Origin of the sequence: Cohnella nanjingensis (assembly GCF_014212125.1) — a bacterium.
GTDB lineage: Bacteria > Bacillota > Bacilli > Paenibacillales > Paenibacillaceae > Cohnella > Cohnella nanjingensis.
On the sequence record NZ_JACJVP010000004.1, the window covers coordinates 1 to 57,671 of the forward strand.

The following is a 57,671-nucleotide window of genomic DNA, read 5'->3' on the forward strand; positions in this document are numbered from 1 at the left end:
CTCCGCGGCGACCGCCGCGGAGAGCGCAGCCGGCGCGGCTGCGGCGACCGCCGACGCCGCGCCGGCCTGGACCGCGGACGCGGTCACGCTCTTCCGCTCGCACCTGGGCCGGCGGCCCAGCTACGAGCGCGTCGGCACGTTCCCGCTCGGCGCGCCCTCCTAAGGGCGCGCTCCCCAAACCCGCACGCGCGTTCGCTCAATAGCCGTAAGCTTGCGACGCGTTCTTCGCGAATTTCGTCTGGCCTTGATACGCGGACATGATCACTTCTCTCGTACAAACCCGATGCTTCTGAGATACACTTGGAGCAATGCCAAGAATAACGCAATATCTTTAGGCGTGATATCCCCGATATTAGCTATCCTGAACGTATTCAACCTGTCGAGTTTGCCGGGGTAGATCATAATGCCTTGCTTGTAAAAGTAATCGTGCATCGTTTGAAAATGATAGCCGGCACAATCGGGTTCGATAATAGAGGTAATGATTTTGGAGTGATGTTTCTCCGGAACGAGGTGGGTTAATCCCAACTCTCTAATTCCGTTTATCAGCGCTTCCCACGACGATGTATACCTCTTATATCGTTTTGCAACCCCTTCTTGTTTCAGTTCGTCGAGGGCTTGTTTTAAGGCGTATAACGTTTGGACGGGAGGCGTAAACCGCATTTGATTACGTTTTGAAAAATGGATGTATTGCGCGTACAAATTCAAGTAAAAGTTCCTCGGTTGCGCATCCTTTAACTTGTCTAATTTGGATCTATTCGCTATGACGAAGGATACGCCTGCCATTCCTTGAAGGTTTTTGTTGGAGCTGGAGGCCAGATAGGCAATGTTCATTTCGTTCATACGTATGGGTATGGCGCCGAATGAACTCATCGCATCGACAATAAGGTCGATGGCATGCTGCTTGCATATTTCGCCGATTGCGTTAACGTCGTTTAAAAGCCCCGTTGTCGTCTCATGATGAACGACGGCGAGATGGCTGATCGCCCGGGTCGAAGAGCGGATATATTTTTCCAAGGCGACTAAATCGATGGTATCCTCCGGAGAACTGTTAAATTCCATGTAATTCAGCCCATAAACCGATGCGATCTCGCACATCCGTTTTCCATATGCACCGTTATTAACGATAAGCACGGCATCTTTACCCGGGATTGAGCTTATCATGGATTCAACCGCCGCAGTGCCGGAACCGGCAAATAACACCGTGGCATAATGCTCAGGATCTGCGACTAATCTGGTAAGTTCGTTGCAAATATACCGCATAACCTCGCCAAATTCCTCTTCACGGGGGCAAATATCCGGTACCACCTGCGACATTTTTACGCTATCCGTGGTCGTAGCTGGACCAGGAGTAAGCAGGATGTTTCGGTGTATTGCCCTCATAAATCTCCTTCTTTCTATCTCATGGGTTGTTTATAAACGCATGCAGTCTTTTTTTTACCTCGTGAGGTTTGATATGGGGGCGAGTAAGCTGATCTTTCGATTGTTTATCGATTTTGAGATAGATGAAAGTCAGCCCTTTTGATTGTTTCCATTCTTTCAACGATGCTTCCAACTCTTCCAAACTGTGCGTGTATAGCGATTTGGCATAACCGCAAGAGGCAGCTATCTCAATAAAATCGATATGATGAGATACGGTGCTTTGTCCCCCTGTCGATTCATGCGCATTGTTGTCAAGCAAAATATGAACCATATTCGGCGGATGATAATAACCGTTCGTCGCCAAGCTTCCCATACGCATTAGCAAAGAACCGTCTCCGTCGATCACGACGATATCCTTTTTCGGTTGGCTTAGCGCCAGTCCAAGTCCGAGGGAACTGATGCAGCCCATGGAACCTACCATATATAGGTTGTTTTCGGCATCTTCGATTTCATACAATTCTCGACCGGTTTTTCCGGTTGTGGCGAGTTGAACGGTATGGCAGTCTTTCAAAGCATTGATCGCCTTTAAAGCCGCAAAACGCGTGGGCATTTGAATGTTCGCATGACGCTTCCTTTTGTCCCGATTCGAATGAACGGCGGCGTGCTGCTTACGCAACGGCTCGTCTTTAAATGTATCTTTTTTGACGACAAAGAAAAAAGACCTGCCTTTTGAAATACAATCGGCTGCCTGAATCACTTGTCGTGCGGCTTCCTCCACATGGTTGCTGAGATACTGCCATTCCACCTGCATCAGTTCCAACAGCTGTGTCGTAATCCGCCCCATCAGCATATGCTGCGGCTCATCAGGCATCCCCGGTTCGCCGCGCAGACTTACAAAACCAAGCAGAGGAATTTGAAACGGATAAGTAAGAGAAGTTAACGGCGAAACGGCATTCGTCAAACCCGAATTTTGCATCAGTACGACGGGTTTCTTACCGCCAATAGACGCACCGGATGCTATGGCAACGGCTTCGCCTTCATTAGCGGCTGCTACATAATCGCATTCGTTGATTGCATAATTAATTAAACTTTTTAAATAGGAGCACGGAACGCCGCTGAAGAACGTAAACCCCATTTTTTTCAACGTTTTTCCAAACAGCCCTGCGTCCATCATAAACGTGGATCCTTCAAAAAAGGGAGATATCTTTGTTCGGCTAACTTAAGCTCTTCCGCGTCTTGAAGCCTGAATACCTCTTCGAGCGGAGCGACGCTGCCTTCAACCCGGAGAAGGTTTGCGTCCTGAAGAATTTGGCTGGATATTCTTTGCATGGCTTCGATCGATGCCCTCAAATTATGGTTAGCCCAAATGACGAGGCTAACTCCGAGCTCCTGAAGCCGGGAGGTAGGCGTTTTGTAGTAAGTGGTAGGGACAACAACGATGGGCAACCTGTCCCCCCACTCTTTCATGAATGACTCAATTTCGGAAATATCCGATCTCTTGCTGTGTATGAGTATAGCATCGGCACCAGACTGCCGATAATGCTCCGCGCGTTTGAAAGCCTCCTCTTGACCGCGACCTGTTATAAACGCTTCTACTCGCGCCACGACCACGAAATCTTCGTCCATTTGCGCATCTTTCATGGATTTGATTTTCCCGCAAAATTCATCAATGTCTGCTAAAGGCTGGGACTCCGCATTAATGAATGAATTTGTTTTGGGGAACATTTTATCTTCAATGCATACCCCGGCGATTTGACGCTGCTCCAGCTTTTTGACCAATCTTCTGGCATTGTTGAAGTTTCCATACCCCGTATCCCCATCGAGCAAAATAGGAATCGAAGTTGCATCGCTCATAAATTCCAGGACATCCATGACCTGCGTCCAGGAAGCCTCATTATTATCCCGTACTCCCATGGCTGCGGACATCGATAAACCGCTGGCCCAAATGCCTTTAAAACCGCTTTCTTGAACGATTTTAGCCGAAAGTCCGTTATGAGCTTCCATGATAAACGCCATTTTTTTCGATTGTATCAGTTGCCTGAGCATCCATGTTTTTTTCATTCTTGTCCTCCTTCGTTTTCATGATGGTACGGAATCAGAATTGCGGCACTAGGCAGGACTGGGGTAGGACAATGCTTCCGTATAGGGTCCATCATATGAGATTGCCGACCGCGTGGCTCAAGTGTTTGTCTCGAATACATGCAATATAGGCGTGAAGAAGTACGCCAAGTAAGAGCGGATATAACCAATGCAGGTATAAACCCAATTATCATTCGCGTATTCGCGTTTCATTGCAGTGTTTCATATAGTGTTTAAGCGATTACCGTGCGAAGTTGGAGGGGAGCGTCGTGTTCCGCTCAAGATCGAAACGGCGATTAAGGTCCATTTTAATGGAGTATGGTTTGCGTAATCATCGTATTTACGCTCATCCTTCTGTCTACAAAAAAATCGCCGCATATCGCGTAATGACGGAAAAAGAATCGTTTTGTCTTAAACCTTATGGCGGTATGCGGAGGCAACTGCAGCGTGTTTGCAGCCGGACCGAACGGTTAAGAAAGCTAGGCTTTACAGGCATTCCACAATGGCTGCCTTCAAAAAAGGGAACATACTGGATCACAAAAAACAGACGACATTATTATGTGACGGAGTGGATAGACGGTTCTCATTTAGGCGGGAAGGAAGAGGATTATGCACGGCTCGGCGAAGCGCTTGCACGGCTGCATCTTATTTCTAACCGGCAGTCACCTGTAATGCCGTCTATTGCAATGAAAGAAATCAACCGTCTCCGCTTTCAGCACATGGCGTTTGTCACTCATTTACGGTCGCTGAAAAAACAAAGGAATGAATTCGGCCAATGGTTTAAGGAGCAGGGGCAGCAATGCCTTTCACTAGCCGAGGAGTCGTGGAGCGTCCTTAGCCAGCCGAAAGTAAAGCGGATATTTCAGCAATATCAACCTTCGCTTATCCACGGAGACGTAACAAGGCAGAACGTTATTATACATCCCAACGGATTATATCTAGTAGATTGGGAAGCGGTAAGGTGGGGTTGCGCTTATTATGAACTCGCCAAAACGCTTAGCAATGTAACCGATTATTCGGAGCCTCTTATGAAGGCGCTCCTGGCCGGTTATGAGGAACACAAACCGCTAACGCGGACAGAACGTTTCATCGTCGCATGCCTCTATCGTTTGCCGAGAGAAGCATGGTATTCCGCTCGACAAATCCATGACGGCAAACGTGCATCGGCATTCAACGTGCTTACGGAGACTTGGTCGAAGCGATTGGAAATGATTCGAGGGTTAGACGCGTGGGCAGCACAACAGCGGGAAATGCCGCTAAGCATTACGAATACGGAGGGATCTGCCGTTGTCGTTAGCGGGGCATATTGAGACTCTGTATCCTTTGACGATCACAAGGATAAAGAAAGTGCGTGATGTTCAGAGAATGCTGACGTCGGACGGCCGTGCTCTTTGCTGCAAAACTTATAACTTCCCCGATAGCGAGGTTGATTTCATTGCCGATATCCTGATTCAACTTGTAGAGTCGGGTTTCCCCTACGGTCCCAGAATCGTCGCGACAAGGGATCGGAGATTATGGGCCAAAAGAAATGACAAACCGGTTATGGTTACCAATTGGATCAAAGGAAGGTCGCCGAATTTCGAAACGCCATCCGAATGGAAACAAGCGATCAGGACGCTGGCATCCTTCCATCGGTATGCGCAATTCCCCATCCTTCGCGAGGTACCGGCGGGAAGGGAGCGATATACGACGTTGACAAGCGTCATCGCCGATTATCGTACTACGCTGCAACATGTTCAAGACATTCCTGTGCATGCGTTCATCTTTCTCTGCGACGAAGCGACACGCTATCTCGGCGAACCGAAGAGCATGGAAGCCGTCAAATGCGAGGCGGCCGTGCGCGCATGGGTACATGGCGACTATAACTATCCGAATTTGATTCTGGATCGGAAAGGCTTCATGCGTCTGATCGATTTTGAGAACACTTCGCTGCAGGCGAGAATGACGGACCTTGCCCATATCTTGCATCGAAATGCAGCCTGGGACTGTGATGAACTGCTGCGTTGGATCGATTATTACGACCGTTTTCGCCCGTTGAGCGCAGAGGATCGATTTTTACTGTACGCATTGCTGCACGTCCCTTACCCGCTGGTTCGAGCCATTCGTTCAAAGATAAGTAGAGACAAATGGATAAGCACGATGCCTCCGGGCAGAAAGATCGATCAATATATCAGCGGATTACGAAAAATCATTTAGAAAATGGAGTTGAGGTTATGAAACATACCATTGTTCGAAGCAAAATGAAAAAGGGAAAAATATTGATGAATGATCCTATTTTGAAGCATTACGTACCTGCAACACACAGGTTTCGCTCATCCAGAATCAAAAGGATGTTGCGAAGTTATTCTACGCTATACATTAAGCCGGATGTAGGCCGCAAAGGCAATGGCGTGATAAGGGTTAGCAAGTTGAATGATGGCGATGTCGAGATTTCCGATAATCAAACAACCGTTCGGTGCTCGAAGGAAACTGCCGTTGCGAATATAAAGAAGAAGCTTAAATCGAAAAAAAAATATCTCATTCAACGCGGGATATCGTTGGCAACCTACCATGGACGACCGTTCGACGTGCGGGTCGTATTGCAAAAACCTTTGAACCGGTGGACGCTTTCCCTGATGAGCGCCAAAGTCGCTCCTAAATCGTCCTCCGTCGTTACCAATGTATCAAAGGGAGCACTGGACGTGGAAGTTGTCAAGGCGCTGCAAAATGCCGATCAACGCTTGAACGCCGTCAGAGTGATGCGGGATTTGATAGACGTGTCCTATCAAATTGCGCAGCGGCTTGGGTCCCGTTTTCCCCTTAAAATCATCGGATTGGACATGGGAATTGATAAGAAGGGGAACGTATGGTTTATCGAGGCGAATACGAAGCCGGATTGCATAGGCTTGGAGCATCTGGACCGGAAGCTTTATCGAAGATATCGCCGCGCGAAAAGGATGCTGGCTAGAAGATGAATTTCCGCCTGATTAACGCGGGTTTACGAAAAAAACGCGAGGTTTTTTTTCGGCTATTCCGCACCAGCCAACACTTGTCACGCCTTCGGCGCATTTCTTAGGGTATTAAATGTCTCGAAAGGATGATGAGCTTGAAAACGCAAGAGGAGACATTAACAGGAGGTAGTAGCCTTGCCGGTTAAATATCTTACGGATATTGCGAGCCTTCCTCAATTGACCGAAAGCGAGAAAGCTTCTTTACGTCAAGTCATCGATAAATTCGTTTTTCGACTTAACGATTATTATTTACAGCTTATTGATTGGTCGGATCCGGACGATCCCATCCGACGGCTGGTTATTCCCAACACGAATGAGTTGGCGGAATATGGCCGATGGGACGCTTCGGATGAAGACACAAACTATGTCGTTAAAGGTTGTCAGCATAAATACAAAACGACGGCATTGCTGCTCGTTTCGGAGGTCTGCGGATCTTATTGCCGGTTTTGTTTTCGCAAACGATTGTTTCGAGACGATGTACAGGAAGCCATGCCGGATGTTCAACAGGGTCTTACGTACATTGCGCAGCATGCCGAGATTAACAACGTCCTGCTCACGGGAGGAGATCCCCTGATCTTATCCACGAAGAAATTGAGCGGCATCATCGAAAGCCTGCGAGCGATGGAACATATTCAGATTATTCGAATCGGAACGAAAATGCCTTTGTTTAATCCCATGAGAATTTATGAGGACGAAGGCCTGCTTGCGCTTATTCGCAAGCACTCCACGGCACAGAAACGGATTTATATTATGGCTCATGTAAATCATCCAAGAGAAATCACTGCCGAGGCCAGAGCTTGCTTTCAAGCTTTACACGATGCTGGAGCGGTCGTGGTCAATCAAACGCCGATTCTTAAGGGCATCAACGACGACCCTGCGATACTTGGCGAATTGCTGGATAAGTTATCCTGGGCAGGCGTCACCCCTTACTACTTTTTCATAAACAGGCCCGTTGCGGGGAATCGCGGATTCGTCCTCAGTCTGGAAGAAGCTTATCGCCTCGTAGAAGGAGCGAAGTCAAGAACGTCCGGGCTGGGTAAACGCGTAAAGCTCTGTATGAGCCACACCTCGGGAAAGATTGAAATACTGGCAATCGAGAACGGCAAGGCTTATCTGAAATATCACCAGTCAAGAGACGATGAGTTCGGCAAGTTTATGATTCTGGATTGCCCGAAAGAAGCCTCCTGGTTTGACGAACTTCCAGGTAACGAAAAGTACTGGACAAAACCGGGCAAAAAAACGGCCGACGTGATCTCCGTTAATGAATTGCCTGACATCCCGCGTAAAAACGAAAAATGAAATGATAACGGAATAAGAAGAAACTGGACGAAGGGGTGACTGCATTTGCGTTCGAGATTATTCTCAGGCAGGAAACCGATTGTTAGCGTAATCCTGGGAAACACTTTTGTTAAAACGACGGGAGTTAGAGGACTTGTCGCCGCCAATCGAATAGCAAGAACCAGGCTCAACTTCTTTACGACGAAGGATGTAGACTATAGACGAAAACGAATAAGGGGAACCTATTACGATCGTCGGAAGAAACGCTGGAGAAGGAAGTATTTCCCATTCCCTGACGTGCTCTATGTACGCGGAGGTTCAGGAGCCAAAGTGGAACGCATTGCAGAACGATTCGACAAAATGGGCATTCCAAGAATCAACTCTTTAATCGCCTTCGACAAAGGCGATCTATTCGAAAGGTTGTCCCTCGATGAGGATATTAGACCGTATTTGCCGTTTACCAGAACCATTCGCAACTTGAGCGAAGCCAGAAGATATATACGAAGCATTGGGAATGTCTATATCAAAGCACGCCGCGGCAGACGCGGCATGCAGGTGATGCAGGTTACCAAAGTGAAGCATAGAGGATATCGATACAGACACTCCTATTTAGGAAGTTTGGTCCGCGATAGAGCTGAGCACTTCAGAGATATGCGGATCGTATTGAGGCGATATTTTGGCTCCAGAAGGGTTATCATTCAAGAGGCAATCGATATCGTGAAAGCCGATCATAATCGCGCTGTGGATTTTCGCGGCGAAGTGCAGCGAAACGGAAAAGGCGAAATCGAGATCGTTGCGATACCGATTCGGGTGGGGAAAAGGAATTCGCCGATATCGACCCATGGCGAGGCTTATCGATTCGAATATTATTTACCGAAGCTGTTTCCCCATTACAGCGAAGAGCAAATCGAGGAATTGAAAAATCAAATACACGATTTTCTCGTCAAAATGTATAATAGCGTCGAAGAAAATTATGGGCATTTCGGAGAAATCGGCGTTGATTTTGGCGTAGATCGAAATGGAAACATTCGGCTTATAGAAGCCAATGCGCAGTCCGCCAAAGTATCGATCGGTAAAGCATACGATTCGAGAACGGTTAGAAAGATCTATTTAAATCCGCTACTATACGCCAAAAAGCTGGCAAAACGCAGGAGATAAGGTACAGTACTTGACGCAGGATGGGGGCGGACGAAAGGCGGATGATCGATGGAAATATCGATAAGACGCAACAAGTACATCAAATACAGATTTATGAGACAGTCCCGCAAGTTGCGCCGGCATTTGCCGAAAACGGAAATATTCACAAAAGATAAATTATCGGAATTTTTAGAAGCCTATCGCGACGTTATCGTGAAACCGATCGACGGAAAGCGCGGACTCGGCGTGATCCGTATTACCGCCTCTGGCCTTATGGAGTACGAGATGCATTGGGAAGATAAAAAAAAAACAATAGATGACGCCGATGAGTTATTCGAGAAAGTGAGCGATTCAATTGGCAGCCGTAACTACATTATACAACGGCGGATTCCCCTTGCCTCTGTCCATGGGCGCCCTTTTGATATACGAGTTATCGTACAGCGCAGAGATAAAGCCGATCCATGGCAGGTGACTGGCAAAGTCGCCAAAGTTGCAGGCGATGGCTATATCGTCACGAATAATGAGAGGAGCAATGGAACCGTATTGCCTCTGCGCACCGCGATTGGAGAGTCCGAGTTGAAACACATGTCTCGATCCTCCCTGCTACACACCATCGATAAGGTGGCGGTGCGGGCATCAGAAAAACTTTGCAAATTATATACCGATCAATATATATTCGGATTCGATATGGGACTAGATCGATACGGCGACGTATGGATCATTGAAGCGAATTTAAGTCCCATGCTAACCCATTTCAAAAAACTGAAGGATCAGCGCATGTTCAGGCGAATTCTCCGCGAAGAGCGTTATCGTATAAGGGACTGAAGGGTGCCGAATCCATCGCAGACAACAAAAAAGCTCCCTCGCGGGAGCTTTTCTACATTCGCTATTAGCAGTCGAAGTACAGGCCGTACTCGTAAGGATGAACGCGGATGGAGACCGCCTTGGCTTCTTGGCGTTTGAAGGCCACGTAGTTGTCGATGAACTCCTTCGTGAAGACGCCGCCTTCGGTCAAGAATTCGAAGTCCGCTTCCAGTGCGTCCAACGCTTCGTCCAGGGTGCCCGGTACGCTGCGGATTTCTTTCTTCTCTTCGTCGGACAGCTCGTAGATGTTCGTGTCGAACGGTCCATAGCCGAGTGCCGTCGGGTCGATCTTGCGCTTGATGCCGTCAAGACCAGCCATCAGCATCGCTGCGAACGCGAGGTACGGGTTCGCCGTGGAGTCCGGCGTACGGAACTCGATGCGGCAGCCCTTCGGCGTAACCGCCGCAACCGGGATACGAACGGCTGCGGAACGGTTGCCTTTGGAGTAAACCAGGTTAACCGGCGCTTCGTAGCCAGGAACGAGACGTTTGAACGAGTTCGTGGACGGGTTCGTGATCGCGATCAGAGCCGGCGCATGGTGCAGAATGCCGCCGATGTAGTGGAGCGCCATTTGGCTCAGGTTCGCGTAGCCGCCTTTTTCGTAGAACAGCGGTTCGCCTTCGTTGAAGATCGATTGGTGAACGTGCATCCCGGAGCCGTTGTCGCCGAAGAGCGGCTTCGGCATGAACGTGGCGACTTTGCCGTATTGGCGAGCCACGTTGTGCACGATGTATTTGTATTTGAGCAGGTTGTCGGCAGTCGTCGTCAGCGTGTCGAAGCGGAAGTTGATCTCCGCTTGGCCAGCCGTCGCTACTTCGTGATGGTGACGCTCGACGCGCAGGCCGGATTCTTGCATCAGGCGGACCATCTCGCTGCGGATGTCTTGTTGGGAGTCGACCGGAGCAACCGGCACGTAGCCGCCTTTGACGCCGACTTTGAAGCCGAGGTTGCCGCCTTCTTCCTTGCGGTTCGTGTTCCAAGCCGCTTCTTCGGAATCGACGAAGAAGGAGGAGGCGTTCATGGTGCTCTCATAACGCACGTCGTCGAAGATGAAGAATTCGGATTCCGGAGCGAAGAAAGCAGCCGTGCCCACGCCGGATTTTTGGAGGAACTCTTCAGCCTTGTGCGCGATCGAACGCGGGTCGCGCTCGTAGCGTTCGCCGTCCGGCGTATGAATGTTGCTCATCACGATCAGGGTAGCATGAGCCGTGAACGGATCGACATAGACCGATTCGGTGTCCGGCATCATGACCATATCGGATTCTTCGATGCCGCGGAAGCCCGGGATCGAGGAACCGTCGAAAGCGACGCCGTTAACGAACGTATCGGCTTCCACTTCGGTAGCAGGCAGGGTGATGTGGTGCGCGCGACCGGACAGGTCGACAAAACGGAAATCAACGAATTCAATGTTTTTTTCCTTAATCAGATCCAGGACTTGTTGTGCAGACATTTCGAATTTCCTCCCCATTTCCGAACATTAGATCTTAATAAATGCACGATCGTTCAACTTTTCAGCTTTACTCTGTCGTTATTATAAAATCAGGCTCTAGCGAGCGTCAATACTTATGTAAGGTATTTTTTGTGGAAGTGTGAGGTATGTTGACACTTTCATCATTCCTTCACAATTGCGTGCGGGCAAAAGAAAAACGCGTCGCGCCGACGCATTTTCAAGGTTCCGCATAGGGTGAAAAACGGCATGCGATTTGTGCCGAAATTTGTCGATTGGACGATTTCTTGGGGGATTCCGCCAAAAGCGTCTTTGGCGCCATTAACGAATGAACAGCCTCGCCAACCGTTCATAGGACCGAAGGCGGCGATCCGCCCGCGACATCATGCACGTGACGATCACTTCGTCCGCGCCGTAGCTGCGCGCGAACGCGGGCAAAAGCCTCGCGACCGTAGCAGGACCGCCGACGATCATGCGGCTGCGGTTGTCCGCGATGCGGGCCCGGTCCCAAGCCGAGTAGGCATAACGCTCCGCCTCTTCGTCGGACGGCACCGCGCGGTTGAATTCGCCCTGCTCCAGGTACAGGAGGCGAAGATCGAGCGCGCGCGCTTCCCGCTCCGCCTCTTCGTCGTCCTCCCCGCACAGCACGAATACGCATACGGCCACGCCGGGCTTGCCGCCCAGGGGCCCGGGCCGGTAATGCCGAAGATAGTCCCGCACCGCGCTTTGCCCGCCATGCCCGTTGATGAAGTGCGCGAAGGCGAAACGCGCCCCCAGCTTCGCCGCTACGGTCGCGCTGTAGCCGCTCGAACCCAGCATCCAGACATCCGGGACGGTCGGCACATCCGGCGTCGCGCTGAGGCCCGCGAGCGGGTGCTCCGTCTCCAGGGGCGTCCCGGTGCCGACGAACGACCCGAGCTCCGTCAGGCTGCGCTCGAACGCTTCTTCCCGCTCCTTGCCGGAGGATCTGCCCAGCGCCTGCGACACGAGCGGCATGCCTCCCGGCGCCCGGCCGATCCCGAGATCGACGCGGCCCGGGTAGAGGCCCTCGAGCAGGCGGAAGTTCTCCGCGACCTTGTACGGGCTGTAGTGCGGCAGCAGCACGCCGCCCGACCCGATGCGGATGCGCGAAGTGTGCGCGCCGATGGCGGCCAGCAGCACCTCCGGCGAGGAGCCCGCGAGCCCTTTGGCGTTGTGGTGCTCCGATACCCAGAACCGCGTATAGCCGAGCCGGTCGGCTCCCTGCGCCAGCGCCAGGGTATGCCGCAGCGCCTCGGCAGCCCCCTCGCCCGTCAGGACGGGCGACTGGTCCAGTATGCCAAGCTTCAGCATCCTGCCCACCTCCTCCCCCTATCATACGCATCCAGGCGGCGTTGGAATGCAAGCAAGTAAAAACGGCTTTGCCGTCTTCTCGAAAGAGGGCAACGCGTTATTATCGGAGGTCGCGCAGAAATGGAGAGGCGTGAAACGTTATAAATGCTGTACGACTAAAAAGGGCCTGCCGCGGCAGGCCCTTCGTCATTACTTGATCCAGGTCTCGAACGCTTCGGCCGGCTGTTTCTCGGTGTCGAACCGCTTGCCGAGCAGCGGCGACAGCTGCTCCAGCTCCTTCAGCAGCTTCGCGAATTGGTCCGGGAACAACGACTGGACGCCGTCGCCCGTCGCCGAATTGTCCGGGTCCGTATGCATCTCGATGATCAATCCGTTCGCGCCGGCAGCTACCGACGCCTTCGTCATCGTCTCGACGAGCTCCCGGCGGCCGGTCGCGTGGCTCGGGTCGGCGATGACCGGCAGATGGGACAGCTGCTGGACGACCGGAATGGCCGCGAGGTCGAACGTGTTGCGCGTGTAGGTCTCGAACGTGCGGATCCCGCGCTCGCAGAGCATGACGTTCGGGTTGCCGCCGGCCAGGATGTACTCGGCCGCGTTCAGCCACTCGTCGTACGTCGCGCTGAAGCCGCGCTTCAGGAGGACCGGGTTCTTGATCGTGCCGAGCTTGCGGAGCAGATCGAAGTTCTGCATGTTGCGCGTGCCGACTTGCATGATGTCGGCATATTCGGCGCAGACGTCGACGAACTCGGGCGCCATCACTTCGGTGATCGTGAGCAGCCCGTACTTCTCCCCGGCATCCTTCATCCACTTGAGACCTTCGACGCCGATGCCCTGGAAGCTGTACGGGCCCGTGCGCGGCTTGAACGCGCCGCCGCGCAGCACTTGACCGCCGGCCGCCTTGACGAGACGCGCGATCTCGTCGATCTGCTCGGGCGTCTCGACCGCGCACGGTCCGCCCATGACGACGAGGTTGTCGCCGCCGATCTTCACGCCCTTCACTTCGATGATCGTGTCGTCCGGATGGAAGTCGCGGCTCGCGAGCTTATAGGACTTCGAGATCTTGATGACGTTCTCCACGCCCTGCATGGAGCGGATATGTTCGGCGAGATGCGGGTCCGCCTTGCCGATGATGCCGATAACGGTGCGATCGGTGCCGCGCGAGACGTGCGCTTGCACGCCGCTCTTCTCGATATGGTCGACGATCTCCGCGATGCGTTCTTCTGCGATATGAGGGGAAGTAATGACGATCATGATTGCACGCTCCTTATTGATATGCGCTTCGGACGGACGCCCATTCGCATCAACGCTTATCCGCTTCGACGCTTATACGCTTTTAAGCACTAAAGTAAATATAAAGGAAAAAGCGCCGGATGTCAATGACCATCCAGCGCACTTATTCCAGCACCGTGCCCGCTTCCAGTTTGGCTTTGCGAATCTTCCGCTTCTCCCGCCGCTTGCGCTTGAACGTTTCGACGCTGTACCAGATGGGGAAGAAGAACAGAAGTCCGAGCGCCAGTCCGTCGATCATCCCGCCCACGATCATCTTCAGGTTGAAGAGCAGGAAGTGGTTGATCTTCTCCGGCAGGAACGGGATCTCGATGGAGAAGTTCCTGGGCAGAACGGCGCCGCCGACGATCTTGTTCGGGATCGACATCGGGATGTAGATCAGCTTGCCGAAGACAAAGCCGATCAACGCGGCAGCAAGACTCCCTCGCAGCAGGAAGATCAGAGGGAAGATCAGGACGAACGACGTGCCGTAAGTCGGCAGATTGAACATCTCGACGAACAAGCCGACGGCGAAGCCCATGGCGATCGAATAGGCGCCGCCTTTGGCGCGAAGCAGCTTCACGTACTGGTATTTGAGATAACGCGGAAACTTCCGAATGCGTTGTACCATGGCGCGCTCCTTTCATGCAGTCGACGGCGCCATCTAGACTGCCTGGCTTATACCGATTTCTCCCGGACCGTCGGGAGCAGTTTATTCATGTTGACCGTCCGGCGCATCTCCCAAGTATCCGGGTTGGCGGCATCGTACTGCTCCAGATACTGGATGACTTCCTTCGTCAACGGCGTCGGCGTGGACGCGCCCGAAGTGACCGCGACCCGTTCGATGCCTTCGAACCATTCGCGGCGAAGCTCGGAGACGTCCGATACCCGATACGCCGGCACCCCGGAGATCTCCTCCGCGACCTGGGCCAGCCGGTTCGAATTGTTGCTCCTGGGATCGCCCACCACGATGCACAGCTGAGCGGCCCCCGCCTGCTCCGCGACCGCTTCCTGCCGCACCTGGGTGGCCAGACAGATCTCGTTGTGGATCTCCGCCGTGGGGAAGGCCTTGAGCAGCTCCGATATGAGGTGCTTAATGTCCCACTGCGACATCGTGGTCTGGTTCGTTATGATGATACGGTCGGCGTCCAGCGACAGTTTCAAAATATCTGCGTCGGTCTCGACGAGATGCACCCGATCCGGCGCGATGCCGACCGCTCCTTCCGGTTCGGGGTGTCCCTTCTTGCCGATGTAGATGACGTCGTACCCCTCCGCCGTCTTCTCGCGGATGAGGTCGTGCGTCTTCGTGACGTCCGGACAGGTGGCGTCGACCGTCGTGAGCCCCTTCTCCCGCGCGCGCTTGCGCACCTCCGGGGATACCCCGTGCGCGGTGAAGATCACGGTGCCGGATTCGATCTGCTCCAGAATCTCCAAGCGATCGGCTCCGTCCAGCGTGATGATGCCTTCCTTCTTAAATGATTCCGTGACGTGGCTGTTATGCACGATCATGCCCAAAATATAAATAGGACGCGGCAGATCCAGGTTTCGCGCCGTCTGCAGCGCTAACACCATGGCATCCACCACGCCGTAGCAATACCCGCGAGGGGAAATTTTTACGACTTCCATCATCAAGCGCCTGCTTTCCCGCCCGGTTGTTCGTTAAGCTTGATCCCGTTGGGGAGTCGTCGGGCGTGCCGTCGCCTCTATTATATCGTATTCCTCCCTCGGAGAAAAGTCGACGGGAAGCCATAGCGTAAACCGGCTTCCTCCTTCCGGCTGGGACGTCACTTCGAGCTTGGCCCGGTGCATGTCCGCGATCCATTTCGCGATGGACAGGCCGAGCCCCGTGCCCGCCGTCTGCCCGCGGGAGACGTCCGCCCGGTAGAACCGGTCGAAGATATGCGGGATCTCTTCTTCGGCGAGGCCGATGCCCGTATCCGCGATCGACAGGCCGACGCGATCGTCCAGGCGGATCGCCTCCAGCCGCACCTCGCCCGCCGGGGTATACTTGAACCCGTTCTCGATGAGGATGAACAGCAGCTGCAGCAGATAGTCCCGGTTGCCCACGACCCATACGCCCTTCAGCGCCTCCAGCGAGCCGACGACCCATTCCGCCCGGCGCGGCAGGAAGTTCGCCCGGCGAGCCGCCTCTTCCGCGAGCGGAAGCAGGGGCAGCCGTTCCTTGTCCATGACGTATCCCGCGTCCGCGCGGGCGAGCGACAGCAGATCGTTGACCAGCCGGCTCATCCGGCGGGCTTCGTCCGCGATGTCGTGGATCGCCTCCTTGGACATCTCTTCGCGCTCCTGCGCGGTGAGCTTGGATCTGGCCGGCGCCGCGTCTCCCTCGTGCGTCCCGTCCGTGAGCAGCAGCTGCGGCTGCGCCCAGATTTTCTCCAGCAGGTCCACGTTGCCCCGGATCGTCGTTAGCGGCGTCCGAAGCTCGTGCGAAGCGTCGGATACGAACCGCCGCTGCGCGGTATTGGACTCCTCGAGATCGTTATAGGCCAGCTCGACCCGACCCAACATATGATTGAGCGTCCGCGTCAAGCGGCCGATCTCGTCTTGGCTCTCGCCGGGGATGCGGAGCTTGAGGTCGGAGCCGATCTGGATCTTCTCCGCCGCCTCCGTCACCCGCTCGATCGGCCGCAGCGCCTTGCGCGCGAGGAACAAGCCCAAGGCGAAGGCGAGGGCCAGACCCGCGAGTCCCGCCGTCCAGAGGATCGTACGCATCTGCCCGAAGTACTCTTGCTCCTTGCCCGTATAGGTGCCTACCTGAAGCAGACCGACCAGCTGCCCGGTTCCTTCCAGTACGAGCGGCGTCTCGTAGATGAGGAAAGGCAGGCCCGCTACGTCCTCCGAGATGTATTTGGTCGTCACTTTGTTGGCTTCCGGGAAAGCGAAAGTAATCTCCTGGCTGCCGACGTTGCCTCTCAGAATCGGACTTTTATAGTAAACCGTTCCTTTGACGTCCTGGGAATAGCTGACGACCTGAATGCCGATGATCGCGTCGAACGCGTACGTTCTTCCCAGATTCAGTTCTCCGGAGATCGGGTTTGCCGTAAGCACGCGAGATTGAAGGATCTTGCTCGCCTCCAGCGAGAGGCGGTCCTTGAGCTGTCCCATCGTATTCTGATACACGACCGTATATAAGATCAATCCGAAGGCCACCAATGCCGCGGCCAGCAGTCCGGAATACCATAAAGTCAGGCGAAGCCGAATCGACATGGACTAGCTTTCCCCTTTCAGGACGTAGCCTGCGCCGCGAACGGTCTGAATCAGACGCTTGCCGCCTTGCTCCTCCAGCTTCTGCCGCAGCATGGCTACGTACACTTCGAGCACGTTGGATTCTCCGCTGTAGTCGTACCCCCAGATGCGCTCCATGATCTGGTCGCGGGACAGCACCCGCTTCGGATTTTGCATGAACAAGTGCAGCAGGTCGAACTCTTTGGCCGTCAGCTCGATACGCTTGTCCTGGCGGATGGCCTCGCGGCCGTCCACGTCCAGGACGAGATCCTCGTAGCGCAGCCGGTTGTTCTCCTCGGCTTGGTCCGGCCGGCGCCGCAGGAGCGCGCGCACGCGCGCCATCAGCTCCTCGAGGGCGAACGGCTTCACCAGATAATCGTCGGCGCCGATGTCGAGCCCTTTGACCCGATCCTGCACGTCGTCCTTCGCCGTCAGCATGAGCACCGGCGCGCTGACGCCGGCGGCGCGGAGGCGTCTGCACACTTCCCAGCCGTCCAGCTGAGGCATCATGACGTCCAGGATGACCAGATCCATTTGCCTCCCGGCCAAGATGTGGAGCCCTTCCTGCCCGTTCGGCGCAGTCGTCACTTCATAGCCTTCGAATGCCAAGCTGCGTCTCAGCAGCGAAGTAATCTTGTCGTCGTCGTCGATTACGATAATATGCGGTCTCATCACGGCCCCCCGTTATTTAGAACAAGGGGGCAGCCTTGGCGACTGCCCCCGTGTCCGGACTCATTCGGTTGTTGGATCGATCGATGCTGCTTATTGCTGCTGCTGCTGTTGCTGCGATTGCTGCTCGTAGTCGTTCTTGTTGCCGATCTTTACGGTGAGTTCGAGGCTCTTGCCGTCCCGGTAGACGTCGAGCTTCACTTCGTCGCCGACGTTTTTCTTCTGGATGGCGGCGATCAGTTCTTCCTTCGTGTTATACTTCTTGCCGTCCATGCCGAGTATGACGTCGTATTGGCGAATGTCCGCTTTGTACGCCGGGGATCCGTAGAGAATGCTGTTCACGAGCGAACCGTTCGTATCCTTCAGTCCCAGTTGCTTCGCTGCGCCAGCGGTCACGTCGGCGAGCGTCGCGCCGATGAACGGAGACGGCTTCGTCGGAATCTTCGTATTGGTCTTCAGGTTCTCCAGCACTTCGGTAATCGTGCTCGTCGGGATGGCGAACCCGATTCCTTGGGCCTGGGAGCTGACGGCCGTGTTGATGCCGATGACTTCGCCGTTCAGGTTGATGAGCGGCCCGCCGGAGTTGCCGGGATTAATCGAAGCGTCCGTCTGCAGCAGATGCTGGTAATTGCGCGTGCCGTCGGTGTCTTGAATGCTGATCTCGCGTTCGTTCGAGCTCAGGACGCCGACCGTTACCGTATGGTCGAAGCCGTACGGGTTGCCGATCGCGACGACCCAGTCGCCCATGTTCGCGCTGCCGGAATCGCCGAGCTTCAGCGTCGGGAAGTCGCTGCCCTCGATCTTCAATACGGCAAGGTCGAGATCGTAGCTGGAGCCGAGCAGCTTCGCGGTGTATTTCTCCTGATGGCCGGTGACCGTGACTTTGATCTCGTCGGCGCCGTTAATGACATGCTGGTTCGTCAGAATATAGCCCGTCGAGTCGAAGATGAATCCGGAACCCATGCCCTCTTCCTGCAGCGCGCCGTCTTGGCCGTTGCTGCCGTTACCCTGGCCGCCTTGTCCGCCTTGACCGTCGTCGCCGAAGAACTGGCGGAAGAACGGATTGTCGTCCCAAGGGCTGCTGCTGCGGGAAGACGCCTTGACGAAGGTCTCGATCTTGACGACCGCCGGGCTCGCTTGCTCGAAGATCTTCGCGATGTTGTTCGGGCGAACGACGTCCGTCGTGTTGCTGACGGGCTTCACGCCGCTGTCTTGGCTAGCGGAAGCGGCGGGCACGATAGATTCTAGCGCCTTTGAGGAGAACCAATCGTAACGGTCCGAGGCGAACATCAGGCCGCCGACCGCGACGACCCCGACCATGAAGGCCGCGAACATCGCGCGGAACGAGGTGCGCTTCGGCGGCTTGGGCGCTTCCCAGTTCCGTCCGCCGCCGGATACGGTGAAGGGCCGGTACTCGCGGGTCGCCGTAGGGACGACCTCGGTTCTCGCATCCGGCGCGTCCCCGCTCGAGAATTCATCGGCGCGCTCCGTGCGCTGCGGGCCGAATGTATAAGGCTCGGTGTCTCTGCGCGCGGCTCCGTAGGGATCCTGACGGTTCGCGTCGTAGCCGGATTCGTTGTCCGACGCCGCGTAGCCGTTCGTTTCCGTTTGGTCGGCCGCGTCGGATTTCTTCGGTTCGTTCTGTTCGCCATATCGGAAACCGAAGAAATCTTCTTCCGGTTTTTTGTGCTGATCGTCCATTTGTAGTTCCTCCTCCAACCGCCTCGTTCGCTGCGGTTAATCTTTGCTTGACTCCATATTCGCCTAGTAACCTTAAAACAATCTTAAACCGAAATGAAGCCGAAGTAAAAGATGTTTCCAAGCAGATGCGGCGCCCCCCGGATGACCGGAGGGCGCTGCGTCGGGAAAAGTCACGCCGGATAGATGCGTTCGACCTCGTTCAGCCGTTTACGCGCGTCTTCCAGCCAATGGCGTTCGATCTCCGCATCCGGGCGGGACGGCGCGGCGAACTGGTCGAACATGCCGCCGAAGGTGCGGGGCTGCGCATCTTGATCCAGATTTTCTTCGTAGACGTGCTTAAGTACGTAAGGCTCGCCGAAGCGGATCTTGGCGTCCGTCTCTTCGGCGTCGACGTCGAGATTGCCGTTCGTCACCGTGAAGGGCAGCCGAAGCCAGACTTTGTGCGCCTCGTCGAGCGCGCAATCGAACGATCCGTGGTCGTAATCCCAGTTCCCGCCGAGCGTGAAGCCGTGATCGGCCAAGCGGAGGCGCGCCTGCGTGAACTGGCCTTCCTGCGCGGTCAGGCTGGATGGTAACGAGAGCATGCGATTCCACCTTTTTATTTCTAGGTTACCCAGTCGCCTTCCACTTTAACCTACGCGCGCGCCCAACCCTTCCGGTGGGCGAAGATCGCCAGCTGCGTTCGGTCGTCGACTTCGCATTTCATCAGAAGATTGCTCACGTGCGTCTTTACCGTTTTAATGCTGATATGCAATTCGTCGCCGATTTCTTTGTTCGACTTGCCTTCGGCGATCAGGAGGAGCACTTCGCGCTCCCGCTCCGTCAAGCCTTCGTCCTCGCTCTGCGCGGACCGGCGGCGCAGACCGCGCGTCAGCGCTTGCGAGACGTCGCCGCTCATGACGGGCATGCTACGCAGCGCGCCCTGCATCGCGTAGACCAGCTCGTCCGCGGAGACCGTCTTCAGCACGTAGCTGACGGCGCCCGCTTCGATCGCTTCGACGACTTTGTCATCCTCCAGAAAGCTTGTGAGGATGATGATCCTAAGGTCGGGGAAGCGCTCCAGCAGCGCGCGCGTCGTCTGGACGCCGTCCATCTCCGGCATCATCAGGTCCATGAGAACCAGCTGCGGCATGCGCCCGTCAAAGCCGCCGGCGCCGAGCCGCGCCAACGCGTCCTTGCCGCTGGAGGCTTCGCCGATCACCTCGAATCGGGAATCCAGCATCAGATAAGTTCGTATGCCCGCCCGCACCATCTCGTGATCGTCCACGATGAGCACGGGGCAGGGGTTAACCGCGCCCAATCCGTCCATTTAGTCCGCTCTCTCCTTTGGCTGATTGCTGTCTTGTCCGGCGGGTGCGAACTTCGGGAACGCGACGCGCACGCGCGTGCCGGATCCCGGTTTCGTCAAGATCTCCGCTTCTCCGCCCAGCTTCTGCGCCCGTTCGCGCATCGTGGACAACCCGTAGGTCCCGGCCTTCGTCCGATCGGCGCTGAAGCCCGTCCCGTCGTCGTCCAGCGCCATGGTCACTTGACGGTCCGTCTCGCCCAGGATCAGCCGGACTTCCTTGGCTTCGGCATGCTTGACCACGTTCGCCATCGCTTCTTGAATAATGAGGAACAATTGATGCTCCATCGCTTCGGCCAGTCTGCCGGACACCTGCAGGTCCAGCGTCCCTTGAAGTCCGTTCTGCCGGCAATAATCGGGGAACCACCGATCCAAAGCCTCGGTCAGCGTCCGTCCCTGCAGCTCCATCGGCCGAAGCTGGGCGATGAGTCCTCTCATTTGCCGCTGCGCGGACGACGACATGTCGATCAGCTGGCGCATGACTTTGTCCGCTTCGGCCGCATTCCGCTGCACCAGCATCGGAAGCGCCGAAGCGGACATATGAATGGCGAACAGCTGCTGGCTCACCGTGTCGTGCAGATCGCGCGCGAGCCTCCGGCGTTCTTCCAGCACTGCGGCCTCGTGCGACGGCGCTTCCTCGTTAATGTCCCGCTCGCCGAGCTGCTGCAGCAGCTTCAGGCGACCCTCCAAGCCGTTCAGCATGCTGTTGAAGTCGCTGTATGCCTGTCCGAACGCGTCTCCCTTCAGGTCGGGAAGCCGCGAGCTCCAGTTGCCGGCCGCAGCCTGCTTCATGGCCAGCTGCAGCTGATCGATTCTGCGTTGGGTTCGTCTGCCGAGCATATAGGCCAGTATGATATCCGTGACCAGAAAGGCGCTTCCCCACGTGTACCACCATTCCGGATCGGGCGCTTTGCCCGCGCCGGACATCCATCCCGTATAGACGATCGCGAACAAGATGACCGTCGAGAAGCCCGAGAAAACGGCCCATTCCCATTTGCTGTTGCGTACAAGCCTCATCATCTTCGTTTAGCCTACTTTCGTTACGCGTACATCCCCGATAAACGTGTTCACGATGAGGACGACCTGCCGGTCCGTATCCGGGAAGCTCGGCGTCTCCACGGCCATCTGGTTAAAAATGCCGCCGCGGTGCTGCTCCAACACTTTGACGTCGCCGATCAGGCAGCTCGACACGACGCGGATGCCGATGGAGAAGTCGTTCGGCACGAAAACTTTGACGTCGCCGATGAAGGAAGAGACATAGATTCGCGTCTCGCCCGCCGGAATCTGAGCGCGGGTCAGATCGATCGTCGTGTCCCCGATAAAGTGGGAGAGGCTCATCGGCTTCAATTCCCAGTAGTCATGGCCGATATGGAGGTCCCCGATGAAGCGGCTGTGGCCTTCGCGCTGGCCGCCCCATTTGTGCCCGGGCATCCGATGATAGTCCTTCCACATCCGTTCCGCTTCTTGTCTGACCTTTTGGCGATACGATTGGGGATCGTTCGGGCGATAATCGTTCGGGCCGCTTTGCCCGTTCGGCTGCGGCGGCACGGAGCCGTCCGGACCCGGAGCCGACGGTTCCCCGAACGCGTTCGGATGATCGTAAGGCGCGGGCGGCGGCGGCGGCGGATAATTCGGCTCCGGCGGTTTGGGGGGCGTATACGGCGGCGTCACCGCGTCCCAGCCCTTCGTCTCCCAAGACTTGCCTTTCCGATCCGGCTTGTGCCGCGCGCCTCTGGTCACGAGCATGATGCCGAAGAAAATCATAATAAACGGTACGGCAACCCGGATCAGGTCTCCGAACTCCCAGTCGAACCATTCCAGATTGCGTCCCAAGAAAAAGACCCCGACCAGCACCACGATCGGATTCCACCAATAGCCGCCCTGCCGCTGCAGGAGCAAACCTTGGACGCCGACCAGGATAATGATGACCGGCCAGAAATTTTTGAATAGGTCTCCGATGTCGATCGTGATCGTTCCCGTTTGATTCAAAAAGTATATGACACCGATTCCGATCAGGACGATGCCCCAGAAGATGCGGTGCAATACGGACTGCTGCATAGCGATTCCCCCGTCTTTTCCAAGTTGTTACAAACCCATTATATCGGAAAACCCCACTCTCCCATAGCGGCGTCGGAAGGAGCTGCGTCTCGGTCTCTAGACCGAGTCCATACATGTCATCTTATGTCACATATCTCGTTGACATAGGTGACTTCACACTATATAATGAGTGCGGATTTTCATTTTAGATGTGAGATTTACACAAAGAAAAGCTCATTTCATGCAGATTTAGCGTTGGTTATCAACAGGAGGTAATCTATATGACGTTAGCGGATCTGTCGAGCGGGATCGACACGGTGTGGGTCGTGCTGACCGCCGCGATGATCTTGCTTATGGAAGGCGGATTCGCCTTGCTGGAAGCGGGGTTTGTCCGGCAAAAAAACGCGGTGAGCATTATTATGAAAGTGTTCGTCGATATCTCGTTCGGCGCCCTGCTCTTCTATCTGGTCGGCTTCGCCTTCATGCACGGCAAAGACGTAGGCGGGCTCATCGGATGGTCCGGCTTCACGATGGGAGGAGACCTAACGCATCTGTCGCTGAACATTTCGACCGATACGTTCTGGCTGTTCCAGTGCGCGTTCGTCATCGCCGTCATCTCCATCGTGTCCGGCGCGGTGGCCGAGCGCATTCATTTCCGCGCATACATCGTGTACACCATCCTCATGACCGGCCTGATCTACCCGATCTACGGCCACTGGATCTGGTCGTCCTCCGGCTGGCTCGCCAAGCTGGGGATGATCGACTTCGCCGGCTCCGCCGCCATTCACGCACTGGGCGGTTTCGCCGCGCTGGCCGCCGCGCTATTCCTCGGACCGCGACTCGGGCGCTTCGGCGAAGACGGCAAGACGAACATCGTCCCGCCGTCCAACCTTCCGCTTGCCTCCGTAGGCGCCTTCATCCTCTGGTTCGGCTGGTTCGGCTTTAACGCGGGCAGCACGCTGAGCGCGACGAACCCGAACATCGGGCACATCGCCGTCACGACGCTGCTCGCCTCCGCGGCCGGATGCGCGGCATGCATCCTGTTCACGATGCTGCGCTATCGCAAAGCCGATCCGCCGATGGTCATCAACGGCGCCCTCGCCGGCCTCGTCGGCATCACGGCGGGCTGCGCGTACGTCTCGGACGCCGTCGCCATACTGATCGGCGCGGTATCCGGCATCGCGATGGTCCTTGCCAGCGAATGGCTCGAAGGCCGCCGCGTGGACGATCCCGTCGGGGCATTCGCCGTTCACGGCGTCAGCGGAAGCATCGGCACGCTAGCCGTCGGCCTCTTCGCAATGCCGGGCACAGCCGCCTACAGCGGCCTGTTCTACGGCGGCGGGTGGCACCTGCTGGGCGTCCAGGCGCTCGGCCTCGTCGTCGTCGCCGTCTGGGGTTTTGCGTTGACCTGGATCGCCTTCCGACTCATCAACGCCTGGCGTCCGGTCCGCGTCTCCAAAGACGAGGAGCTTGTCGGCCTCGACGTCGGCATCCACGGCGTCCCCGCCTACAGCCAGGAGCACGACTTCTTGGACATCGAACAGCTGCGCAAGCGGTGATGCCTGTCGCAAACCATTCTATTAAACGCGGTCCCTATGGTCTATGGGGGCGCGTTTTTTATTGCGCAAATTCCGGTTTGCCTCTAAATCACGTCTGTCACAACTTCGCGTTTTCGCGTTATCCCCCTCGCTCAGGACACCCCAATCTCGATCAGATCATCTCAATCCCTTGCCGACATTTAGGCGATATCCCCTTCACTCAGGACACCTCGTTCACACGTCGCCATTCGTACGATATCCCCTTTGATCAGGACTCTCCGGTCTCATGCCGCCATTCGTACGATATCCCCTTCACTCAGGACACCTCGTTTTCACTTCGCCATTCGTACAATATCCCCTTCGATCAGGACATCTCGTTCACACGTCGCCATTCGTACGATATCCCCTTTGATCAGGACTCTCCGGTCTCATGCCGCCATGTACGCAATATCCCCTTCGATCAGGACAATCTGCCCCCAAGCTACTTTCGCCCGGGTCCATTCTTTTCCTGAGTAAAGGGGATATCGTGTAAAGACAAATAAAAGAGCGCTGCCCCAAGCCGGCAATACACACCTTATCGTTGGACAATCTCGCCTCGAGCGATCACCTCAGCCCATAGATTCGCACGCTAGCAACCTACAGTGCTTGCGTAACGAAGAATCAATATGGAGTACGCTTCGTCATCCCCTCCCCCTGAGCGAAGGGGATATCGCTTGAATAGAAAAAAAGAGTCTCGCTCGCCGGACGATAGATCGCCCGCCAAGCAAAGACTCCTTCCATTCGGTTACGCCAACGCGATGAACGTACCATTAGATATACCGCGCCTAAGCCACAACGACTCAGGTAGATCAATTGTTACGCGTTACGCCAAAACTGCAGTTCGGCGCGAAGATGCTACGCCATTCCTAGCGAGCGGCACGACGAGTTATCCCATTCCCGCAGTCCGGCGCGCCGCCGCTACAGCCAATCAGGCAGATCGGCCGGTGCCGATCCGTCGCGCATCGCCTCGTACCGCGCGATCTCGGCGCGGAGCTGTCGCACCTTCTCCATCGGTTTCTTCACGTAATGAATATATTCGACAGCCAGATGATGATCCGGCTTCTTGCCATTGAACATCCGACGAAGCGCCGACATGGACCGGTAAGCCTGCTCTTCCATGCGCAACCGCCGTTCATACCGCTCGACCAATTCCTCGATCTCGGCGACTTCTTCCTCGCGCTTCGCGATCAGCGCCTCCAGGAGGGAGTGAACTTCCGCGCTGCGGCGATGGCTGGCAGAGGCGGAAGGATTCGCGTGAATGGGTTCGTTCATGGGATATCACCTGTCTATTCTTGTGAACTATTATCACACATGAACATATTGTACCGGAAAATGGGGCTGCTGAGAACACTTATGTAAGCTATTTTTGTGGAGTTATGCCAATATCGATCCCCACCACGCCGATTGGCACATCCCCCTCGTCGCGGATCGGCATCGATACCGTCAGACACGGCTTCTTCGTGATCGCGGACAAATACACTTCCGAGACGAACGTCTCCCCCTCCATCGCCCGCCGCCACCATTCCCGGCCTCTGGCGTTGAGGAGACCCGCTTCCGGCTCGGAGTAGACGAACGATCCGTCGCTCCGGTTGGACCAGATGGCCTCCATTCCGGCCGTCTCGCTCAGGCAGTTCCCAAGCACCTGCCGATGCGCCGCCTCGTTCAAGCCTCGAAGCGCCGGATCCGCAGCCAGCACAGCCAGCCGTTCCGTCCAGCGCCCCGTCTCCGCCTGTCCGGCGTCGGCCCAGATCTGTCCTCCCGCCTGCTGCACGGCGCCGATCAGCTCGTCCGCGGCATCCTTCAGCTCGGCCGACACGCGCCCGAGCTTCGCGGTCTCGCTGCGCTGCTGCCGATTCTGCGCGAGCGTATCGCCCACGCTCTCGACCGTGATGCCGACCGTCTCGACGACTTCTTTCAGCAGCTCATTCGCAACTGCAGTTCGACCGGCCTGCTCGACAGCCGCATCAAGCGTCGTCGCCACCTGCCGGTCTACCTTCACGATATGGTCGAAAATCGAATCCATCCTCGCACGGCTCAGGCGCATCTCCTCCAGGCCGCGCGCGACCGAGCGCTTCTCCCGATCGACCGACGCGACCACCTCGAGAATGCCCGATTCGATCTCCCTGGCGATCGCCGACGACCGCTTGACCGCCTCGCCGCTCTGCTCCGCCAGCTTGCGGATCTCCTGAGCCACCACGGAGAATCCGCGGCCGAACTCTCCGGCATGCGCGGATTCGATGGCGGCGTTCAGCGAGAGCAGCGACGTCTGCGCGACGATCTCTTGAATGATTGCGTTCATCTCGGCGATCTTCGTCGCCTGTACGCTTAAGCCTCGCACCCGCTCTTCCACGGTACCGTGCTGGAGAGACAGATCGCTCATGACCTCATCGGTTTGATGGAGCGATCGGCTCACTTCGCGCACGACTTCTTTGGCTTCGCGGCTCTGCTCGCTCATGCGCTCGGACGTGCCGCGGATCTCCTCCGACGCGGCCGCTACCTCCTGCAAGGCGGAGAACGCCTGCTCCAACTGCTCGACGGCGGTACGGCTGTGGCTGCGCAAGCGCTCTTCCTGCACCGCGGAACGATCCGCGATCGCCTCGAGCTGCCCCATGCTCGAATCCACCTCGTCGACCGCCGCCCGGAGCCGGTCGGAGATGACGACGGCCTCCTCGACCATGCGGCGGAGCTTGTCGCCTCCCGCCTCATCGGGTTGGACCGCCCCGGGTTCCCCCGCCGTCCGTTTCGCCTCTATCGGCGCTCCGGACTCCACGGCTGACGGCCGCTCGTCCGCATCGGCGCCTACATGGCCGACAGGCTTGCTCCGATCCTGCATCCAACGTTGCCAAAAGGCCATTCGCGAAGCCTCCCGTCGTCGACAATGCCTGCGCAAAATCGACATAATGTAAGAATTTCTCACATTATAACCCCGACTCGCGCAAAAAGAAAGAGGAACCTCTCGGTTCCTCCGTTGCTCGCGTCATGTATCGTTACCTGCCGATAACCTTCGTAAAGCGGAAGGCAAGTTAACGACGAGGTGAAGATTTCTTCTGATGGTTGCTCGCGCCTTGATTCGGGTCCGCTGTCAATTCGGACGAGAGTTCGGCGTCGGCAGCGTTCGCCTTCTGCTTCTTGTTTTTGGCCATGGTGATGTGCTCACCTCCCCTGCCCTTAGGTTGGACAAGGGGAAATACGTTTATGTATGCGTGGAATCTTCCTGGGATTGCGCTTTGATCCTGGCCTTGCCCCGGTGAATGCGGGCTTTGACCGTACCGACCGGCACGTCGAGCGCGGCTGCGATCTCGTTGTCCTTAAACCCGTAATAAAATTTGTACAGCAGCAGCGTGCGCGTCTGGGGATCCAGTCTGCCCAGCAAATCGGACAGCTCCGCGAACATCTCCGGCTCGGGCATCGTGTACAATCCGACAGCGTAATCCTCGCAACTCTCGCACACCGTCTCCGCTCGGCGGGCACGGTTCGCATTGGAGGCCAGATTGGCCGCGATCGTCTTCGCCCATGGGATGATCTTGTTGCTCTCCCGCAAGGTGTCCATCTTCTCAAGAATGCGTACCCATGCTTCTTGAACGATATCGACCGCATCGTTCTTCTGGTGAAGCCTGTGTCGCGCGACCCGCAGCATCTGACGGTACATCTCCGTCATCAGTTCCTCTTCGATCGCGGGGTAGCCCGGATGCTCAGAGTCTCGAAGGGAGTTCGTCATCCAAACGTTCACTCCTTGAGAGAATGCGTCTCAATACGCATTCATTGTAGCATAGGAAAATCTGAAAAGATACGGGTTTACCATTAATTAGAAATTATTCGCTAATATTATCTAATTTATTTCATTATACTACGAATCAAAAATCTTGGTAGAAAAATCTTGCTGCGCGGCCACGACTTCGTTCATCGAATCCAGCATCGCTTCCGTAACCTTGCCTTTGCCCCAGCGAACGACCTGGACGCGGACCGTTTTTTTGCCCCATTCCTGGAATACTTGCCGCGTGGAAGGGAAGTACAAATCGATCTTTTTCCCTTTGATTCGGGAGCCGGTATCGGCTACGCAGCCATACCCGTATCCCGGAATGAACAGCACCGTGCCGAGCGGGAACACCTTGGGATCCGCCGCGATCGTCGACACTTTGCTCCGCCGGACTTTCACGCCGGATTTCGTAATGCCGTACTGCGGATGTCCGGGCCGCTTGCCCGTCGATTCCACGCCGGCGGTATACCCGGTCGCCATGACGCTGACGACTTTGGGGGGCTTCTCGTTCGCTTCGTCGGCGGCCTCCGCCGCATCGTCGCCGGCTTGGAGCGAAACGAGCAGCAGAACGGCCACGACGACGAAGCGCATACGCGCATAAAAAAAACTTGCTGGCATGGGATGCATTCCTCCTACACGTGAGGGTGTCCAATGCCAGCAAGCTTTATTAATCGATGCGCTTCTTCGCGATCTCTTCCGTCACGCGGGCGATGAATTCCTGCGCCGGCACCGCGCCGAGATCGCCTTCGCCGCGTCTGCGGACGGAGACGGTGCCGTTCGCCGCTTCGTTCTCGCCGACGACGAGCATATAAGGCACCTTCTCGAGCTGCGCCTCGCGGATTTTGTAGCCGAGCTTCTCGTTGCGCAGGTCGGCTTCGACGCGTACGCCGGCCTCCTGCAGCTTGTCGGCCAACTCGCGCGCATAGGACTCGTAGGCCACGCTGACGGGCAGGATCTTCGCCTGTACCGGCGACAGCCAGACCGGGAGCGCGCCCGCGAAGTTCTCGAGCAGGAAGGCGGTCATGCGCTCCATCGTGCTGATGATGCCGCGGTGAATGACGACCGGACGATGCTTCTTGCCGTCGTCGCCGACGTATTCCAGCTCGAACCGCTCCGGCAGCAGCACGTCCAGCTGGGCGGTCGACAGCGTCTCTTCTTTGCCGAGCGCCGTCTTCACTTGCACGTCGAGCTTCGGACCGTAGAACGCGGCTTCGCCCTCGGCTTCGAAGTACGGCAGGCCCAGCTCTTCGACGACTTCGCGCAGCATGCGCTGCGAAGTCTCCCACATGTGGTCGTCCGGCCAGTACTTCTCTTTGTCCTGCGGGTCGCGGTAAGACAGCCGGAAGCGGTATTCCTTGATGCCGAAGTCTTCGTATACGCGCTGGATCAGCTGCACGACGCGGGTGAACTCTTCCTTGATCTGATCCAGCCGGCAGAAGATGTGCGAATCGTTCAGCGTCATGGCCCGGACGCGATGCAGGCCGGTCAAGGCGCCCGACATCTCGTAGCGGTGCATCATGCCGAGCTCGGCGATCCGGATCGGCAGGTCGCGGTAGCTGCGCATCTCGCTCTTGTACACCATCATGTGGTGCGGACAGTTCATCGGGCGAAGGACGAGCTCCTCGTCATCGAACGCCATCGGCGGGAACATGTCTTCTTGGTAATGCTCCCAGTGGCCGGACGTCTTGTAGAGCTCCACATTGGCGAGCACCGGGGTGTATACGTGCTGGTAGCCCAGCTTCTCTTCGAGATCGACGATGTAGCGCTCGAGCGTGCGGCGGACTTTGGCCCCGTTCGGCAGCCAGATCGGGAGACCTTGGCCGACCTCTCGGGAGAAGGTGAACATGCCCAGCTCTTTGCCCAGCTTGCGGTGGTCGCGCTTCTTCGCTTCCTCGAGGAAATGCAGATGTTCGTCCAATTGCGCCTTCTTCGCGAACGCGGTGCCGTAGATGCGCTGCAGCATCTTGTTCTTGCTGTCTCCGCGCCAGTAAGCTCCCGCTACGCTCAGCAGCTTGAACGATTTGATGCGGCCGGTGGACGGCAGATGCGGCCCGCGGCAAAGATCGAAGAATTCGCCCTGGTCGTAGATGGTGATCTCGGCGTCTTCCGGGAGCGACTGGATCAGGTCCAGCTTCAGCGGGTCGCCCAGCTCCTCGTAGATGCGAATTGCTTCTTCCCGGCTTACGACGCGACGGACGATCGGCAGATCTTCTTTGACGATCTTCTCCATCTCGCGCTCGATGTTCGCGAGATCGTCCGGGGTAATGGACTGCTCCATGTCGATATCGTAGTAGAAGCCGTCCTCGATGACCGGCCCGATACCGAGCTTGACGGCCGCATTGCCGTAAAGGCGCTTGATCGCTTGGGCCATCAAGTGGGCGGTGCTATGGCGCATCACTTCAAGGCCGTCCGCGGAGTCGAGCGTGACGATCTCGATGGCGGCTTGGTCTTGGATCGGCGCGTTCAGGTCGACGACCTTGCCGTTGATCTTGCCGGCCACGGCGTTCTTCTTGAGGCCGGAGCTAATGGAGCCTGCGACGTCTTCGACGGTCGCGCCCGCTTCGTATTCGCGGACGGCCCCGTCGGGAAGCTTGATTTGTACGGACATTTCTTTCTCCTCCTAAGCGTCAAGTCGGGTAAGCCGCAGTTTTTCCGCCTTTATTCTTTTCCGGCCGCTGTTCAAATCCGGGAAAGCTTGTAAATAACTACGCGATGTAGCTTCCCGGCCTTGAAAGGCGGACGTAAACTTCTCCGGAGAATAAAAGCTGCCGAACCGCTCTGCCCTTTTTTTGCGAACAACAATCATCAAAACGAAACGATCGGGGACAAGCAAGAACGCAAAAAACGCCCGTCCCCGGAAAGGGACGAGCGCTCGTTAAGGTTAGCGTCGTGGTTCCACCCTTGTTCAACCGCTCCGCCGCGAAGGCGAGGCCGGTTCTCTAGGCATGAGTAACGGTCATGACCCGGCAGCGCATAATGACGCGGCGAATGCGATTCGCGCGTGTTCCGCTCTGCAGCTCGAAAGGGGTCGATGTCAAGCGGTACCGGAAGGAACTTGCAGCCAAGGTTCCTCTCTCTGGGCCGTCCGTCACAGGACATCGTTGTCTTTTTCGTCGCCGATACCGGAAATTATACGCGCTCATGCGCCGAGAAGTCAAGCATATACGCGCTCAAACGCGGATAAGTCAAGCCATTAGACTTTGGGCATGACGGTGCAGACCGCCCGCTCGCCGAAGATCCCCATCAGCGTCCGGATCACCTGCGCATCCGGTTCGGGCGTGTGGATGTACAGATGCCGAGGAGAAACCGCCAGCAGCCGGCTGACCAACATGCTCTCCTCTTCCTGGTCGTCCTCTTCGGGGCCGGCGTCGGCCCGCCGGAGACCGTCAGGGTCGTGTTCCCGCTCCAGCGGGCGCATCTTCTCGTCGAGCAGTTGGAACGCATGCCCTCCGCCATGCAGCACATGCACCGCTTGCACGCGGACCTCCTGCCATTCGACCATCGTCTGGAGCAAGGACATGAACTCCTGATATTGCCGTTCCATCAACCGTTCCTCGACAGCCGTCTCCGCCGCTTCGCAGATCTCCGCCTCGTAATCGCGCATGCGGAACCGGATGAAGCCGTCGATGTTGAGCCGCCCGTTGGAGACCAGGAAAGCGCCGAAGCGCTGGCCGAGCTTCTTCACCCGGTTCTCCCGGCCGCGCCCGACCGCGAACGACGTTCCTTCGGGCCATTCCGTCGGCTCTCCGTCGAGCAGCGCGATGGCTTCGGAGACGAGCACATCCGCCTCGACCGCTTCGCGGATGCCGAATTTCCGTTGAAAATGCCGCCTGAGCATCAGCGGTTCCTTCTCCGAGACGAGGAACTCCGCCACGACGGCGCCCGTCTTGTCGCAAAATTCCTTGCGACCGCGTTCGATCGTCATGCGGCATTGAATGCCGGAGCGGTCGGCCAGCAGCGCCCACGGTCCCTTGCCGCTCCATCCGGTCAACCCGGGGAACGCTTGATTCAGCATCGTTTCAAGCCGTTCGCGCGAGGAAGTGTCGCCTTGCGTTTCGATGATCCACTCGTCTGCCTGCATCGGCTCACCCCCGAAGTCCCTTGTTCTAATCTATATGGTGACCGAAAAGGGGATATACGATTGCCAAACGGGTATGGTATATTTTATTAAAAAGCCCGGACGTCTCGATCCATTCGTCCCACTACCGTTTAGGCCTTTCAAGACGAGAGGAAATGAAGATGGTCTTCCCTTCCATGGAATTGAATCAACGACGTTGGAATCGCCTTCTGCTGAACGGTTTTTGGAGCGTTTTGCTGCTCAGCGCGCTGGTCGAGTGTCTGTATCTGGCGTCCACGACCGTGCGGACGTTCTCGTTTGTCTGGCTGTTCGTCATTCGCCCCAGCGCCTTGCTCGCGCTGATCATCGGAGCGGCCGAAGCCGGCGTTCGGCGGCTGCCCCGCTTCCACGATTACTTGCTCATTTCCGCCTCGACTTTGATCGCCGTTACGATTACCGGCGTTCACGCGAACTTACCCTACCTTCCCTTTTCCTTATTATTTCCGATTTTGGTCAGCACCTTTTATTTTCAATTAAAGAAGCTGCTCTTCGCCCTCATTTGCTCGCTAAGCGGCATGATCTTTCTCTACCTGTTCGTCAGGACGCTTCAGAAAGCGCTCTCCGCCATGGATATCGTCACCGTCTCGCTATTCATGACGGCCTATAGCGCCATCGCGGTCGGCGTGCTGATGCGGGGGCGCGAAATCCTTCGCCACCTTCGTTCCTCCTACGAGAAGCACCAGGAGCTCCTCGTCCATACGATCGTGATGGACAAGCTGGCGAAGACGGATGCCCTGACGGAAACCTACAACCATATGGCTTTTCACGAATATCTGGCCCGGTTGACGGAGCAGGCCGAGCACGGTCTTCCGCTGCATCTGGCGATCATGGATATCGACAGCTTCAAGTCGGTGAACGACACGTTCGGGCACCGCGCCGGCGACGAGGTGCTGCGTACGGTGGCGGGCATCGTCCGCTCGCTCGCGAGCGAATCCGACGTCGTCGCGCGGTACGGCGGCGAGGAGATCGCGGTTCTGTTCACGGAAAAGACGCTCGTGGAGACGTATGAGACGGTGGAGTCTATTCGGGCGTCGATCGCCAGCTCCGGCCACGCGGCGCTCGACGGCCGCTCGGTCACGATCAGCATCGGCCTCGCCGCCTATGTCGAGGAGATGGACAAGGAAGCGCTCTTCCGAAGCGCGGACATGGCGCTCTATCAGGCGAAGCACGCGGGCAAGAACCGGACGGTCGTCGCCTCGCTGACCGCCGCCGCGACAAAAAGCAGCCCCGCGTAGGGGCTGCTTTTCTCTGGACCGCTATTTCCTCGAAGGATCGGGAATGAACGAATATCAGTTCTGCATCACGAAGTCTCGCGTCACGTTCTCGTTGTCGTGATAGACCTTCAGGATCTCGTACTTCGTATTGCGCTGAGCCGGAATCTTGCCCGCTTCGCGAATCAGCTTCAAGATCAGCTCGATATTGACCTTGTGCGTCGTGCCCGCCGCCGAGACGACGTTCTCCTCCATCATCGTGCTGCCGAAGTCGTTGCAGCCGTAGCTGAGCGACAGCTTGCCGATCTCCGGTCCCATCGTCACCCAGGATGACTGGAAGTTATCGATGTTGTCGAGCGCGATCCGGCCGATGGCGAGCGTCTTCAAGTACTCTTCCGGCGTCGCCTTCTCCCGCTTCATGTTCGTGTTGTCCGGCTGGAACGTCCAAGGGATGAACGCGAGGAAGCCCTTCGAAGGGTATCCGTTCCGAATGCACTCGTCCTGCGCCTCGCGAACCCGCAGCATGTGCAGCGCCCGCTCCTCCATCGACTCGCCGAAGCCGATGACCATCGTGGCCGTCGTGTTCATGCCGATGCGATGGGCGGTCTTCATGACGTCCATCCAATCCGTCCAGGAACCCTTCAGCCGGCTGATCTTCTTGCGCGTACGGTCGTCCAGAATCTCCGCGCCGCCGCCGGGCAGCGAGTCGAGGCCCGCTTCGTGGATCTGGCGGATGACTTCCTCCAGCGAGAGGCCGTCCGACACTTCCTTCATCTTGTGGATCTCCGCCGGGGAGAACGAATGCATCGTGATGTCCGGGAACCGCGCCTTAATCTTGCGCAGCAGGTCCAGATAATAGCTGAACGGCAGATTCGGATTCGTGCCGCCCTGCATCAGAATCTCGGTGCCGCCGACGTCCGCGGTCTCCTGAATCTTCTGCAGGATCGTCTCGTCCGGCAGCACGTAGCCTTGATCGGAACCCGGCGCGCGGTAGAACGCGCAGAACCGGCAGTACACGTCGCAGATATTCGTATAGTTCACGTTGCGCCCGACCACGAACGTCGTGATCGGATCGGGGTGGCGCTGCAGCATCAGACGGTTCGCCGCGTCCCCCATCTTCTCGATCTCATCCGATTCAAACAGGGTGATTATATCTTCCAGCTCCAGCCGTTCGCCGTTAAGCGAACGCGCCAGGATGGCGTCCACTGCGCTCATCTCGCCAGCCTCCTTCTCATGCTTCTCTATGGGATTATTGTAGCGGAGTTCCAGTTCCTTGTCATCCGAAGGCCGTTTGACAGTTTTGTGAAAAAATTCACGACAAAACGAAAAGAAAAGCCGCGGGGCTTTAAGGCAGGCCTTAAGAGGCGACTTGACCGCGGCGGTGTTGGATTCTTCTCTTGGTTTCTTGGAAAATGTCCCGTTCGTGTTCGTGCAGCAGCACGTTCGGCCTGGCGAAGTAATAACCCTGTCCCATGCCGACGTTCAGCTGGAACAGCACGTCCGCTTCCTCTTCGCGTTCGACGCCCTCCGCGACCACCTCGCAGCTCATCTCGCTGGCGGCGTTCACGATGGCCCGCAGCAGACTCAACTTGACGGCGAACCGGTCGACGAACTGAATGACGGAGCGGTCGATCTTGATCAGCTCGGGCGTCAGCTCTCCGATCCACTGCAAGCTGGAATAGCCGGCGCCCGCGTCGTCCACCGCGAAGCGGAACCCGTGCTTGCGGAACGTATCGAGGATATCCGCCATCGCCTTCAGGTCCTGCACCTCGTGCCGTTCCGTGATCTCCAGCACGATCTGTCCGGGCGACAGGGCGGGATGGCGTTCGAGGCACTGGAGCATGTGGCTCAGGAACGTCGGATGCGCCAGCGTCACCGGCGTGACGTTCAGGAAGATCGGCTCGCGAATGCCCCGCGCCGCGATCTCCTCCATCGCATGGCGGACGACGAGAAACTCCAGCTTGCTCAGCAGCTTGCTCTGGCTGGCGAAGCGGAACAGCTCGTCCGGCAGGTGGAAGACGCTCGCCGCGGGTCCGCGGGTCAAGATCTCCCAGCCGAACACGTCGCCGCTGCGCAGGTTCATGATCGGCTGCGCGAGCACCGAGATGCTGCCGTCCTGCAGGATCTGATCCAGCTGGCGGCGGGCGGCGATCACCTGCGGCGTCACCTGCCGGGTCGCCAGCGCCAGCGCGAAGTGGTACGCTTCCTGGAGCCGCTCCGAGGACGAGGCCTCCTGCTGCGACAACGGCAAGCAGACGGGCACGTAGGTGCCCGTCAAGGAGAGTCGCGCCCGCTCGGCGGGCATCCTGCCTTCGATCGCCACTTCAAGCGAGTGCTTGAGCAGCTCCAGCTTCCGGAACAACGCGGGCGGGACGAACGCCTCGCCGGGCTCGCAAGATTCGCGGATCAACATGACGTATTCCTGCGGACCGAACTGGTCCATCCCGATGAGCTCCGCGGGGCGGAACTGCTCGGCGGTCAGCTCCTTGAGCTGCGCGCGGGTCCCCGCCTGCAGCCGGGCGGCCGTGTCGGGAGACAACGGCTCGTGCGCGGAAGGGACCTCCCACCGGTACAGGGCCAGGTAGCAGGAATCGCCGCTCCGAATCCGCTTGTCCAGCAGGGAAACGAGCGGACGCCTCAGCGTGAAGTCGGGCGGAAAAGTCTTCAGCATGCGACTGGGCAGCATGAGCTTGGATACTACGCGAAGCTTGTCCAGCAACTCTTGTACGCTCACGATGATCAGCCTGCCTTGTCGGGATGTTTGGTACCATTTTACCATGTATAGACAGGCATGAATAGCAGATGTTGCCAGACTTTTTCGCTTATTCCGCCAATGCTTGCGCCAGATCGTCGATCAGGTCCTGGACGTCTTCGAGCCCGACCGAATACCGCACCAAGCCGTCCGTAATGCCGCGTTCGAGACGCACCTCCGGCGGCATCGCGGCATGCGACATCATCGCCGGATACGAGAGGATGCTCTCCACCGCGCCGAGGCTGACGGCGACGAGCGGTATCTTGACCCGGCCGAGCAGTCTCCGCGCGCGTTCGCCGCTGCCCGTATCGAACGAGACGACGGCGCCGTAGCCGCGCGATTGGCGCTCATGGATCTCGCGGCCCGGATGGTCCTCGAGGCCGGGATAGTATACGCGCGAGACGGCGGGATGCGCCTGCAGCCAGGCGGCCAGCCTGGCGGCGCCCCGCTCGCTCTCGGCCATGCGCACCTGCAGCGTCTTCATGCCGCGGATGAGCAGCCAGCTCTCCTGCGTGCTGAGCACGGTCCCTAGCCCGTTCTGCAGCTGCTTCACCCGCCGGCCGAGCGCTTCGTCCGCCGTCACGATGAGGCCGGCCAGCACGTCGCTGTGCCCGCCAAGGAACTTGGTCGCGCTATGGATGACCAGGTCGATGCCCAGCTCGATCGGCCGTTGATGATATGGCGTCATGAACGTGTTGTCGAGCATCGTCAGCAGCCCGTTCTCCTTCGCCCAGCTAGCGACGCGTCCGATATCGGTAATCTTGAGCGTCGGGTTCGAAGGCGTCTCGACGAACACGGCTTTGGTGTTCGGGCGCTTGGCCGCCACGATCTGGTCGAAGTCGGTCATGTCCACGAACGTCGAATCGATCTGGAGCCGGTTCAGCACCGTCGTAAGCAAGCGGTAGGTGCCGCCGTATACGTCCTCCGTCACGATGACGTGGTCGCCGGCCGACAATAGCAGGAACGCCGTCGAGATCGCGGCCATGCCCGAAGCGAAGGCGAATCCGTTCGTTCCGCCCTCCAGCACCGCGATATACTGCTCCAACGCTTCGCGCGTCGGGTTGCCGGAGCGGCTGTAATCGTGGGCGGGCGGACGGTCCAGATCGAAGTGGTGGAACGTCGAAGCCTGGTAGATCGGCACGCTGGAAGCGCCCGTGGCGGCATCGATCTCTTTGCCGAAATGAATGAGCCAGGTGGCGAAGTCTTGGCCTTGACCCTTGCCGTTCTCGTTCGAATGCGTCATGCGTTAAGCCTCCTCGATTTCCTGAAGCGCGGCGTCGATCGCTTGGCCGAGATCGGCGATGAGATCGTCGATATGCTCGATGCCGACGGAGAAGCGCAGGAGCCGGTCGTCGACGCCGACGCGACGGCGGATCTCCTCGGGGATGTCCGCGTGCGTCTGCACCGCCGGGTAAGTCAGCAGCGACTCTACGCCGCCCAAACTCTCCGCGAACGCGATGAGCCGCAGGTGGCGCAGGATCGGCTCGACGGTCCGGGCGTCTTTCATCCGGAAGGAGAAGATGCCCGTGTTGCCCGAGGACTGCCGCCGCTGAACGTCGTGCCCCGGATGGTGCGGGAGCGCCGGATGATACACCTCTTCGACCGCCGGATGGACTTTGAGCCACTCGGCCAGCTTCACGGAGTTGAACTCGTGGCGCTCCATCCGCAGGGCGAGTGTCTTCATCCCTCTCATGAGCAGCCAGGAATCTTGCGGACCGAGCACGGCGCCGATTGAGTTGTGAAGGATGGCCATTTCGTCGGACAAGGCCTGTCCTTTCGTGACGATCAGGCCGGCCAGCACGTCGTTGTGCCCGCCCAGATACTTGGTGGCGCTGTGAATGACGATGTCGGCCCCGAGCTCGATCGGACGCTGCAAGTACGGAGTGAGCAGCGTGTTGTCGACGATCGTCAGCATGCCTTTGCGCTTGGCCCATGCCGCCGCCTTCTCAATGTCCGTGATCATCATGAGCGGATTGGTCGGCGTCTCGATCAGGATCGCCTTCGTGCCCGGCGTACAGTGCGCTTCGAGCGCGTCCATATCGTTCGTGTCGACGTACGACGCCGTCACGCCGTACCGGGACATGATCCGCTCCAGCAGCCGGTACGTCCCCCCGTATAGATCGAGCGAGACGATCAGATGGTCGCCTTGGCTGAACAGCGCGAAGATCGTCTGCAGCGCGGCCATGCCCGAGCTGCAGGCGAATCCGCGATCGCCGCTCTCCAGCTCCGCCGCCGCCGCCTCCAATATCGCGCGGGTCGGGCTCTTGGTCCGGGAGTAGTCGAAGCCCGTGCTCTGACCGAGACGGGGGTGGCGGAACGCGGTCGCATGATAGATCGGATAGCTCACGGCGCCCGTCGCCGGATCTTCCTGGGACCCGATTTGGGCCAAACGGCTTTCGATGTTCATTGAGAGGTTGCCTCCTGCGTTCGGTAGAGTAGGGAATGAAAAGTCGGAGCGTCGTCCATGCCGCAATTCCCCTCCGGCCGCTGTTCTCAACCCTTTTTCCTAAATCCATTTGAGAAGGTGGAAAAAGGGTTTCGAAAGGCGGGCGTTGCACTCCTCCGGGGAAATGCGCACTCCCTAGCGCCTCTTTTCATCAGGGAGAGAAAAAAATCATACTACGCCTATTGATGCAATGCCTAACGCATCGTCCTTGGTCAGATGCCCGCGCCGAGGTCGAACGGGGTTTCCTGGTACACGTAGTAGTTCAGCCAGTTGGAGTAGAGCAGGTTCGCATGCGCGCGCCAGGTGGACAGCGGGAACTTCGTCGGATCGTCGTTCGGGTAATAATTTTTCGGTACGTCGATGCGCAGCCCCTTCGCCTTGTCGCGGTCATACTCCCACTTCAGCGTGTTCGGGTCGTACTCCGAATGCCCGGTGACAAAGATCTGCCGTCCGCTTCGGGTAGCCGCGATATAGACGCCCGCTTCCTCGGATCCGGACCAGATCTCCAGTTCCGGCACCTTCTCGATATCCTCGTGGCGCACTTCGGTATGGCGGGATTGCGGAACGTAGAACATCTCGTCGAACCCGCGCAGCAGCTTCACGTTGCGCTTCTCGACCGTGTGCGGGAACACGCCGAACAGCTTGCTGTCCAGGTCGTGCTTCGGCACGCCGAAGTGATGGTACAACCCCGCCTGCGCCGCCCAACAGATATGGAAGGTGGAGGTCACGTAACGCGCGCTCCAATCCATGATGTCCTTCAGCTCTTCCCAGTAATTCACTTCTTCGAACGACAGCTGTTCGACGGGCGCGCCGGTGATGATCATGCCGTCGTACCGCTGATGGGCGATCTCGTCGAACGTCTTGTAGAAGCTCTCCAAATGTTCGGCGGACGTGTTCTTCGACGTGTGCGTCTTCGGATGCAGCAGCACGACCTCCACTTGCAGCGGCGTGTTGCCGATGAGCCGCAGCAGCTGCGTCTCCGTCGTTTCTTTGGTGGGCATTAAATTCAAGATCGCAATTCGCAGCGGCCGAATATCTTGACGGTAGGCGGTACTCTCATCCATCACGAAGATGTTCTCGCCCGCGAGTATTTCCTTGGCCGGCAGGTTGTCTGGCACTTTGATCGGCATAGCCGTACCCCTCCTTGAAAATCGAGTTGGAACGTCAAAAAAGACCCACTTTGAGAAAGGGGTCGTCGTCGAAACCGTCGCGATCGCCTCTCTCATCTCCCGAAACGTCGCATAAACGTTCTCGCAAGAATTAGCACCGTGCGTCATGCGACGCCGGTTGCCGGGCTTCATCGGGCTAGTCCCTCCGCCTGCTCTTGATAAGATGGCAAAACCTATTCAGTTAATCGTGGGTTAAACTACACCTAATGTACCCGAAAACCATTCGTCCGTCAAGCGTCATCCGCCGTCTGAATTTGTCCTTGAAAGGGATTCGGCGGAGGATTATACTTATCACGGATTGCCCGCGGCGCACGGCCCGGCGACCATGATTAGCGAATTGCGAAAGGGAACGAAAGGGGGGAGCCGCCATGGAAGGAGATACACCTGGGCCAAGTTGTACGTACGCGAATGAATCCGCAGGTCCGACGTCCTTAAGCGAAGATCCAGACATGCCCGGCTCCGCCGCGTAGGTCTCTTCGATTACGGAATGACGCCCTGCATCTACGTACGGCTTGTCCGCGCGCGGCGAGAAGTCGCGACGCGTGCGAAGCCCGTGACGCCTGCATGCAAAGGAGCGAATTTCCATGAAAATCCGACTCGTCCAAAACGGCGTATTCACAGCCGTCGACGATATTAGCGAAACCCAAATTCCGCCGACAGACGGCTTCTATTGGATCGATGCGGACGTCGACGATCTCGTCGTCCTGCAGCCGCTGTTCGGCATCCACGATCTGGCCGTCGAAGACTGCTTGACCGAAGAAGAGCAGCGCCCGAAGCTCGAAGTGTACGAAAGCCATTATTTCCTAGTCATCAACAGCATCCGGTTCGACGACGAAGAGATCTTCCTGCGGGCGCTGAACATCTTCCTCGGCCGCCATTATCTCATCACGGTCACCCGCCAGAAGATCAACGAACTGCGCGCCATCAAGCCGGTTCTGTGGGAGCAAGAAGTCAATACGGCCGACCGGCTCATGTACCATCTGGTCGACCTCGTGGTCGACAACTACTTCCTCGTCGGCGACCGCATCGAAGCGCGCATCGAGCAGCTCGAGGAAAACATCCTCATGAATACCAAGAAAACGCATCTGAACGAGATCATCAGCCTCCGAAGCGAGATCCTCTGGCTCAAAAAGGTGCTCGGCCCGCAGCGCGACGTCATCGCCATTCTGAACAAGAAAGACCTCCGGCTGATCGACGACCAGCTGCAGAAGTACTTCGTGGACATCCACGAGAACGCGGTCAAGATCTATGAAACGTTCGAGACTTACCGGGACCTGATGGCGAACTTGCGCGAAGCCTACCAGTCCAGCGTCGCCAACCGGGCGAACGAGATCATGCGCGTGTTCACCGCCCTGACGACGATCTTCATGCCCTTGACGTTCATCACCGGGGTCTACGGGATGAACTTCGACTACATCCCGGGCATGCACGACAGCTACGGCTCCGTCATCCTCCTCATCATCATGGTCGGCCTCGGCTTCGGCATGTTCTACTTCTTCCGCAAGAAAGATTGGCTGTAGGCGAGCCATGAAGATACGAATACGGGAAGGACCTCCGATCGCCCCCCGAAGGGACGCCGCGGAGGTCCTTCCGACGTTAGCGGGCGCGCGCCGGCCGCCGCCAGGCCTCGGTCAGACGGCGACCTGCCGGTCGCGGCGGAACCGGATGCGGACGATGCGGAGTTTCTCGAACTGCCGCTCGATCTCGCCCTCCTCCGCTTCGGCCGTCCCGTACACGCGCTTCTGGAGCGGCTTCAGATAACGGTCGCCCAACTCGCCCATCGCGCGGATCGCGCCGTCCCGCTCCGCCTCGGGAATCTCCGACAGCTCCAGCTCCACCAGGGGCAGCACGTCGTAGCCTTCCTCGTCCAGCCGCTCGACCTTCTCCAGGAGCGTCCGCCGCGGGCATTGCAGCTCTTCCGCCAGCTCCGACAGCGAGCGCCCTTGGCGGATGCCCGCGAGCAGCTTGCGCTTGTCCTGCACGAGCGACAGGCTCTTGCCGTAGCGCTCCTCCTTCTGGCGGAACGTCCAATCGGCGAACGCCTCGGCGGATACCGCTTCGGCGACCCAGTCGAGCGGGTAGGCGTGGCTCCGCTCATAACCGGACAGCAGCGCCACGATGTCGGCGCCGTATCGCTCGGTCTTCAGCTTGCCGAAGCCGGGCACCTGCTGGAGCTCCGCGAGCGTCTGCGGCACGTACACCGCGAGCATCTGCAATTCGCGATTCGTCGCGATCATGTAGGCCGCGCGCTTCTCCTCGGCCGCCTTCGCGCGCCGCCAGAGACGCAGCGGAACGAGCAGCTCCTCGGCTCCCTCCCGGCCGTCCGCGTAGCATTGGAGCAGCGCCTGCAGCTGCGGCCGCCGCTCCCAGAACGGCGTATCCTCCAGCATGCCGTCGAGCAGCGGACGGAACCCTTCGCGCATCCGCTTGGCGACGCCGTGGCGGAACGCGGTCAGCAGTTCCTCCCAGCTTGTCCCCTCGTACCACAGCTCCTGGCCGGGCTCGCCCTGCGCCGGCAGCGCGTGCCATCCGGCCGACCAGTTCCCTTGCTCTTCGCCGATGAACACCTGTCCCCGTTCGTCCTCGGCAACCCCCGTCTCCCGCTCGAAACGGTTCAAAAATACGATCTGCATGCTGCTTCCTCCTCCATCGGAATGTGATACGCGCGGTCCGGTGCCGGGCAAGGCGACGGGCCGCGACTTGTTCGGCGGGGCCATGGCGGCGATGAGGCGCGCGAGATAGACAAAAAGGAAGCACCTCTCCGCACATGGCGGCGAGGTGCTTCCTCATCCGTTCAACCTGAACATCTTCAGATTACCAAACGATCTCATTTTTGACAAGCGCCTTCCCCCATATTTGTCACATGATCGTCTTTTGCACCCATTCCGGGTGTTATGATAAGGTAAGTTCAATAAGGATGACCGGCAGGGGCTCCGGCTTTTGTCCGGCGGAAGGAAGAACGACAGCGATGAAAGTCACGGATCCATCAATGCCTGCGGCCTTGGACGGCTTGCGCCAAGAAGCGGAGAGCTTCATACGGGCCTGCAGCCGGGAACGCGGCCTCTCGGATGCCGAAGCGGAACGCCGCTGGGCGGAAGTCCGCGGGCAGATCGAAGCGACGGGCACCTACGCGCATACCTTCGAAGAGCTGGAGCACGGCGCCCGCATGGCGTGGCGGAACGCGAACCGCTGCATCGGCCGGCTGTTCTGGAACCGGCTGCACGTCTTCGATGCGCGCGCGGCGGATACCGAAGAGAAGGTATTCGAAGCGTTGACGCGGCATATCGCGTTCGCGACGAACGGCGGGGAGATCCGTCCCTCGATCACGATCTTCAGGCCGGCGCAGGACGGCGGCGAACAGGTGCGGATCTGGAACCACCAGCTGCTGCGGTACGCCGGCTATGAAGGGGAGACGGGCGTCGTCGGCGATCCGGCTTCGGTTGCCTTCACGCAAGCGTGCAGGTCTCTCGGTTGGCAGGGAGACGGCACGCCCTTCGACCTGCTGCCGCTCGTCGTCCAGGTCCGGGGCGGCGCGCCCCGCTGGTTCCCGCTGCCGGAAGGCTTGGCGCTCGAGGTTCCGCTGGCGCATCCCGAGATCGACTTGTTCCAGGGCTTCGATACGAAATGGTATGCGGTGCCGATCATCTCGGACATGGGACTCGAGATCGGCGGCATCTCCTACTCGGCGGCGCCGTTTAACGGCTGGTACATGGGGACGGAGATCGGCGCCCGCAACTTGTCGGACGAGTCCCGCTACAATCTCCTTCCGCTCATCGCGAGGAATCTCGGTCTCGACACGAGCTCGAACGCCTCGCTCTGGAAGGACCGGGCGCTGGTCGAGCTCAATGTCGCCGTGCTCCATTCGTTCAAGCGGGACGGCGTGAGCATCGTCGACCATCATACGGCGGCCCAGCAGTTCGGGACCTTCCAACGCAACGAGGCCCGCGAGGGGCGCGAGGCGACCGGGCGGTGGTCGTGGCTCATCCCGCCGCTGTCTCCCGCGACGACGGACATTTTCCACAGCCGGTTCGAGGACCGCGAGCTGTCGCCGAAGTACTTTTATCAACGACCGGCTTATCTGTAACCGCGATTAAGGCGTCATCGGCTATCAAGGAGGAGAAAAGGATGCAATTGAAGGACTTCGACTTTCTGTCGGACAGCACCGAGCAGACGTCGACCCGATATGTCACGTTCGTCACGCCGGGACTCGCGCGCTTCGACCTGGTCATCCTGACGACGAACCGGTTCTACGGCAAGAAGCTCGTCATCGATATGCAATCCGGCCGCAGCGGCGTGCTGGCGTACGACGACTTGGAGGAGGAAGGCGTGCTCGAATCCGTCTTCAAGCTGAACGAGGAAGAGGCGTCCGAGCTCGCGCAGTTCCTGGCGCTGGTGCTCGGCGAGGTTCACTTCACGGATTGACGCGCATGGGACGCGCGCCATCGGAGATACTATGGCCACATCGTGTCCGAAGGAGGCCCATCCCATGCCCCGATTCCTCTCCGAACGCCGACAGCCGGTCGGCGATCTGTCTACCGTCGAGTCGCAGCGCAACGATCTCGCGCCGGAAGAATTCCCCGAAGGTCCTTACGGCGCGGACATCGACAGCCCGAGCCTGGGCAAGGTCACGCCCTGGCGGGCGGATCAGCACTTTCAGAGCAGCTTCGACTACGAGAACAAGGAGCTGCACGAAGGCATGTCGCGCGGCTATCCCGGCGACGATCCGCTGCCGGACGGCAGCGCCGGCACGACCGACTGAAGACGAGCAAGCCCCGAAGCGCGATCGCGCTTCGGGGCTTGCTCGTTCCATGCCGCCGCGGACGACTACGGCCGGAAAGCCAGCGATTGTCCGAACAGCAGCGCGTTGCTGATCTCCCTGCCGGGAGCCGTGCGCAGCTTGCCGGACGCGTAGAGGCCCGAAGAGGCGCCGCCGTCCAGGTTCATGCCCTGCATGGCGCCGAGCTGGAGCAGGATGCCGCCCAGCTGCGAGATCGTGGCCGTCGTCGCGACGACGACGATGCTGCCGTCCTTGCGAATGCCGATGCCGCTGCGGGCCGCCGCCGACGTCAGAATCTTCTCCTCGGTGAACCCTTCCGCCTTGGCGTCGATCGCGAGCTTGCCGTCCTTCACCAACCGGGGACCTGCCCCGACCGCCGTCGCGATATCGCTCCAATCGATCGGCTGTCCGTCCGCGTTCGTATACGAGATCTCGTAGCGGACCCGGCCGCCCTTGGCGAATCGGGCCGCTTGCGCCTGCTCGCCGCCCGTATAGACGAGCACGTAGCCGTCCTTCGGAATGGCGACGTTCTCCCCCTTCGCGACCCGCTCCACCTCGCCGCCGCGGACGACGACGGCCGTGCCGCGCGCGAAGCCGATCCGGCCGCCCCGCTTCGGCGTGAAGAGGATCGCCGCGTTCGCCCCGTCCGCCGGGGTCCGGTTGACGAAGTACGCGTACCAGCCGCTTGCCCTGCCCGTCGCCGCATCCGTCACCGTCCCGCCGATCCGGACGCGCAGCGAATCCATCTTCGCCGTCCCGTCCGCGGCGAATCCGATTGCCGTGCCCGTATTGCCCACGTGAGCGATCTCGCCGTCGGCGATGACCGTCCCCCACGGCTCGGGCACGCCGCCGTAGGCCTCGAAGAACGTCCCGTTCACCGCCGCGTCCGCGTGGCGCCGCTTCGCGAGGGACGCCAGCGCCTCGGTCCCGCCGATCGCGTCCCGTCCCAGCCCGACGTCCGTCCGGACGCCCTTCGGGATGTAGACGGCCTGCACCGCGAAGGAACGTCCGCCGACCTTGACGGATCGGCTCTCCGCCCGCGGCGCGAGCGACGGCTTGGGCTTCGCGGCTGCGCCGATCCGCACGGGAACGCGGCAGACGTCCGGCGCTCCGGTACCTTCGGCGTCCGCATCCGTTCCTGCCGGCGGCGCCGGCCGGCGAATCTCGAGCGTCGCCGTCCCTTGCGCCAGCGGAACCAGCATCCCGCCCATCGTCACGCGCGCGGATTTGCCTTCGGCGATCCGGTAATCGTATTCCGTCCCGGAGGCCAGGCCGAGACGCTTCCGGACGTCCGCTCTCTCTCCCAAAGCCAGCGCCAACGGACCGGCCGGGCATGTTTGCACGGCGGCGGACGCGCTTGCCGAAGCCGCCTCCTCCGCGTGTATGCCGGCTGGCGTCACGGCCATGCCGACGGCCAGCATGCCGAGGAGGAACGGGATAGACTTGCCTTTCTTGTTGCAGCGATTCCGCATGATAGTAGATAGGACTCCTTTACGTATCGGTATTTTTCTTTTTTCGGCCGATTTCTCTTGAATCTTTAGACGCAACGACAACAAAGACCCTTCCGTCGGTCTTTGGCTGACCGTAGGAAGAGTCCTTTGGGTTGGATATGAGCTAGAAGGATAGAGTAGGCCTAGATTGCGCGGTCGCTAGCTAATCAATTTCAGCAGAGAACCGAGACGGTATTGATCGAAGACCGGCTTGACGGAATCGACCGGCAGCGCCCAGAGGCATTCCTCGAGATTGCATTCGATAGGGACATCGTCATGGATGCGGGCCAGCGTCCTCGACAGGTGCAGCATCTCCAGATCGTTCTCGATCTTGGACTTGATATTCTGGGAGAGCGAATCCAGGTTCTCCAGAATGCCGTCGATGGATTCGAATTCCAGCAGCAGCTTAAGCGCCGTCTTCTCGCCGATGCCTTTGACGCCGGGATAGTTGTCGCTCGTATCTCCCGTCAGCCCTTTCATTTCGACGACTTGATGCGGGAGGATCCCTTTTTCCGTTTTTAAGTAGACCAGATCGTAGACCGCGTAATTGGAACGGCCTTTTTTCATGATGACGACATGAATGCGATCCGAGACGAGCTGCAGCATATCCTGATCGCCCGTCAGCACGAATACGTGGCCATCCGCGCAAAGCCTGCGCGACAAGCTGCCGATGCAGTCGTCCGCCTCGTAGCCCTCGATTCCGATATTCGGAATGCCCATCGCGGCTACGATCTCCTTGACCAGCGAGAACTGGGGGATGAGCTCCATGGGCGCTTCGGGCCGGTTCGCCTTGTAGCCGACGTAGAGGTCCGTCCGGAAAGTCTTGCTCCCCATATCCCAACAGCAGATGACATGGGAGGGTTCAAACGTATTGATCGCGTCGAACAGATACTGCGTGAATCCGTAGATCGCGTTGGTCGGCGTTCCGTCCGCCGTCCGCCGAAAATCGTAATTCTGCGCAAAGTAGGCTCTGAAGAGCAGGGCCATGCCGTCGACGATCAGTATTTTTTTATCGTTCATGCTTTACCGTCCTAATAATATGGAATAATTTCACCCTAATTCATCCGATTAGGGAAGTTAGGAATAAATTTATCATATCGAACAAAAGCGGACGAAGCAATCACTTCGCGATTCTGCAAGAAAATACCACTTACGGACAATCCTTATTCGGATAAAAATAAAAGCTGCCGATAGGGCAGCTTTTCCAACAACCAAAAGCACGTTCAACGAACCGACGAATCCTTACCGGCTCTCCGTCGCCCATTTCGCGGCATTTTGCAGGAGCCGGATCATCTGGGGATCGCCGAGCGCCTCCGTCGTATGTCCGGGCGTCATGCCGACCACCCGTCCTTTGCCGACGTTGTGCGCCCAGGCGCCCACGGCCGTAACCGCTTCGGAGGTGCTCAGCATCAGCATGTCGGTGCGGGCGATGTCGATCTGGCAGTAATAATGCTCGTCCATGGCCGTAAAGCCGGAGATGCCGTTCAATACGGGATGGGAGACGTTGCGGATCGGCACGTTGTCGACGGGCACGTGATTGTGCGAATGGCCGATGAACCGCCCCGAATTCAATTCGGTATAGTAGGGACTGTCCGCCTCGATCAGGACCAGTCCGGCATGCACGAACAGGATGCCCATCCCGTCCTTCACTTTATCTACGATCCGCTGCTGCTCCGCATAAGCAATATCCGCTTCGCCGTCCGGACGGCCGACGGTGAGCAGCACCGTCAGATCGATCGGTTCCTGCGACTCCAGCACGTCTCGGAGCCGGTCCGTCGAGACGACGTTCCACCCGGCCCGGTCGAACGCCTTATCGATCTGCGGATCGATCACTTCTTTGGGATGATACATATCGTCTCGGATGACGTACACCGTTTTGGCCACGCGGGCTCCCCCTTATCGCTTGTCGTTCTATCCAGTCCTATACTAATGCCCGCCGGACGATCGGGTAACGTTCGAGATTTCGGTTCGGGTTACATTTTTTCGGGTACGGACTCGCGTCGTCCCAGATTGCGGTATTCCACCGGAGAGATGCCCTCCATCTCCTTGAAGACCCGGTGGAAATGCTTGGCGTTCTCGAATCCGATCCGCTCGCCGATCTCGTATACCTTGAACTCGCTGTTTTTCAGCAGTTCCTTCGCTTTGCCGATCCGAATCTTCTTGAGGTACGAGACGAAGCTCTCCCCCGTATATTGCTTGAACGCCTGACTGAAGTAGGAATAGTTCATGGATACGTGATTCGAGACGATGGCCATGTTGAGATCCTTGTTGTAATTGTCGTGTATGTATTCGATGGCGCTTCTCATATCCCGGTGATCGATATGGACGGCCTTCATCGTCACGATATAGTCGTTCAATTGATCCAGCAGGCGCTCCAGCGTATGGAAATAGGCTTGATAGCTCGGGAAGCTGTAGACGTCGGCGATCCGCTTGTACAGCTTCAGGATATCGACCGATTCTTCTCCGTAGACGTTGAAGACATGATCGAACACCATCTCGTTGAACGCTCGGCTTAGCCGTTCGAGATAGGCGATATCGTAACGAATGACCTTGCCGATCTCCATGATCTCCGTCACCAACTGCATCCGTTCCTTGCGCCGGTCCGTGCCCAGCATGTTCGCGACTCTTTGGACCGCTTCGAGCGGCACGACGAAGTCTTTGCTCTTGCGCGCGACCTGCTCGTATTCGATACTGACCGGCTCGGCATGGAAGAACGTATATTTAAAGGCTTTCTCCGCTTGGCGGTAGGCTTCTTGAACCTCCTCCAGCCCGCCGGTCCATGCGCCGATCCCCATCTTGGCCTGGATTCGCTCGTGTCCGTTTAAGATGCGGGACAAGGCGGGCAGCGCTTCGTTCGAATCGGCGAAGACGACCAGCCGCATCTCTTTGTCGTAGAAGCAGAACGTGCCTTCGGAGCGGCCGCCGCCCAGCTTGCGCAGCAGCGTCTCGACTTGCTGGAGAAAGTCTTCGCGGTCGTCCGAATGCTCCGCCGCGACCGACTTCAACAAGGCAATCTGATAGCCGGCGTCGTAGCGTTCCATATGCAGCTTGCGAATCCGTTCGCCGACTTCCCGCTTGTCCGTGGCGGAATCGAGGAAAATCAAGTTGAGCGCGTTGGCGCGGTGCTCTTTGGCTTGCTCCGTGAAGGCCGACATCCATTGCGACATCTTCTGCCTGCCCTCCAGCTCCGCCTCCAGCCGCCGGAGCGCCCGGAACAGCTCTTCGCGGACGATCGGCTTCAGCAAGTATTCCTTCACGTTGCACCGGATCGCTTCTTTGGCATACCGGAAATCTTCATAACCGCTTAGAATGATCGTCTCCGGTCTGATTTCCTTCCCCTGAAGACGGTTAATCAGTTCGATCCCGTCCATCTCGGGCATGCGGATGTCCGTAATCATCAGATCGAAGCGGTCCGAATCGAGCTGCGCGAGCGCTTCCGCGCCGTTCCCCGCAAACCGCATGTCGTAGGTACGCGGAAACTCTCTTTCAATCATGGCCTTCAGGCCTAACCGGATGTTGTTCTCGTCGTCAATGATCAAAAGCTTGCGCATGCTCCCCTTGGCCTCCGGTCCATATCAATTTGGGCAGTCGCATCACGACTTTCGTATATTCGCCTGGCACGCTCTCCAACTGAATGCCATATTCGATGCCATAGTGCATTTGAATCCGCTGGTTGACGTTTCGCAATCCGATGCCTTTGTCCGCAGCCGCCGGGTCCAGCCGGATCTTCTCGTTGATCGACCGAACGAGCTCCGGGGCCATGCCCGGTCCGTTGTCCTTCAGCTCGATGACCGTCGTACGATCGTTCGCATAGGCTTCGATCGTGATGAGCAGGCCCGATGCTTGGGCGAGGCCGGACGACGTCAGCCCGTGAATGACCGCATTCTCGACGATGGGCTGCAGCGACATCTTCAGAATATCCTGCTCATGAAACTCGGGCGGGATCAAGCAAGCCAGCCGAATGCGATCCTCGTAGCGAACGTTCATGATGGCGATATAATTTTTGATATGGTTGATCTCGTCCTTGAAACGCACGAAGTTGCCGGACCAGTGCAGGTTGTACCGCATCATCCCGCCCAGCGAGGTCAGGCTGTCCGCGATCTTGTACTGCGCTTCGACCTCGGCCATCATTTTCAGATTTTCCAGCGTATTGTACAGGAAGTGCGAATTGATTTGGTTTTTGAGCGCCTTCAGCTCCGCTTCCTTGGTTGCCGCTTGCTTGTTGACCGCGTCCGCGATGAGCCCGTTGATCTTGCCCATCATCATCTTGAAGTGGTGCGCCAGCTCCCCGACCTCGCCGCCCCCGCGAATATCGATCTGGACCTGGAAGTCTCCCTTTCGCACCCTTTTCATCGAATCCCGCAGCAGATGGAACTTTTTGAGAATGAATTTGTTCGCCCAGAACGTCAGCAGCGATAAGATGGCGATCAGCGTCATGCTTAAGAGAATCAACATATTCCGGGTCTTGTTGATCTTGCCGAACGATTCTTCCAAGGAGACGACGTTCAGCAAGTAGACGTCGAGGTGGTCCAGCTTGCGGAACATGCCGATATAGGAGATGCCGTTGTCCTTGAACGAAAAATAGCCCTTAGGGTCGTCCAGATGCCGTTCGAATTGCCCCTGCAGCGCCGGCAGCGAGACCGTGCCGAAGAAGGAAACGTCCTTGTTGTAGATCAACTTGGACGATGATCGGTCCAACAGCAGCACGTGAGACCGGTCGTCCTGCAGTTGGCCGAACGCTTTGGGGAAGAAGTTCTCCAGCAGCATATCGACTTGGATAAGGCCCAGGTGCGAACCGTTCGGATAGCCGATCTCCCGCAGCAGCGAGATTTTGCCGACCGGAACGCTCACCGGGTTAAGCGTGCGCCGCATGACGTCCTTGTCCTGCGAATCGAACGCCCACACCTCCTTGCCCCGCTGCCGGAGCACCTCCCGATGCCACGGCTCTTCGGCGATCCGCGATTCGTCCAGGAAGATCGGCCAGATCTCCTTGACGTTGGCATTGCTCGTGTAGAGGCGGACATGGGCGATATTCGGGTTGTTGAACTGCAGGCGCAGCAAGTTGGGCACGACGTTCGTCGAGAAGTCGATGAGCGCTTCCGTGTCCGGCTCATGGCCGGCGTACAAGTACGAAGTGACGTTGCGGTCCGACACGGCCAGCTGACCGGTCCGCTCCATCATTTCGATGTTGTTTTGCATGTTTTTGTTTTCCATCTCGAGCATGTATTCGTTCGCTTTGAGGATGTCCTGGTTCGTGGTCTTGTAGAATTCGTTAAAGATGTAAATAGCGAACACGATGATCGGAATCAAGATAATCAGAATATAGGAAGCGAACAGTCTCGTTTGAAGGTTCATATGGCCGAAAGCAAAGGCGAATCTCGCCCATTGTCTCCGTAAACGTCTGATCAAGGGGGGCTCCTCCAAACGATGCAATAAGCAAGCATCTCATCCGTCCCGAATGGATGGACAAAAACCCAGGGGGACCTGGGTTCTTGTGCCTGTCTTGCCGGATTATACTTTGCCGAGTTTTTTCACGTTTTCCTCGTATTTCGCCTGCTCGTAGGCTCTGACTTTATCATAACCCAAATCTTCGCGGTCTTTGACGAATTTTTCATAGACTTTGTCGAAGTCGGCGTCGCTCTTGGACAGCAGCAGCTTCGGCAGCACCTTGCCCCACAGCTGTTGGATATTCGTCCAGGCGATCCCTTCGGGCGACGTGCCGGCCGGCGTCAGCTGGGTGAACGCCGAGAAGTTGTACGTCTTGCCCTTGGACCATTCGCCGGTCGTCAGGTACGGCTCTTTGGTCGGCGGCGCCCAGTTCAGCCACAGATTCGTGTCCATCAGCATCCAGTACGAGTAGGAAGCGCCATACTTTCCATCGGTGCTCTTCAGATAAGTCTGCGTGAATTGGTCCTTGCCGTCGATCGTGTCGTAGGTGACGCCCTTCTCGCCGAGGCACAGGTCCTTCTGTCCTTCCTCGCTGATCATGTAACTCATGAATTCGATCGCCCGCTTCTTGTCCTTCACGTCTTTGGAGATCAGGGTGAAGGTCCAGCCGGAGATGCCGGGGCCGGAGAGCGTGGGTTGGTCCAGCTTCGTATTCGCGGGGCCGTCGATCGGAATGTAGATCTGATCGGGATTCTTCTTGTAGATCGCGCTGTTCTGCGTGCCGATGTCCGAGACTTGATACAGCATCGAGAAGTAGCGGCCTTGCGCGGTCTTCTCTTCCACTTGCGGACGCTTGTCGATGAAGATGTCCTTCGCGAGCAGCCCCATCTCGTTCGCTTGGCGGAACGTCTTCAGCCAACGGACGTATTCGGGGTCCGTCGTGCGGTCGTACAGCTTGCCGTCCTTCTCCTGCGGGATGGCCAGGAAGTTCTGCAGGAAATCTTCGAGCGAATAGTTGCCATGGTCGCTGAATTCATGGAAGTTGAGCGGGATGAGCGGCTGGCCGTTCACTTCGGGGAACTTTTCCTTGGCCGCCTTGAGGGCGTTCAGGAAGCCTTCCGGCGTCCGCATATCCGGCTTGCCGAGCGCTTCGTACATGTCCTTGCGCACCAGGAACGATTGGTTCGACGTGTACTGTACCCCGTACTTCTTGAAGTCGTTCGGCGACGAGGACGAGTTCGGATAGCCGTAGAAGCTGCCGTCGGGCTGCGTGAACCAGTTGACCTTGTCCGGGTCCGTGACCTTGAAGAGATAAGGATCGTATTGGTCGGCCAATTCGTTCCAAGGCAGCACCATCTTGCCTTCGATCATCTTCTTGATCGCGTCGTCGTTCACGTCCAGCGTGATGAAGTCGGGCAGCTTGCCGGAAGCGATCATCGTATTCAGCTTCTCGCTCTCGTTGCCGGCCGGGACGATGAGATTGAGATTGACCCCCGTTTTTTTGGTGATATATTTGGAGGTATTGTCTTCGCCCCACTTGTTGGTGAACCATGAGAAGTTCATGTACCAATCGAAGGTGATCGGCGACGTGTCCGACTTCCATCCCGGCACGTCCGGGTCCAGCTTGACCGCGGAAGCCTCCGGCGCCTTGGCCGTCTCCGACGGCGCTTGGGCGGACTTGTCGGCGGAACAGGCGATCAGACCGGACGTCATGCTGAGTAGCAGTGCTGCTGTGAGCCCCTTGCGCAGTTTGCTCAATTGGAATACCCCTCTCGTCTTTGCGTATAGATGCAACTTGTTGGGTCAACAAAGTTTGTAACCCGGATTCGCGCTTCAGCCTTTGATCGAACCGATCATGAAGCCTTTGACGAAGTACTTCTGGAGGAACGGGTACGCGATCACGATCGGCACCGTCGTCACGACCATCGTCGCCAGTTTGACGGATTGCGAGGTCACCTTGCGAACGATATTCTCCGGCACGGCAGCGGCGATCTGATTCGATCCCGACAAGGCTACGATCCGGTAGAGGAACGTCTGAATCGGCTGCAGGTCGGCGTTGTTCGTGAAGATGACGGCCGTGAAATAATCGTTCCATTGATACACGCCGTGAAAGAGGGCGATCGTCGCGACGACCGGCATCGACACCGGCAGGACGATGCGGTAGAAGATCTTCAGATCGTTCGCGCCGTCGATCTTGGCGGCCTCCTCCATCCCTTCGGGAATCTCCCGGAAGAACGCGAGAAAGATAATGAGATCGAAAAAGCTGAACATGGCCGGAATGATGTACACCCAGAAGCTGTCGAGCAGCCCCAGATCCCGAATCAACAGATAATAAGGAATGAGCCCCCCGCCAAAAAACAACGTGACCGTCCCCATGTACATGTAGAGCGTTCTTCCGATCAATTCCTTCCGGGAGACCGCATAAGCCACCATCGCCGTGAACAGGACGTGAAGCGCCGTTCCGATGACCGTCTTGGATACCGTGACGCCCATGGCCTTCATCAGACCGCCGTTCCGGAAGACGGCGACATAGTTGTCCAGGCTGAACGCGCGGGGGTACCAATAGATTCCCCCTCGCATCGCGTCCTGACCTTCGTTGAACGAGTTGACTACCACATACCAGATCGGGTAGATCGTGAGGAAGCAGATCGCTAGCATGACCAGCACGTTGCTCCAGTCGAAGATCATCTCTCCGGTCGTTCGATTCCCTCGCATTCGGATCATCCTTTTACAATAATGAAGTATTGTTCAGCTTCTTGGTGACCGCATTCGCGGTGAGCAGCAGAATAAACGCAATGAGCGATTTGAACAATCCGACTGCGGTCGAATACGAGTAGCGGCCTTGGGCGATCCCCACCTGGTACACGTAAGTATCGATGACGTTGCTCGCGCTCTCGTTCAACTGGTTTTTCAAGATGAACACCTGATCGAAATTGGAATTCAGGATGCCGCTGACGGCGAGGATGAACAAGATCGTCACCGTCCCCTTGATCATGGGGAGCGTGACCAGGAACATCTTCTGGAACCGGCTGGCGCCGTCGATCGTCGCCGCTTCGTACAATTCGGGCGAGACGCTGGAGATGGCCGCCAGATAGATGATCGCGGACCAGCCCAGCTCCTTCCAGATATCCGAGCTGACGACGATGGTCCAGAAGTAGGCCGGCTCGGCCAAGTAGCTGATCGGCTCTTGGATCCAATGCAGCGCCAGGAGGAGGTGGTTGACGATGCCCACGTCCGCGAGCCAGGTGGTCAAGATGCCGCCCAGGATGACCCACGACAGAAAGTGAGGCAAATAGGAGATCGTCTGCACCGCTTTCTTGAAGCGGGAAGAACGCAGCTCGTTCAGGAAGAGGGCGAACAGGATCGGCAGCGGGAAGCCGATGATCAACTTCAGCATGCTCATGCCCAGCGTATTCTTCAGGACGTAGAGCAGGCTGTCGTCGGTCAGAAAGGTCTTGAAATGCCGGAAGCCTGCCCAGGGCGCGGCGGCGATGGATTGGACGATGTTGAAATCCTTGAACGCGATGATGATGCCGTACATGGGGATGTAGTTGAATACGATCATCCAAGCGACGCCCAGCAGCGCCATCATCTGCAGGTATCGCTGGCCGATGAGCCGCCTCATGAAGGTCCTCGCCTTGGCCCTGCTTCCGGGCCGGTCGGCGGACAGCGCCGGCGCTCTCGTTTGTGCTTCCATGTTCAATCCTCCAGGGTCGTTTTAAGCGCTTCCTTATCATCAGTATAAGACGGCCCCGGCGTGCGGTTAAGGCTTCAGATTTCGTTTGAAGTCACAATATTTCGGGTTGTCCGGCGGGCGACGATTCGGCCTGGTACGCGCCTACGGAGGCAGGCAGCCTGCCGGTTGCGGGGATCTCCCCCGTCAGCACGCGCGCGAGCGAGCGTATAGCGAGCGGTTTGTTCTCGTAGCAAGCCAGGTAGGTCTTAACCTGGGGGAAGGAAGCCAAATCGTAGGGAATCCTCAGCGATGCGACGATGAGATCCGTGCCGCTTCGCTCCGCGAGCGCGCGCACCAGCCGCCGCTGTCCCTCCGAGAACCCGGCGTTGTAGGTCGCGACCACGATCTGGGCATAGCCTTGACTGCCCGCCAGTACGCTCGCGATTTGCTCATCGCTCGGCTCGACGTCGATCACTTGCTCCTTCACCTCCGTCAGCCGTTGCGACAGCACGCGGCCCAGCGTCGTCTCCTGCCCCGCCGGCTCGGCGGTCTCGGACACCGGACGCATGTCCGGCCAGACCACGTAGGTCCCGGCGTCGGGCCGCAGCGGGAACCGCCCCTCGCGCTTGACGAGCGTCACGCTGCGTTCGCTAAGCGACTTCGCGACGGCGAGGGAAGCTTCCGTAGCGACGACGTCATGCAGATCCGGCTTGGCCGCCGCGTCCGGCTGCCGGAACAGCCCGCGTCTCTCCTTCACGCGCAGCAGCCGCTCGACGGAGGCGTCGATGCGGGCCTCGCTGATCCGCCCGCTCCGAACCGCGGCGATGACCGCTTCGATCCCCTCGATCTGAAGTTCGATGCGATGGCTGATCAGCACGAGATCGGCGCCCGCCTCTACCGCCATGACGGCCCCTTCGCCGACGCCGACGCCTTTCCAGATCGCGTTCATCTCCAGGCAGTCGGTCGTGATGAGGCCTTCGAATCCCAGTTCTTCTCTGAGCAAGCCGGTGAGGATGCGAGGCGACAGGGTCGCCGGTATGCTCCGGTCTTCGTAGGCGGGAAAGACGACGTGCGCCGTCATGATCGCATCGACGCCGACCGCGATGGCCGCCTTGAACGGCATTAGCTCGACTTCGTGCAGACGTTGCCGGTCATGCGCGACGAGCGGCAGCGCCTGATGAGAGTCGACGTTCGTGTCGCCGTGTCCGGGAAAATGCTTGACCGTAGCCGTGACGCCGGCGTCCCGATAACCGCGTACGGCGGCGGCGCCCATGCGCGCGACCAGATCGGGAGACTCGCCGTAGGAGCGAACGCCGATGACCGGATTGTCCGGATTGTTGTTCACGTCCAGGCATGGGGCGAAGTCCATGTTGATGCCCATGGCCCGCAGCTCCCGGCCCGCGATGAGGGCGGCCCGGTAGACGCCGTCCGTATCGCGGGTCGCGCCGAGCGCCATATTGCCCGGCATCAGGGTGACGCCTCGCTCGATCCCCGCCACCATCCCGCCTTCCTGATCGATGGAGACGAGCAGCGGCACCTCGGAGGCTTGCTGGAGCGCCGCGGACAAGGCCGCCGCTTGCGCCGGATCGCGGACGTTGCGGCGGAAGTAATTGACGCCGCCGATGCCGTATTCGCGAATCAACCGGAGAATCGGTTCATTGGGAACCGTATCCGAAAATCCGCACATGAACAGCTGGCCGACTTTTTGTTCCAAGCGCATGTTTTTTGCTAGATGATGAGTCATGGGGACAAGCCCTCCTCGTATTTGCGGCTTACCGGTCTTGAATGAATTCGATCGTCTCCCCGCCCGGCGCTTCGACGAAGCAGAAGCGCATCCGGGCAATCTCCCCGGAGCGGGCGGGAATGTCGGCGTCCAACGGCTGACCCAGGCGCCTGGCGCCCGCCGCCTCGGCGCGCAGCAGCGAAGCGGCGATATCGTCCTCATCGATACCGCGGGAAATCGGCCGATCACGGCATGCTCCGGCCGCATGCCGTCCGGGATGCGGACGACATCCTGGACCGACACCCGGTTGAACGCGCGATGGGGTGCGAGCGCGAGCACGAGATCGCCCCGCGCAAGTCCGTCCACCGCATCTCCGATCTTCAGCACTTCCATGACGGCGGCATACCCGGTGTCCACCGGGTACGAGGTTCCTCCGAAGTAATCCATATACGCGCCCCGCTCCGAGCCGGAGGAGATGAGCGAGACGACGGTTCGGCCGATCACCTCTTGCGAGGACGGCGGACGGGAATCCCACGCGCAAGCCTCCAAGGACGCTTGCTGCTTCTGCACGAATTGCACGGCCTTAATTGTGAGCGATATTCATCGCCAGCGCCGCCTCCTATCCAAAGGAATCTAGAATCGTATGTTTCTATGCGGCTGCGATCGCGATAAACCTCGATGGCGATGCGGTTGAAGTCCCGCCAATCCGATTGCCGGATGTCTCTACGAAGATCTGCGTTCATGTCCCTCCCTCTCCTCTCCCGCCTGCCGCTTGCCATCCCGCCAACGCCGCGCCGACAAGTCCGGCCCCGGTCGTCGTCTGCTTCGTCGTCACGAGCGG

The 57,671-nt window shown here is 58.0% G+C and carries 49 protein-coding genes and 1 riboswitch (1 of these 50 running past the window's edge); of the genes, 12 read left to right on the forward strand and 37 right to left on the reverse strand.

The features are described from left to right. Window positions 1–261: 261 nt before the first annotated feature. Genes H7C19_RS03010 through aepX form a run of 3 tightly spaced genes read right to left on the reverse strand, consistent with a single transcriptional unit; the run spans window position 262 to window position 3,420 of the window. Window positions 262–1,380 (reverse strand): 2-aminoethylphosphonate aminotransferase, encoded by a 1,119-nt coding sequence (locus H7C19_RS03010; RefSeq protein ID WP_185141100.1) that lies wholly within the window; start codon window positions 1,378–1,380, stop codon window positions 262–264. Window positions 1,381–1,399: 19 nt separating this feature from the next. Then, window positions 1,400–2,530: a phosphonopyruvate decarboxylase gene (gene aepY, locus H7C19_RS03015; RefSeq protein ID WP_185141260.1), complete on the reverse strand. Its 1,131-nt coding sequence runs from the start codon at window positions 2,528–2,530 to the stop codon at window positions 1,400–1,402. Further along, window positions 2,530–3,420 (reverse strand): phosphoenolpyruvate mutase, encoded by an 891-nt coding sequence (aepX, locus tag H7C19_RS03020; protein ID WP_185141101.1) that lies wholly within the window; start codon window positions 3,418–3,420, stop codon window positions 2,530–2,532. The genes aepY and aepX overlap by 1 nt, the downstream gene beginning before the upstream one ends. 329 nt (window positions 3,421–3,749) lie before the next feature. On the opposite strand from aepX, the gene H7C19_RS03025 reads away from it, so the two are divergent. From H7C19_RS03025 to H7C19_RS03050, 6 genes are all read left to right on the forward strand, one after another. Next, window positions 3,750–4,748: a phosphotransferase gene (locus H7C19_RS03025; protein ID WP_221469012.1), complete on the forward strand. Its 999-nt coding sequence runs from the start codon at window positions 3,750–3,752 to the stop codon at window positions 4,746–4,748. Window positions 4,749–4,803: 55 nt separating this feature from the next. Beyond that, a complete protein-coding gene (locus H7C19_RS03030; RefSeq protein ID WP_221469013.1) occupies window positions 4,804–5,634 on the forward strand; it encodes a phosphotransferase in 831 nt (276 codons plus the stop codon). A 17-nt stretch (window positions 5,635–5,651) separates the two neighbouring features. Beyond that, window positions 5,652–6,392 carry a YheC/YheD family protein gene (locus H7C19_RS03035; protein ID WP_185141104.1) on the forward strand — a complete coding sequence of 247 codons (741 nt, stop codon included), beginning with the start codon at window positions 5,652–5,654 and terminating at the stop codon, window positions 6,390–6,392. Window positions 6,393–6,563: 171 nt separating this feature from the next. After that, window positions 6,564–7,727 carry a KamA family radical SAM protein gene (locus H7C19_RS03040; RefSeq protein WP_185141105.1) on the forward strand — a complete coding sequence of 388 codons (1,164 nt, stop codon included), beginning with the start codon at window positions 6,564–6,566 and terminating at the stop codon, window positions 7,725–7,727. A 309-nt stretch (window positions 7,728–8,036) separates the two neighbouring features. Then, window positions 8,037–8,864, forward strand: coding sequence for a YheC/YheD family protein (locus tag H7C19_RS03045; protein WP_185141106.1), 828 nt, complete (start codon window positions 8,037–8,039; stop codon window positions 8,862–8,864). Between the two features lie 48 nt (window positions 8,865–8,912). After that, complete coding sequence (locus tag H7C19_RS03050; RefSeq protein ID WP_185141107.1) at window positions 8,913–9,668, forward strand: YheC/YheD family protein; 756 nt, start codon at window positions 8,913–8,915, stop codon at window positions 9,666–9,668. A 64-nt stretch (window positions 9,669–9,732) separates the two neighbouring features. Here H7C19_RS03050 and glnA read toward each other — a convergent pair whose 3' ends face one another. The 12 genes from glnA to liaF all read right to left on the reverse strand — a co-directional run bounded on the left by glnA (window position 9,733) and on the right by liaF (window position 22,768). Beyond that, on the reverse strand, window positions 9,733–11,157 hold the full coding sequence (gene glnA, locus H7C19_RS03055; protein ID WP_185141108.1) for a type I glutamate--ammonia ligase: 1,425 nt from the start codon (window positions 11,155–11,157) through the stop codon (window positions 9,733–9,735). Between the two features lie 318 nt (window positions 11,158–11,475). Next, window positions 11,476–12,486 (reverse strand): LLM class flavin-dependent oxidoreductase, encoded by a 1,011-nt coding sequence (locus tag H7C19_RS03060; RefSeq protein WP_185141109.1) that lies wholly within the window; start codon window positions 12,484–12,486, stop codon window positions 11,476–11,478. A 189-nt stretch (window positions 12,487–12,675) separates the two neighbouring features. Further along, entirely contained in the window at window positions 12,676–13,737 is a 1,062-nt protein-coding gene (aroF, locus tag H7C19_RS03065; RefSeq protein ID WP_185141110.1) for a 3-deoxy-7-phosphoheptulonate synthase, read from the reverse strand. A gap of 142 nt (window positions 13,738–13,879) precedes the next feature. After that, the gene (locus H7C19_RS03070; RefSeq protein ID WP_185141111.1) at window positions 13,880–14,383 is read right to left on the reverse strand and encodes a DUF2062 domain-containing protein; all 504 of its coding nucleotides are present in this window, start codon (window positions 14,381–14,383) and stop codon (window positions 13,880–13,882) included. A gap of 47 nt (window positions 14,384–14,430) precedes the next feature. Beyond that, entirely contained in the window at window positions 14,431–15,378 is a 948-nt protein-coding gene (locus tag H7C19_RS03075) for a 4-hydroxy-3-methylbut-2-enyl diphosphate reductase (protein ID WP_185141112.1), read from the reverse strand. A gap of 33 nt (window positions 15,379–15,411) precedes the next feature. Then, entirely contained in the window at window positions 15,412–16,977 is a 1,566-nt protein-coding gene (locus H7C19_RS03080; RefSeq protein ID WP_185141113.1) for a sensor histidine kinase, read from the reverse strand. Window positions 16,978–16,980: 3 nt separating this feature from the next. After that, on the reverse strand, window positions 16,981–17,667 hold the full coding sequence (locus H7C19_RS03085) for a response regulator transcription factor (RefSeq protein ID WP_185141114.1): 687 nt from the start codon (window positions 17,665–17,667) through the stop codon (window positions 16,981–16,983). 90 nt (window positions 17,668–17,757) lie between these two features. After that, the gene (locus tag H7C19_RS03090; protein WP_185141115.1) at window positions 17,758–19,365 is read right to left on the reverse strand and encodes a S1C family serine protease; all 1,608 of its coding nucleotides are present in this window, start codon (window positions 19,363–19,365) and stop codon (window positions 17,758–17,760) included. Between the two features lie 170 nt (window positions 19,366–19,535). Next, entirely contained in the window at window positions 19,536–19,949 is a 414-nt protein-coding gene (locus H7C19_RS03095; protein WP_185141116.1) for a YugN family protein, read from the reverse strand. Between the two features lie 50 nt (window positions 19,950–19,999). After that, on the reverse strand, window positions 20,000–20,674 hold the full coding sequence (locus tag H7C19_RS03100) for a response regulator (protein WP_185141117.1): 675 nt from the start codon (window positions 20,672–20,674) through the stop codon (window positions 20,000–20,002). Further along, complete coding sequence (locus tag H7C19_RS03105; RefSeq protein WP_246469281.1) at window positions 20,675–21,730, reverse strand: sensor histidine kinase; 1,056 nt, start codon at window positions 21,728–21,730, stop codon at window positions 20,675–20,677. It lies immediately after the preceding gene. A 6-nt stretch (window positions 21,731–21,736) separates the two neighbouring features. After that, entirely contained in the window at window positions 21,737–22,768 is a 1,032-nt protein-coding gene (gene liaF / locus H7C19_RS03110; RefSeq protein ID WP_185141118.1) for a cell wall-active antibiotics response protein LiaF, read from the reverse strand. A gap of 260 nt (window positions 22,769–23,028) precedes the next feature. Here liaF and H7C19_RS03115 point away from each other — a divergent pair, with 260 nt between their 5' ends. After that, window positions 23,029–24,306 (forward strand): ammonium transporter, encoded by a 1,278-nt coding sequence (locus H7C19_RS03115; protein ID WP_185141119.1) that lies wholly within the window; start codon window positions 23,029–23,031, stop codon window positions 24,304–24,306. A 936-nt stretch (window positions 24,307–25,242) separates the two neighbouring features. Here H7C19_RS03115 and H7C19_RS03120 read toward each other — a convergent pair. The 6 genes from H7C19_RS03120 to H7C19_RS03145 form a co-directional block, all read right to left on the reverse strand. Then, the gene (locus H7C19_RS03120; protein ID WP_185141120.1) at window positions 25,243–25,596 is read right to left on the reverse strand and encodes a hypothetical protein; all 354 of its coding nucleotides are present in this window, start codon (window positions 25,594–25,596) and stop codon (window positions 25,243–25,245) included. An 88-nt stretch (window positions 25,597–25,684) separates the two neighbouring features. Beyond that, the gene (locus tag H7C19_RS03125) at window positions 25,685–27,178 is read right to left on the reverse strand and encodes a methyl-accepting chemotaxis protein (RefSeq protein ID WP_185141121.1); all 1,494 of its coding nucleotides are present in this window, start codon (window positions 27,176–27,178) and stop codon (window positions 25,685–25,687) included. Between the two features lie 339 nt (window positions 27,179–27,517). Then, window positions 27,518–28,042 (reverse strand): RNA polymerase sigma factor, encoded by a 525-nt coding sequence (locus H7C19_RS03130; protein ID WP_185141122.1) that lies wholly within the window; start codon window positions 28,040–28,042, stop codon window positions 27,518–27,520. 129 nt (window positions 28,043–28,171) lie between these two features. After that, window positions 28,172–28,699 (reverse strand): 3D domain-containing protein, encoded by a 528-nt coding sequence (locus H7C19_RS03135; protein WP_185141123.1) that lies wholly within the window; start codon window positions 28,697–28,699, stop codon window positions 28,172–28,174. A gap of 49 nt (window positions 28,700–28,748) precedes the next feature. Beyond that, window positions 28,749–30,689: a threonine--tRNA ligase gene (gene thrS / locus H7C19_RS03140; protein WP_185141124.1), complete on the reverse strand. Its 1,941-nt coding sequence runs from the start codon at window positions 30,687–30,689 to the stop codon at window positions 28,749–28,751. Window positions 30,690–31,274: 585 nt separating this feature from the next. Further along, window positions 31,275–32,162 carry a putative sporulation protein YtxC gene (locus H7C19_RS03145; RefSeq protein ID WP_185141125.1) on the reverse strand — a complete coding sequence of 296 codons (888 nt, stop codon included), beginning with the start codon at window positions 32,160–32,162 and terminating at the stop codon, window positions 31,275–31,277. Between the two features lie 173 nt (window positions 32,163–32,335). On the opposite strand from H7C19_RS03145, the gene H7C19_RS03150 reads away from it, so the two are divergent. Beyond that, window positions 32,336–33,433 carry a GGDEF domain-containing protein gene (locus tag H7C19_RS03150; protein ID WP_221469014.1) on the forward strand — a complete coding sequence of 366 codons (1,098 nt, stop codon included), beginning with the start codon at window positions 32,336–32,338 and terminating at the stop codon, window positions 33,431–33,433. A 54-nt stretch (window positions 33,434–33,487) separates the two neighbouring features. Here the strand turns inward: H7C19_RS03150 and mqnC are convergent, their stop codons facing one another. The 5 genes from mqnC to metA all read right to left on the reverse strand — a co-directional run bounded on the left by mqnC (window position 33,488) and on the right by metA (window position 39,737). Further along, complete coding sequence (gene mqnC, locus H7C19_RS03155; RefSeq protein WP_185141127.1) at window positions 33,488–34,624, reverse strand: cyclic dehypoxanthinyl futalosine synthase; 1,137 nt, start codon at window positions 34,622–34,624, stop codon at window positions 33,488–33,490. Window positions 34,625–34,766: 142 nt separating this feature from the next. Continuing rightward, window positions 34,767–36,143 carry an EAL domain-containing protein gene (locus H7C19_RS34580; RefSeq protein ID WP_185141128.1) on the reverse strand — a complete coding sequence of 459 codons (1,377 nt, stop codon included), beginning with the start codon at window positions 36,141–36,143 and terminating at the stop codon, window positions 34,767–34,769. Between the two features lie 88 nt (window positions 36,144–36,231). Then, window positions 36,232–37,404: a PLP-dependent transferase gene (locus H7C19_RS03165; RefSeq protein ID WP_185141129.1), complete on the reverse strand. Its 1,173-nt coding sequence runs from the start codon at window positions 37,402–37,404 to the stop codon at window positions 36,232–36,234. Between the two features lie 3 nt (window positions 37,405–37,407). Beyond that, the gene (locus H7C19_RS03170; protein WP_185141130.1) at window positions 37,408–38,568 is read right to left on the reverse strand and encodes an aminotransferase class I/II-fold pyridoxal phosphate-dependent enzyme; all 1,161 of its coding nucleotides are present in this window, start codon (window positions 38,566–38,568) and stop codon (window positions 37,408–37,410) included. Window positions 38,569–38,819: 251 nt separating this feature from the next. Further along, entirely contained in the window at window positions 38,820–39,737 is a 918-nt protein-coding gene (metA, locus tag H7C19_RS03175) for a homoserine O-acetyltransferase MetA (RefSeq protein ID WP_185141131.1), read from the reverse strand. An 89-nt stretch (window positions 39,738–39,826) separates the two neighbouring features. After that, window positions 39,827–39,941: riboswitch (SAM riboswitch) on the reverse strand. Between the two features lie 419 nt (window positions 39,942–40,360). On the opposite strand from metA, the gene corA reads away from it, so the two are divergent. Then, window positions 40,361–41,296, forward strand: coding sequence for a magnesium/cobalt transporter CorA (gene corA, locus H7C19_RS03180; protein WP_185141132.1), 936 nt, complete (start codon window positions 40,361–40,363; stop codon window positions 41,294–41,296). Window positions 41,297–41,407: 111 nt separating this feature from the next. On the opposite strand, the gene H7C19_RS03185 is transcribed toward corA, so the two are convergent. Beyond that, complete coding sequence (locus tag H7C19_RS03185) at window positions 41,408–42,409, reverse strand: HRDC domain-containing protein (protein ID WP_185141133.1); 1,002 nt, start codon at window positions 42,407–42,409, stop codon at window positions 41,408–41,410. Window positions 42,410–42,765: 356 nt separating this feature from the next. Between H7C19_RS03185 and H7C19_RS03190 the strand changes: the two genes are divergently transcribed. The 3 genes from H7C19_RS03190 (at window position 42,766) to H7C19_RS03200 (ending at window position 44,535) form a co-directional block, all read left to right on the forward strand. Continuing rightward, complete coding sequence (locus tag H7C19_RS03190; RefSeq protein WP_246469282.1) at window positions 42,766–43,860, forward strand: nitric oxide synthase oxygenase; 1,095 nt, start codon at window positions 42,766–42,768, stop codon at window positions 43,858–43,860. Window positions 43,861–43,901: 41 nt separating this feature from the next. Then, window positions 43,902–44,198 (forward strand): DUF3055 domain-containing protein, encoded by a 297-nt coding sequence (locus H7C19_RS03195; protein WP_185141135.1) that lies wholly within the window; start codon window positions 43,902–43,904, stop codon window positions 44,196–44,198. A 64-nt stretch (window positions 44,199–44,262) separates the two neighbouring features. Next, a complete protein-coding gene (locus H7C19_RS03200; RefSeq protein WP_185141136.1) occupies window positions 44,263–44,535 on the forward strand; it encodes a hypothetical protein in 273 nt (90 codons plus the stop codon). A 65-nt stretch (window positions 44,536–44,600) separates the two neighbouring features. Here the strand turns inward: H7C19_RS03200 and H7C19_RS03205 are convergent, their stop codons facing one another. The 10 genes from H7C19_RS03205 to H7C19_RS03250 form a co-directional block, all read right to left on the reverse strand. After that, window positions 44,601–46,025 (reverse strand): phosphodiester glycosidase family protein, encoded by a 1,425-nt coding sequence (locus tag H7C19_RS03205; protein ID WP_185141137.1) that lies wholly within the window; start codon window positions 46,023–46,025, stop codon window positions 44,601–44,603. A gap of 177 nt (window positions 46,026–46,202) precedes the next feature. Beyond that, window positions 46,203–47,063 (reverse strand): 5'-3' exonuclease, encoded by an 861-nt coding sequence (locus tag H7C19_RS03210; RefSeq protein WP_185141138.1) that lies wholly within the window; start codon window positions 47,061–47,063, stop codon window positions 46,203–46,205. A 222-nt stretch (window positions 47,064–47,285) separates the two neighbouring features. Next, on the reverse strand, window positions 47,286–47,927 hold the full coding sequence (locus H7C19_RS03215; protein WP_185141139.1) for a ThuA domain-containing protein: 642 nt from the start codon (window positions 47,925–47,927) through the stop codon (window positions 47,286–47,288). Between the two features lie 89 nt (window positions 47,928–48,016). Continuing rightward, the gene (locus H7C19_RS03220) at window positions 48,017–49,594 is read right to left on the reverse strand and encodes a response regulator (protein WP_185141140.1); all 1,578 of its coding nucleotides are present in this window, start codon (window positions 49,592–49,594) and stop codon (window positions 48,017–48,019) included. After that, window positions 49,572–51,452, reverse strand: a complete 1,881-nt coding sequence (locus H7C19_RS03225; protein WP_246469283.1) for a cache domain-containing sensor histidine kinase — start codon at window positions 51,450–51,452, stop codon at window positions 49,572–49,574. Before H7C19_RS03225 ends, H7C19_RS03220 begins: the two co-directional genes overlap by 23 nt. A gap of 102 nt (window positions 51,453–51,554) precedes the next feature. Then, window positions 51,555–53,144: an extracellular solute-binding protein gene (locus H7C19_RS03230; RefSeq protein ID WP_185141263.1), complete on the reverse strand. Its 1,590-nt coding sequence runs from the start codon at window positions 53,142–53,144 to the stop codon at window positions 51,555–51,557. A gap of 120 nt (window positions 53,145–53,264) precedes the next feature. After that, on the reverse strand, window positions 53,265–54,146 hold the full coding sequence (locus H7C19_RS03235; protein ID WP_246469284.1) for a carbohydrate ABC transporter permease: 882 nt from the start codon (window positions 54,144–54,146) through the stop codon (window positions 53,265–53,267). A 13-nt stretch (window positions 54,147–54,159) separates the two neighbouring features. Then, a complete protein-coding gene (locus H7C19_RS03240) occupies window positions 54,160–55,056 on the reverse strand; it encodes an ABC transporter permease (RefSeq protein ID WP_246469290.1) in 897 nt (298 codons plus the stop codon). 163 nt (window positions 55,057–55,219) lie between these two features. Beyond that, window positions 55,220–57,409 carry a glycoside hydrolase family 3 N-terminal domain-containing protein gene (locus H7C19_RS03245; protein ID WP_313731311.1) on the reverse strand — a complete coding sequence of 730 codons (2,190 nt, stop codon included), beginning with the start codon at window positions 57,407–57,409 and terminating at the stop codon, window positions 55,220–55,222. 252 nt (window positions 57,410–57,661) lie between these two features. Then, window positions 57,662–57,671, reverse strand: the 3' end of a protein-coding gene (locus H7C19_RS03250) for an ROK family protein (protein ID WP_185141143.1). The gene runs 143 nt beyond the window's last position; only the last 10 of its 153 coding nucleotides appear in the window; its start codon lies off the right edge, out of view; its stop codon occupies window positions 57,662–57,664.

Bases quoted from the DNA above. Each gene is read 5' to 3' on its own strand.
- H7C19_RS03050 (WP_185141107.1), top strand. From the start codon at position 8,913: ATGGAAATATCGATAAGACGCAACAAGTACATCAAATACAGATTTATG.
- liaF (WP_185141118.1), bottom strand. From the start codon at position 22,768: ATGCAGCAGTCCGTATTGCACCGCATCTTCTGGGGCATCGTCCTGATC.
- corA (WP_185141132.1), top strand. From the start codon at position 40,361: ATGAAAATCCGACTCGTCCAAAACGGCGTATTCACAGCCGTCGACGAT.
- H7C19_RS03125 (WP_185141121.1), bottom strand. From the start codon at position 27,178: ATGGCCTTTTGGCAACGTTGGATGCAGGATCGGAGCAAGCCTGTCGGC.
- H7C19_RS03060 (WP_185141109.1), bottom strand. From the start codon at position 12,486: ATGCTGAAGCTTGGCATACTGGACCAGTCGCCCGTCCTGACGGGCGAG.
- H7C19_RS03200 (WP_185141136.1), top strand. From the start codon at position 44,263: ATGCCCCGATTCCTCTCCGAACGCCGACAGCCGGTCGGCGATCTGTCT.
- H7C19_RS03190 (WP_246469282.1), top strand. From the start codon at position 42,766: ATGCCTGCGGCCTTGGACGGCTTGCGCCAAGAAGCGGAGAGCTTCATA.
- H7C19_RS03170 (WP_185141130.1), bottom strand. From the start codon at position 38,568: ATGAACATCGAAAGCCGTTTGGCCCAAATCGGGTCCCAGGAAGATCCG.
- H7C19_RS03090 (WP_185141115.1), bottom strand. From the start codon at position 19,365: ATGGACGATCAGCACAAAAAACCGGAAGAAGATTTCTTCGGTTTCCGA.
- H7C19_RS03210 (WP_185141138.1), bottom strand. From the start codon at position 47,063: ATGAACGATAAAAAAATACTGATCGTCGACGGCATGGCCCTGCTCTTC.
- H7C19_RS03145 (WP_185141125.1), bottom strand. From the start codon at position 32,162: ATGCAGGCAGACGAGTGGATCATCGAAACGCAAGGCGACACTTCCTCG.
- H7C19_RS03025 (WP_221469012.1), top strand. From the start codon at position 3,750: ATGGAGTATGGTTTGCGTAATCATCGTATTTACGCTCATCCTTCTGTC.
- H7C19_RS03220 (WP_185141140.1), bottom strand. From the start codon at position 49,594: ATGCGCAAGCTTTTGATCATTGACGACGAGAACAACATCCGGTTAGGC.
- H7C19_RS03010 (WP_185141100.1), bottom strand. From the start codon at position 1,380: ATGAGGGCAATACACCGAAACATCCTGCTTACTCCTGGTCCAGCTACG.
- H7C19_RS03185 (WP_185141133.1), bottom strand. From the start codon at position 42,409: ATGCAGATCGTATTTTTGAACCGTTTCGAGCGGGAGACGGGGGTTGCC.
- H7C19_RS03130 (WP_185141122.1), bottom strand. From the start codon at position 28,042: ATGACGAACTCCCTTCGAGACTCTGAGCATCCGGGCTACCCCGCGATC.
- metA (WP_185141131.1), bottom strand. From the start codon at position 39,737: ATGCCGATCAAAGTGCCAGACAACCTGCCGGCCAAGGAAATACTCGCG.
- H7C19_RS03230 (WP_185141263.1), bottom strand. From the start codon at position 53,144: ATGACGTCCGGTCTGATCGCCTGTTCCGCCGACAAGTCCGCCCAAGCG.
- H7C19_RS03135 (WP_185141123.1), bottom strand. From the start codon at position 28,699: ATGCCAGCAAGTTTTTTTTATGCGCGTATGCGCTTCGTCGTCGTGGCC.
- H7C19_RS03115 (WP_185141119.1), top strand. From the start codon at position 23,029: ATGACGTTAGCGGATCTGTCGAGCGGGATCGACACGGTGTGGGTCGTG.
- H7C19_RS03085 (WP_185141114.1), bottom strand. From the start codon at position 17,667: ATGAGACCGCATATTATCGTAATCGACGACGACGACAAGATTACTTCG.
- H7C19_RS03150 (WP_221469014.1), top strand. From the start codon at position 32,336: ATGGAATTGAATCAACGACGTTGGAATCGCCTTCTGCTGAACGGTTTT.
- aroF (WP_185141110.1), bottom strand. From the start codon at position 13,737: ATGATCGTCATTACTTCCCCTCATATCGCAGAAGAACGCATCGCGGAG.
- glnA (WP_185141108.1), bottom strand. From the start codon at position 11,157: ATGTCTGCACAACAAGTCCTGGATCTGATTAAGGAAAAAAACATTGAA.
- H7C19_RS03240 (WP_246469290.1), bottom strand. From the start codon at position 55,056: ATGAGGCGGCTCATCGGCCAGCGATACCTGCAGATGATGGCGCTGCTG.
- H7C19_RS03165 (WP_185141129.1), bottom strand. From the start codon at position 37,404: ATGACGCATTCGAACGAGAACGGCAAGGGTCAAGGCCAAGACTTCGCC.
- aepY (WP_185141260.1), bottom strand. From the start codon at position 2,530: ATGGACGCAGGGCTGTTTGGAAAAACGTTGAAAAAAATGGGGTTTACG.
- H7C19_RS03235 (WP_246469284.1), bottom strand. From the start codon at position 54,146: ATGCGAGGGAATCGAACGACCGGAGAGATGATCTTCGACTGGAGCAAC.
- aepX (WP_185141101.1), bottom strand. From the start codon at position 3,420: ATGAAAAAAACATGGATGCTCAGGCAACTGATACAATCGAAAAAAATG.
- H7C19_RS03120 (WP_185141120.1), bottom strand. From the start codon at position 25,596: ATGAACGAACCCATTCACGCGAATCCTTCCGCCTCTGCCAGCCATCGC.
- H7C19_RS03070 (WP_185141111.1), bottom strand. From the start codon at position 14,383: ATGGTACAACGCATTCGGAAGTTTCCGCGTTATCTCAAATACCAGTAC.
- H7C19_RS03075 (WP_185141112.1), bottom strand. From the start codon at position 15,378: ATGGAAGTCGTAAAAATTTCCCCTCGCGGGTATTGCTACGGCGTGGTG.
- H7C19_RS03105 (WP_246469281.1), bottom strand. From the start codon at position 21,730: ATGATGAGGCTTGTACGCAACAGCAAATGGGAATGGGCCGTTTTCTCG.
- thrS (WP_185141124.1), bottom strand. From the start codon at position 30,689: ATGTCCGTACAAATCAAGCTTCCCGACGGGGCCGTCCGCGAATACGAA.
- H7C19_RS03030 (WP_221469013.1), top strand. From the start codon at position 4,804: ATGCTGACGTCGGACGGCCGTGCTCTTTGCTGCAAAACTTATAACTTC.
- H7C19_RS03195 (WP_185141135.1), top strand. From the start codon at position 43,902: ATGCAATTGAAGGACTTCGACTTTCTGTCGGACAGCACCGAGCAGACG.
- H7C19_RS03095 (WP_185141116.1), bottom strand. From the start codon at position 19,949: ATGCTCTCGTTACCATCCAGCCTGACCGCGCAGGAAGGCCAGTTCACG.
- H7C19_RS03080 (WP_185141113.1), bottom strand. From the start codon at position 16,977: ATGTCGATTCGGCTTCGCCTGACTTTATGGTATTCCGGACTGCTGGCC.
- H7C19_RS03100 (WP_185141117.1), bottom strand. From the start codon at position 20,674: ATGGACGGATTGGGCGCGGTTAACCCCTGCCCCGTGCTCATCGTGGAC.
- mqnC (WP_185141127.1), bottom strand. From the start codon at position 34,624: ATGAGCGCAGTGGACGCCATCCTGGCGCGTTCGCTTAACGGCGAACGG.
- H7C19_RS03035 (WP_185141104.1), top strand. From the start codon at position 5,652: ATGAAACATACCATTGTTCGAAGCAAAATGAAAAAGGGAAAAATATTG.
- H7C19_RS03205 (WP_185141137.1), bottom strand. From the start codon at position 46,025: ATGCGGAATCGCTGCAACAAGAAAGGCAAGTCTATCCCGTTCCTCCTC.